Raw genomic sequence first — 57671 nt, forward strand, 5'->3', positions numbered from 1 at the left:
CCGCGGCAAACCGAGAAACAGGCCACCGCCACCGGTACCGGAGGGGCGGTGAGCACCGTCGATGCCGAGGCCTCGGCGGCCGCCGTCGCCGTGCTGCGCAAGGGCGGCAACGCGGTGGACGCCGCCGTTGCCGCTGCGGCCACCCTCGGCGTCACCGAACCCTACAGCGCCGGCATCGGCGGCGGCGGGTACTTCGTCTACTACGACGCCGCCTCCGGAAAGGTCAGCACCATCGACGGGCGGGAAACCGCCCCGGCGAACATGCCGCACGACGCGTTCATCGATCCCGCCACTTCGGAACCCTATCCGTTCACCCCCGAGCTGGTGACCAGCGGCGTCTCGGTGGGCGTTCCCGGCACCGCGGCCACCTGGCAGCGGGCGCTGGAGAACTGGGGCTCGCTCAGCCTCGGGCAGGCCCTGCAGCCGGCCATCAAGGCCGCCACCCGCGGCTTCGTCGTGGACGAGACCTTCCGCGAACAGACCCTGGACAACAAGGAACGCTTCGCCGCGTTCGACTCCACCAGCGAGCTCTACCTGCCCGGCGGCGATGCCCCGCAGGCCGGCAGCATCCTGAAGAACCCGGACTTGGCCCGCACCTACCGGCTGCTGGCCCGCGACGGGATCGAGGCGTTCTACAACGGGGCGCTGGCCGAGGACATCGCCGGCGCCGTGCAGGCCCCGCCCATCGCCGAGGACACCGAGCTGCCCGTGCCGGTCGGACACCTGAGCACCCAGGACCTCGCCGACTACTCGGTCCTCGAACAGGAACCCACCAAGGTCGACTACCGCGGGCTGGAGGTCTTCGGCATGGCCCCCTCGTCCAGCGGCGGAACCACCGTCGGGGAGGCCCTGAACATCCTGGGAAACTACGACCTCTCCGCGATGGAGGGCCCGGACGCGATCCACCACTACCTCGAGGCCAGCGCGCTGTCCTTCGCCGACCGCGGAAAGTACGTGGGCGACCCGGCCTTCGTGGACGTTCCCACCGGCACCCTGACCGACGCGCTGTTCGGCGCCGAACGCGCCTGCGCGCTTGACCCCGAACAGGCGGCCGCCAAGCCCGTGGCCCCCGGCGATGTCACGGACTACGACGGGCTCTGCCCGGCGACCACCGCCGCACCGGCCGAGGAAACAGACACCGAGAACTACTCCACGACCCACCTGTCCGTGGCCGATGCGAAGGGCAACGTGGTGTCCTACACGCTGACCATCGAGCAGACCGGAGGCTCGGGCATCGTGGTTCCGGGGCGCGGCTTCCTGCTGAACAACGAACTGACCGATTTCTCCACCGTCTACAACCCGGCCGACCCCAACCGGATCGACCCCGGCAAGCGTCCGCGCTCGTCGATGTCCCCGACCATCGTGCTCTCCGACGGCAAGCCGCTGCTGGCCCTGGGCTCGCCGGGCGGTTCGACCATCATCACCACGGTGCTGCAGACCCTGGTCAACCGCGTGGATCTGGGCATGAGCCTGCCCGAGGCGATTGCCGCACCGCGCGCCTCGCAGCGCAACACGGCCAAGGTCACGGCCGAACCGGAATTCATTGAATCGCAGGGCACGGCGTTGGAGGTCTTCGGCCACGAGTTCGTGCCTTCCGGAGATTCGTTCACGCCGCAGGCGGAGATCGGTGCGCTCGAGGCCATCGAGTTCGCCCCGGACGGCACCATGACCGCGGCGGCCGAACCGACGCGTCGCGGCGGCGGCTCGGCCATGGTGCTCAAGCCGACGCGCTAGCTGCGTCCAACGAGGAACGGCTCCCCGACCATCGAACCGGCACGCCGGTTTGAGGGTCAGGGAGCCGCACCCATGTGGGGGTGTTTTTGCTTGCCTACGCGGCCGGGAACAGCACGTCGTAGCCCAGCTTGAGGATCAGCGCGCCCACCACGGAGAGGAAGACGATCCTGATGAACCGGCTGCCCTTGGACACCGCCATGCGCGCGCCCAGGTAGCCGCCGGCCATGTTCGCCGCGCCCAGCACCAGCCCGATCCCCCAGAGCAGGTGCCCGGAGGGCAGGAAGAACGCCAGCGCGCCGAGGTTGGTGGCCATGTTCACGATCTTGGCCTTGGCGCTGGCGGCCAGGAAGTTGTAGCCCATGAAGGCGACCATCGCGATGATCAAAAACGACCCGGTGCCCGGGCCGATCAGCCCGTCGTAGCCGCCGATGACCAGCCCGATCACCCCCGCCACCGCATAGTGCCGGGAACCGGTGTGCCGCAGCTGCGTCAGTTCCCCGGCCGTGGGCTTGAAGAGCGTGAACAGGCCCACGGCCACCAGCGCGGCGATGATGACCGGCTTGATGACCTCTTCGGGCAGCAGCGTGGCCAGGATCGCGCCGCCGAAGGAACCGGCCAGCGCGACCATGGCCATCGGGATCGCGGTCTTCAAATCCGGGTGGGCACGGCGGTAGTAGGTCACCGCACTCGTGGTGGTGCCGAAGATGGAGCCCATCTTGTTGGTGGCCAGCGCCTGCACCGGGGAGATGCCGGGCACCAGCAGCAGCGCGGGCAGCTGGAGCAGTCCCCCGCCGCCGACCACCGCGTCGACCCAGCCCGCGGCAAAGCCGGCGAGCACGATCAGCGCAATGGTTCCGGGCTCCATTGACTGGAGCCCGGAACCGTCAAGCAGCGCCGCCGCCTCGATCATGCCTAGCCCTTGGCGAGGCTGATCAGCTGCGCGACGACCTCGTCCACGGCAACGTCGGTGCGCTCCCCGGTGGCGCGGTCCTTGACCTCGACCACACCATCGGCCAGGCCGCGGCCGATGACCACGATGGTCGGCACGCCGATGAGCTCGGCATCGGAGAACTTCACGCCGGCGGAGACCTTGGGACGGTCGTCGTAGATGACCTCGACGCCGGCGGCGTGCAGCTCGTCGGCGATCTTCTGCGCGGCCTCGAAGAGCTCGGCCTGCTTGCCGGTGACCACCAGGTGCACGTCGGCCGGGGCCACATTGCGCGGCCAGACCAGGCCGTTCTCGTCGTGGTTGGACTCGGCCAGGGCGGCGACAGCGCGGGTGACGCCCACGCCGTAGGAGCCCATGGTGACGACCTTGAGCTTGCCGTTCTGGTCAAGCACCTTCAAATCCAGGGCCTCGGCGTACTTGCGGCCGAGCTGGAAGATGTGGCCCATCTCGATGCCGCGGGCGGTTTCCAGCGGGCCGGATCCGTCCGGCGCCGGGTCCCCGGCGAGCACCTCGACGCACTCGATGGTGCCGTCCCAGGTGAAGTCGCGCCCGGCCACCAGGCCGAAGACGTGCTTGCCGGATTCGTTGGCGCCGGTGACCCAGGAAGTGCCGGCGACCACGCGCGGGTCGACCAGGAACAAGATCTTGGAGGAACCCTCAAGTCCCAGGACCTTGGCGTCCTCGCCCAGGCCGGGGCCGATGTAGCCCTTGACCAGGGTCGGGTGCTTCTTCAGGTCGTCCTCGGTCGCGGCCTCGAGCCCGACCTCGCCGCCAGTTTCCAGGTGCGCGGAGATGTTCGCCTCGACGCGCTTGAGGTCCACGTTGCGGTCACCGGGCAGGCCGATGGCCACCAGCTGGCGTTCGCCGGTGGGCAGCGTGGCCGCCAGCACGACGTTCTTCAGGGTGTCGACCGCGCCCCAGGCGCCGTCGGCGCGCGGGGCCACCTCGTTGGCGCAGGCCACCAGGGTCTCAATGGTCGGGGTGTCCGGGGTGTCCAGGACCTCGAAGGCCGGGGCATCGGTGAAGTCGATGTCCGCCGGCACCACGGTGGTCACGGCCTCCACGTTGGCGTAGTAGCCGCCGGGCGAGCGGACGAAGGTGTCCTCGCCGACCGCGGTCGGGTGCAGGAATTCCTCGGACTTCGACCCGCCCATGGCGCCGGCGGTCGCGAAGACCGGAAGGATCTCCAGGCCCAGGCGGCCGAAGATCTTCAGGTAGGCGGCGCGGTGCGCCTGGTAGGCCTCTTCCAGGCCCTCGTCGTCGATGTTGAAGGAGTAGGAGTCCTTCATGATGAATTCGCGTCCGCGCAGCAGGCCCGCGCGGGGACGTGCCTCGTCGCGGTACTTGTTCTGGATCTGGTACAGGTAGGCCGGCAGGTCCTTGTAGGAGTTGTACAGGTCCTTGACCAGGAGGGTGAACATTTCCTCGTGGGTGGGTGCCAGCAGGTAATCCGCTCCCTTGCGGTCCTTGAGGCGGAAGAGTCCCTCGCCGTACTCGGTCCAGCGGCCCGTCGTCTCATAGGGTTCACGCGGCAGCAGGGCCGGGAAGTGGACTTCCTGGGCGCCGATGGCGTTCATCTCCTCGCGGATGATGGCCTCCACCTTGCCCAGGACGCGCAGGCCCAGCGGCAGCCAGGTGTAGATCCCGGGCGCGGCACGGCGGATGTACCCGGCACGGACCAGCAGCTTGTGGCTGGCGACCTCGGCGTCGACCGGATCTTCGCGCAGCGTGCGCAGGAACAGGGTGGAGAGCTTTAGGACCACGCTAACTTTCCATTTCCGCGGCCATTTTCCAGGCCACAACATAGTGGTGGGGTGCAAATCCTTGGTTCCGCGGCTTTCGCCCCGGGCGGGCCGCCGCTGCCGTCCACGGGGGTCCGCGTCGGGGCATGGCGCCGCAAGGCACTTGTCCCATCCTACTTTGCCGACCCGGTGCCCCTTGGCATCGCGTGCAACGCGGCACCGGCCGGCGGGCACCCGGCGAGGGGTGCTTGCCGGCCGGTGGCGCATCGGGTGGACGGGCTGCTACTGCCCGGCGATGTGCTGCAGGGCCAGGTCGATGTATTTCTCGGCCTTCGCCACGGCCTTGTCCATGTCCTCGGGCTGGGAGATGCTGACCGAGACGTTGCTTTGGCCGTCATAGCCGGCCACGGTCAGCGTCGTGATCTCCTGGCCCAGCACCTTCACGTCGGTCACCGTGGCGATCGTGGTCTGCGCCGTGGTGCTGGCCTTGGCGTCCTTGACCTCCGCGGAGGCTTCCTGGCCTTGCATAGTCAGGGTGAATTTGCTGCACCCGACCTTGTTTTCCCCGGCCTGCTGTACCAGTTTCTCCAGGAACTCGGCGTCCGGGTAGGAGGCGATGCTGATGCTGGTGGTCACGTCGTTGGGCTCGGCCGGCAGGAGCAATACCGCCATGGTGACCTGTTCGAGCGTCTCGCTGATGCCGGCAACCGCGAATTCGCCGCACTCCGCCGGGCTGACCTTCATGCCCGACACGATCTCCTCGATGGTGCCCATGCTTGCCCGAAGTTCGGCGTCCTTGAGGATCTGTGCATCGTCCTTTCCGTATTCCTTTTTCAGGGTCTGCGCGACCTTCACCAGCTGGTTCGCGGTGAGCTGCTTGCCGGAGGCGGCATGTGATTCCGGCGTGGTTGCGGCCGGTTCGGTGGCTGCGCCGGAGCTTGGCTGGGTGGCCGGGTCCGACGCGGTTGCCGGCGTGGGGGTTGCGCCGGAACTTGGCTGGGCGGCTGGATCCGGCGTGGATTCCGCCGCGCATCCGGTGATTGCAAGTGTTGCTGCGAAGGGCAGTGCCCACAGTGCTGTCTTCTTCATCTTCTCCCCCGAGGCGTGTGAATGGAACGCGGTGCCGGCCAACTGAAGGTCGGCCATGGGCAACACCCTACACAGTAAAACCAGCCGCGGGAGGAAATATTCGGCACGAATTTCCCGCCGCTGCCCGGGCACGCTCAACAGGTCTGGTGGCGGGGAGGGAAAACCGGAGCGGGGTGTACTGAGCTTACGGGGCAGGCGTAGCCGCAGGTCCCGCCGCGCGCAGGATCCCCAGCATGGCTTCGGCATCCTGGAGCGCCTGGGCGGCCGCGGCTTCCGGGGTGTCCTTCACGGCGCGGGAAGCCGTCAGCATGAGGTGCCCGTCGATGACGCGAACCGACACCTGCCGGCTTTTTGCCTTGCCGTTCACGCTTTCGAGCATCGTGGCCGAGGTGTAGGGGGCCGAACTCATGGCCTCGAGCCGCGACAGCTTCGAAACGATCTTCTGGCCGTCCGCGACGACGGTGTAGGTGCCGCAGGATTCATCCAGGTGTTGCTGCGCCGCCACGTCGGCCACCAGGGCGGCCCGGTCCCGGTAGGAGGCGACCGTCAGGTCCCCGCCGGCCTGCTGCGGCAGCACGGCAGCGGCCATGGCGGCCTGGTCCAGCTGGTCCTTGAGGCTGCCGATCCCGTAGAGCCCGCATTTGGCCGGCACCACGGTGATGCCCTCGAGCCACTTCTGCGCCTGCGGCAACTGCTTGCGCAGCGTTTCATGGTCGTTGACGACGGTTCCCGGGGTCGCGTTGGCCCATTGCTGCACGGCGTTCTTCAGCGCCGCGGCATCCAGGTACCCCAACTCGGTCGCGGTACCGGGGCTCGCCGTCGATCCCGTGGAGCCCGGTGCTGTGACGGTCACCTCGACGGGGGTCGGGGACGGGGATGACGGGCCCGGGGCCGGGGCATCGGTACAGCCGGCCAGGGCCAGCAGCAGGCCGGCGGTCCCCAGCGCGGCGAGGGTCTTGCGAATGGGTTCGTTGGTCCTTGGCATGCGGGTTCGTCGCGTCTGGCTTTCCGGTCGGCGGCCCGCCTTGGGGAGCGCCGCATCCGTGGTTGGTGGGTTTCCGGCAACTGCCGGGCGGGTCAGAAGAGGATGGTGGCGAATTCGCCGACTTCCTCGAAGCCGACCTTGCGATAGGTGGCAAGGGCCGGGGCGTTGTAGTCGTTGACGTAGAGGCTGGTGGTGGGGGCCAGGCGCAGCGCGTAGTCGGCGACCGCGGCCATGAAGCCCGCCGCCCGTCCGCCGCCGCGGTGCTCGGGGTTCATCCAGACACCCTGGATCTGCGTGGCGCGCGTGGTCACGGTGCCCAGCTCGGCCTTGAAGCGGATCGCGCCGTGGGTGTCCAGGGCGATCAGCGAATGTCCCGACTGGATCAGCGAGCGGACCCGGGAGCGGTAGAACGATCCCCCGTTGACCAGCGGCGAGTAGCCGAGCTCCTCCTCGAACATCAGGGCGCAGGCGGGCAGGACCAGATCGTACTCCCCCCCATGGCTGGCGCGCAGCGACTGCTCCGGCGCTACGGCGGGCGCGCCGGAAAGCGTCATCAAGGGCTGGTTGGGCCGCACGCTGAAGGCCTGCTGAGGTCCGTCGACGAGCACCTTCCACATGCCCATGACCGCTTCGGCGGGGCCGAAGCAGGAGGCAAAGCTGCGGTTCAGCGACCTCACCACCTGGCCGAATTCCTCGGCGTCCTCGGCGGTGACATTGATGGGGACGATGTTGGCCCCGATCCAGCAGGCCGAGACCAGCAGCGCGCCGTCGAACCTGCCCACGATGAGCGATCCGCCCAGTCCGGGCCGGGCGGATCCGGTGACCGCAAGCTGCGCATCCATGAAGATGTTGGCGACCGGGTCGGAGGAAACGAGGGCGCGGAGAGCCGAGGTGTCCGCATCGTCCAGGACGCGGATACCTGCCGAGAGTGACTCTCCGGCGCCCGGGTTGCGTCTAGCTGACGGTAACCACGGGGCCACCTTGGACAGGATTTTCTCCATCCACGTCCCCCATTTCCTCGGCGATGCGCATCGCCTCTTCAATCAGTGTCTCAACAATCTGGTCTTCGGGCACCGTCTTGATGACTTCGCCCTTCACAAAGATCTGTCCCTTGCCGTTGCCCGAGGCCACGCCGAGGTCCGCTTCGCGGGCCTCGCCCGGTCCGTTGACGACGCAGCCCATGACGGCCACGCGCAGCGGGACCTCGAGCCCCTCCAGCCCGGCGGTGACCTGGTCGGCCAGGGTGTAGACGTCGACCTGGGCGCGGCCGCAGGACGGGCAGGAAACGATTTCCAGCTTGCGCGGGCGCAGGTTCAGCGACTGCAGGATCTGCGCGCCGACCTTGACCTCTTCGACCGGCGGGGCCGAGAGCGAGACGCGGATGGTATCGCCGATGCCCTTGGAAAGCAGGGCGCCGAAGGCGGTGGCCGACTTGATGGTGCCCTGGAAGGCAGGTCCCGCCTCGGTGACGCCCAGGTGCAGCGGCCAGTCGCCTCGTTCTGCCAGGAGCTCGTAGGCGCGGACCATGACGACCGGGTCGTTGTGCTTGACCGAGATCTTGAAGTCGTGGAAGTCGTGCTCCTCGAAGAGCGAGGCTTCCCAGACGGCGGATTCGACCAGCGCCTCGGGGGTGGCCTTGCCGTACTTTTCCATCAGGCGGGGATCCAGCGACCCGGCGTTGACGCCGATGCGGATGGAGGTGCCGGCGGCCTTGGCGGCCTCGGCGATCTGCTTGACCTGGTCGTCGAACTTGCGGATGTTGCCGGGGTTCACGCGGACCGCGGCGCAGCCTGCATCGATGGCGGCGAAGACGTACTTCGGCTGGAAGTGGATGTCGGCGATCACGGGGATCTGCGACTTCTTTGCGATGATCGGCAACGCCAGCGCGTCGTCGGCCGACGGGCAGGCTACGCGCACGATGTCGCAGCCGGTGGCGGTGAGCTCGGCGATCTGCTGCAGCGTGGCGTTGATGTCGGTGGTCGGCGTCGTGGTCATCGACTGGATGCTGACCGGGCTGTCGGAACCGACGCCGACGGAACCGACCTTGATCTGTCGGGTCTTGCGTCGCGGTGCGAGGACCGGGGGTGGCGTCGATGGCATGCCGAGGCTGACCGGGATCGAGGTCAAGATTTCCTCCGAGGTGTTGAGAATGGAAGCTTTTTCCATTATCCCCCCGCGGTCCGACCCGTGGGGCCGTAATCTCGCAGGGCGAAGCCGGACGCGCGGGCACGGCGGCAAAGTGCCGTGATCACGCGGGTTTGCTACCTAGGCGTGGTGACTGAGCTCACCCGTGACCGGGCTCCATTCGGTGATCCGCAGGGCGGCAATGGAGCCGCTGACCGCGAACGGGTCGTTCTTCAGGGTTTCGGCCAGTGCCGCCTGGCAGGGCGCCGACAACAGCAACAGGGCGCCGGATCCGTCCACGTACGGGCCGGAGGCGACAAGCGCGATTTCGCCGGCCAATCCGGACAGGAACTCTCGGTGCCCGGGACGGTGCTCGTCACGGATGGCATCGGAACCGGCGGCGTACACATATTCGACTGCGAAAACACTCATGGGCAACAGCCTAATGCTTGTGAAAGCCAAACGGGTCACACCCCCACCGGAGGGCACTGTCGGGTCGGGCCACACACCGAGCCCTGATCTGCAGGTGCCACACCCAAGATCAGCGAGGGCGGCCCGGGGCAGAAGACAGAGGAAGTGTTTGCTCCCATCGTGCCAGTACCGGCCCACCGCTTCGCAGCATTGTCATGGTATTGCGTGCATTATTCGCGCAACCCGAGATCAGCTAGATCAAACTAGATACCCCATATGTCTGGGCCACCCCGTGCGCGCTCACCGTAAGCGTCAAAGCCTAGAAGTCATCTCCTGGATCCACACCCTCCGGCAGTGTAAAGCAGGCAGACCCCGATGAAATGTGGATCGTTCCGGGCTCATCTATGCCGAAGAGGTAGCTTTCCGCGCTATCTCGTGAGCGTAATTGCACCCGATAGTCTCCGACGATGTCGAAATCGGTTTTGATGGCGAAGGGACCATCTTGGTAGTGCGCCTCAATCGCCTTTAAGATTGATTCTTCCTCGGTGCCCTTAGTTAATGTGACGTTGGTTGAGCCGTCCCAAGTATGTTGTTCCTCGGAGCAACTGAACATCAGGCCCGTCTCCCGCTGCTCGATCTTGGCCACCTTGTCTTCGGGAATGAGGCCGGCGATTTCCCGCTCCATTGCCTGGGCCTTGGCCTTGGCTTCCTGCCACGTCAGCTCACTCTCCACAGGGGCATTCCCTCCGATTCCGGTCGTGCTGGTCGGCGCCCCGGACGTGCACCCAGTAAGCGCCACCAACAGAATCAACGCGGCAGCAGTCATACGTGTTCGAATCATTTCATTGCCCTCTCAAGCATGTCGTCATGTCCAATCCGTGGCGCAATCGTGGGTGGGCCGATTCAGCGAACAACCCGCCCGGCAACGCTGACGATTGCGCCGGCGCCTTGACCTTGAATACTCCGCAGATATCATCCTGGTGGGCGTCGCCATGACTGGTCCGTCGTCATTTACGTTGGCGGCGTCATTGCCAGATGACGCGGCGGTCAAGCGAACCACACCATCTGGGCGAGTCAGGATGTCGTCACCACTGCGATCGATGCCTAGAATTCTCCGCGTGAAGACACACCCTCCGGCAGCGCAAAGCAGGCAGAACCGGATGAGATGCGAATCGTATCGGTGTCCCATCCCGCCGAGATGAGGTAATTTTCTGCGGAATCGGGGTGCAACAACTGCACCCTGTAGTTGCCGCTAATATTCACGTCGTTTTCAACCGTGAAGTGGCTGTCCTGGTAGTGCGCTTCAATTGCCCTCACAAGAGGTTCCTCCTCTGCGTCTTTGACCAGGGTCACCATGGATGTTCCGTTCCAGTTATGTTCTGTCTCCGAACAACTGAGGAGGGTACCGGTTTCACCTTGCTCTATCTTGACCACTTTGTCTTTGGGAATTAGCTCCGCAATCTCTAGTTCGATTGCTTGGGAATGGGCTTTGGCTTCTTGCCAGGTCAACACACCCTCCGCGGGGGCCTTCCCTTCAGTTTCGGTCGTACTGGTCGGCGCCTCGGACGCGCACCCGGTAACCGCCACCAACAGCCCCAACACGGCCGTAGCACAGCGTGCTCGGATCATTTCATTACCCACTTAAACATGTCGTAGCGCTTCGCGATGATCTTGGTTCTCCGGGTCTGCCCCCCGCAATTTCACCTCGATCGTCAATCGGAAAACCTTTACCTTTAGGCCTGCATTTCAGGAGCACAACGCACGCAAGGGCACATAGCAAACAGCGCAATCCTGCCCACCTCTGCAGATTATCACAAAAGACTTTACAAAAGCCTCTCTCGCGGATCCTCAAAGTGCACGCCGCATTCAACGAGAGTGGGCGGCCAGCGGTGTCTTCCATGGTTGAGACGAGTTCCCCGGCAGGGAACAAGCTCGGCCATCACTACTACGGTCAATCGATGCCGAGATCCGCGAACACATCTCCGAGGATCGCTTGCCAAACAATGGCGAGTACGGTGGGAGGCTGCTGCAGTGGGCAGCACCGGCCACGTCGTCGGTCGAATCCCCCGGTAGACGTACCTAATTCGACATTTGCTGGAGTCGTTGCTCGATCGCCTGATTCGTTCCGATACACTTCGACAATTTGTTACTTAAGGGCGGAATTCTCGTCGCCGCCTACGGCGTGCGTCCGCCCGCCCGCCCGCCCGCCAAGGATGTCGATGCCAATGCCGTCAGCGCCAATGTCACCGCCGAACATCTGCCGGGCGACAAACGACCTCAGGAATGATCGCGAGGCTCCTTTACGTCCCCGCGCCGACGAAGCACCCGCCCAGCAATTCCACTTGAAACCTTGTCCGTTGCCGTTCGTGCCTTGCCTAGTGCTTCAGTGCCGAAGCGTTTCGTCGCATCGACCCCGCCTGCTCCCGTTTCGAGGGCTTTGTTAGTCGTGTTCTTTGCGAGGTCACGTGCATCGTTGCTGATGCGCTTGGTGGCGTCGAATCCATCTGCCCCCGTTTCGATGAGCCTGTTCCGAACATCGTCAACTGCTTCGATCCAACGTTTGGCTTCAACAGTTTGCTGGCCATCCTCAATTCCCAGGCATTTGTGGAAATCACCAACCGAAAGTTCAACCCTGTTACTCGAATGAACCACAGTGCGTGCGGATGCCGGATGAAGGAGGACTTTCGTGTTGGCCCATCCCGCGGCTGCATTCATTCTTCCAATCAGCTGTTCAGTACTTCGAGTAATCTGGTTCAGTCGGTTTTGCCGAGCAACACGAAGAGCCCGACGATGGTCGTCTAGTTCCTCAGGCGAGGCATCAAGTACACGGTCAAGTTCAAGCACCGCCAGCGCATCATATAGTTGGAAGCAACGAGCCAGGACCGCAATCCACTCTCGAACCTTAGGCTCTGCCTCAAGGATTACCTTGGCCAGATCTCCCATTTTTGACTTGCGCTCGATCTTCTCCGCGAGTGCGTCCAACTGACGCAGCGCGTACATCTGGGTGCTTGCAACTGTCAGAGGAGCCGCTTGCACTTTGGACCAGGTAACGTCCGAAACTCGCCCGACCGTATCGCGCGTAGTAATTGCGTCGTCGACAACCAGTCCAACCCCGATCATGTCGGCCAACACCGTGTCTTTCTGGGCACGAAGTATGTCGTCGACCTTCTCGTCGATTATCGCCAAGTAGTCCGTAATTTCGTCCATCGCCTGTTGCATCGCAACCTGCGACATGATCCCGGCGACGCCAGTCAGGACTGCAGGGTTAGTCAGAATCTGCGTCGGAGTCTTAACTATTTCGAGGAGACCAGTGATCTTTCCATTCTTCACGAGAACGGTCCGGCGAAACCCTTCCTCCGAACCTTTCATTAGGTCACTGGCTTTGAACGCTTTTGCTGATCTCTCGGTTAGTTTCACCCACCGACCAGCATTCGCAGCAATTTCGGAGCCGGCCTGCGCTACCCCGGCCCCTGCGCTGAAAGCCGTACCCAGCCTCTGCAATCCGAGGTCTTTGGACGGCAGGTTTTCAGAGGCCAGAAAGCGCTCAATTGCTAATGGATCGCCGATGAGCGCCATGCCGTTTTCATCACCGATGAGTTCGATTTCGTCGTCCACTGCAGTCTCCTCAGGCATGGAGCAGATAGCCCCAAATGTGGATGGAATCACTTCCAACCGGTGCGACCCACAGCACCACGAACAGCCTATGCCAAGAACCGCAAGCCCAAGCGAATGGCATATCGATGCGATTTCAGCCGAGCCGGCTGGATCCTGTCACTGCTCAAAGCAACAGCGGCCCCCTCCCACTCCCTCGTATGGGGTGGTGGGACGGGGCCGCTTCGAGGTGCAATAGCTCAGCCGAAGATCGACACCGGCTTGACGATGTCGGCGTAGATCAGCACCGCACCCATGACCAGCATGCCCACCGCGACCACGTAGGTCAGCGGCAGCAGCTTGGCGATGTCCACCGGCCCCGGATCCGGGCGGCGGAAGACCTTGGCGAAGAGGCGGCGCACCGCCTCGAAGAGCGCGCCGATGATGTGCCCGCCATCGAGCGGAAGCAGCGGGATCAGGTTGAAGACGAACAGGGCGATGTTCAGCCCGCCGATCAGCGAGATCAGGCTGGCCGCCTTGTCCACCACGCCGATCTGTTCCGTGGCGCTGATTTCCCCGGCGATGCGGCCCACGCCCACCACGGAGATCGGCCCGTTGGGGTCGCGCGGGGTGTCGGAGAACGCCGCCTTGCCCACCGCTGCCACGCGGGCGGGCAGGTCCAGCACCACCGCAGCGACGCCGGAAACCTGCTGGCCAACGGCCGGCAGGACCGCGGAGACCGGCTGCTGGATGTTGCTGATCTTCGAGCCCATGCCGATGAACCCGACCTCCACGGTCTGGGGCGTGCCGGAGGCGTCGGTGACGACCTGGCCCTCGTCGTTGATCACCGGGCGTTCGGTCTTGTAGGGGGTGATGGTGGTGGAGTGCTCCACGCCCTCGCGCTGGTAGGTGAGCGGGACCGATTCACCGGCGTGTCCGCGGATCGCCTGGGTCAGGCCCACCCAGTCGGTGGTGCCCACCGGTGCTCCGTCGAAGGAGGTGATCACATCGCCCGGGCGCAGGCCCGCGGCATAGGCCGGGCCGGGGGCGTCGGAGGGCAGGCAACCGTTGTTGACCGAAGAGTCGCGCGAGGATTCCTCGCCGAGCGGCACCACGCACTGGTAGACCTCGTCGACGGTGCTGGTCTGGGCCGGCATCCCGAAGCCGACGGTGACGATGCCGATCATGACCACGCCGATGAGCAGGTTCATGACCGGGCCGCCGAGCATGATGATGATGCGCTTGTAGACGGGCAGCTTGTAGAACAGCCGATTGTCGTCCCCGGGCTGCAGCTGCTCGGCCGCCGCGTGCCTGGCCTCGTCGGCCATCTGCTGGAACATGCCGGTGGAGGACTTGCGCAGGATCGGGGCGTCGGTGGCGCCGATATCCCCCTTGTTCCGCGCCGGCGGGTACATCCCGATCATGGAGATGTAGCCGCCCAGCGGGATGGCCTTGAAGCCGTATTCGGTCTCCCCGCGCCGGAAGGACCACAGCGTCTTGCCGAAGCCGATCATGTACTGGGGCACGCGCACGCCAAAGCGCTTGGCGGGGACCAGGTGCCCGACCTCGTGCAGGCCAATGGAAAAGCCGACGGCGATGACCATGACCAGCACGCCGAGGATGAAAAGTAGAACGCTCACAGTGATTCCAAACGCTTGGCGGCTTCGGTTCGTGCCCAGGTTTCGGCGGCAAGCACCGAATCCAGGTCAAGGGTGCCTGACTCGGGGGCATAGCCCTGCAGGATCTTCTCGACGGTTTCGACGATGTCGGTGAAGCGGATGGCCCCGGCGTGGAACGCCTCGACGGCTTCCTCGTTCACCGCGTTGTACACGGCCATGTGGGTGGGCGAGGCGGCCGCTGCCGCCTTGGCCAGCTCGATGGCGGGGAAGGCTTTGGCATCCAACGGCTCGAAGGTCCAGGAGGCGGCTGCGGACCAGTCGCACGGGGCGGTGGCGCCGGGCACCCGGGCCGGCCAGCCGATGCCCAGCGCGATGGGCAGGGCCATGTCCGGCGGGGAGGCCTGGGCGATGGTGGAGCCGTCGATGAACTCGACCATGGAATGCACGATGGATTGGGGGTGCACCACCGCCTCGATGCGATCCAGCGGCACGTCGAAGAGCAGGTGCGCCTCGATGACCTCCAGGGCCTTGTTGACCATGGTGGCCGAGTTGGTGGTCACGACCTTGCCCATGTCCCAGGTCGGGTGGGCCAGCGCCTGGGCGGGGGTGACGTCGCGCAATTTCTCGCGGTCCCAGCCGCGGAAGGGCCCGCCGGAGGCGGTGACGATCAGCTTGTGCACTTCCTCCGGGGTCCCGGCGCGCAGAGCCTGGGCCAGCGCGGAGTGCTCGGAATCCACCGGGACCAGCTGGCCGGGGGCGGCCGCGTCCTTGACCAGCGCGCCTCCGACGATCAGCGACTCCTTGTTGGCCAGGGCCAGCAGGTGGCCGGCGTTCAGGGCCGCAAGCGTGGGGGCCAGGCCGATGGAGCCGGTGATGCCGTTGAGCACCACGTCGGCGTCCGGGAAGGAGGCGATCTGCGTTGCCGCGTCGGGGCCGGCGAAGAGCTGCGGGTCGTAGTCCTGGACCCCGGCGGCATCCTTGGCGGCCGCCAGGGCGGCGGACAGCGCGTCGACGTCAGGGTGGGCGCAACCCACCGCCTGGGCGCGCGTGGCTACCGCCTGGGTGGCCAGCAGGGGCAGGTTGTGGCCGCCCGAAAGGGCTGCGACGGCAAACCGCTCGGGTGCCGCGGCGATGACCTCGAGGCCCTGGGTGCCGATGGACCCGGTGGAGCCGATCAGCGTGATGCGGCGGATGGTGCCGGGGATCGGCGCGGTGAAGGCCGTGGCCGGGCGGGGGGCGGAAAACTGCGCAATGTTCACCTGACCCATTATGTCCGCACTTGCTGTGCCAACCCAATGAACCGGCCCGCGGGCAAGCGCCGCCGGGGATCGGCTTAAGCAAGCGCGGCCCCCGATTCCCCCTCGAAGGAGGGAAACGGGGGCCACGAGGCGTTGCAGATATCAGCGATGCGTCTTGCCGCTGTGGCGCGGGCCGTGGATGTCCATGACCTTCACCTCTGCCGGCTCGGCGGCCTCGCCGGGGGCGGCCGCGGAGTCGGGCTCCACCACGACGGGCTCGACGAGCTCCTCGAGTTCGGCCGCGGCCTTCGGGAACAGGCGGCGGAACAGCATCGCGGCCAGCGGCCAGAGCAGGACCAGTGCGATGATCACGTAGACGACCACGGCGATCGGCTCGCTGAACAGTCCGGCCGGGTCCCCGCCACTGAGCTGCAGGGACTTGCGCAGCTCCTCCTCGGCCCGGGGGCCAAGGATCACGCCGATTATCAGAGGCAGCACCGGGATGCCAAAGCGGCGCATCGCGAACCCCAGCGTGCCCAGCACCAAAAGCAGGACCAGGTCGAAGGCCTGCAGGTTCACCGCGTAGGCGCCCAGCGTGGCAAAGAACAGGATGCCCGCGTAGAGGTACTGCCGCGGCAGCTGCAGCAGCTTGGCCCACAGCGGCGCCATCGGCAGGTTGACCAGCAGCAGCAGCGCGTTGCCGATGAACAGGCTGGCGATCAACGCCCACACCAGCTTCGGCTCCTCCTCGAAGAGCAGCGGGCCGGGCTGGACCCCCAGCTGCATGAGCGCCAGGAGCATGACCGCGGCGGTCGCGTTGGTCGGCAGGCCCAGCGCCAGCATCGGGGTCAGCGTGCCCGCGGCCGAGGCGTTGTTGGCCGCCTCGGGACCCGCGACGCCCTCGATGGCGCCGTGGCCGAATTCCTCCGGGTGCTTCGAAAGCTTCTTCTCGGTGATGTAGGACAGGAACGTCGGGATCTCCGCGCCTCCGGCGGGCAGGGCGCCGAAGGGGAAGCCGTACGCGGTGCCGCGCAGCCAGGGCTTCCAGGAACGCTTCCAGTCCGCCTTGCCCATCCACGGGCGCCCGACGGGAATCGTGTGGGTGGCGGTCTTGCGCAGGTGCGCGGCGATCCACAGTGCCTCGCCGATGGCGAAGATCGCCACGGCAACCACCACGATGTCCAAGCCGTCGGCGAGCAGCGGCTGGCCGAAGACCAGCCGGCCCTGGCCGCTGACCGGGTCCAGGCCGACCAGGCCGATGGCCAGGCCCAGGCCCAGCGCGGCAAAGCCGCGCAGCTTGGAGGATCCCAGCACTGCGGTCACGGCGATCAGCGCCAGCAGCATGATCGCCAGGTAGCTCGGGTTGCCCAGGGACACGGCGAACTTCACCACCCACGGTGCGATGGTTGCCAGCAGCGCGGTGCCGATGGTGCCGGCAACGAAGGAGCCGATCGCCGCCGTCGCCAGCGCCTGGGCGGCGCGGCCGGCCTTGGCCATCTTGTGGCCTTCGATGGCGGTGATGACCGTGGCGGACTCACCGGGGGTGTTCAGCAGGATGGAGGTGGTCGAGCCGCCGAACATCCCGCCGTAGTAGATGCCGGCGAACATGATCATGGCGCTGGTGGGTTCCAGCCCGTAGGTGACCGGCAGCAGCAGCGCGATGGCCATGGCCGGGCCGATGCCCGGCAGCACGCCGATGGCGGTGCCCAGCAACACGCCCATCACGGCGAAGAGCAGGTTGACGGGGGTCACTGCGGTGGCGAACCCCTGCATCAGCAGGTTGAATGTTTCCACTTAGAGCACTCCCTTGAGCAGGCCGGCCGGCAGGTGGATGCCCAGCCCCAGGTAAAAGCCGTAGAAGGTGCCCACGGCCAGGGCCACGGAAATCAGTCCGTCACGGATGTAGTTGCGCCCGCCCAGGGCCAGGACGCTGCCCCAGAAGAGGATGGTCCCGGAAATGGGCCAGCCGAGGAGGTCGATGAAGACGATGTTGAGGATGAAGACCAGCACCAGGGGAACGACGACCTTCCAGTCGATGGGCGTTCCCATCTCGATGTCCTCGCCGTCCCCCGGCTCCGCCGTTCCCCCGCGCAGGATGTTCACGGCGAGCAGGACGGCGCAGGCCAAAAGCAAGGTCCCCACGATGTAGGGAACGGTCTTGGGACCCAGCCCGTCGGACTGCTGGTAGGGCACGTGCAGCCCCGCGGCGTCGATCAGCACCATGGCCCCGACCGCCCCGAGCAGGGCCGCGAAGCCCAGCTCGGAACGGTCCTTGAGCCAAATGGCTACTGGTTTCATGCCAATCCCAAGGCGGTCAGGACGTCGGAAACCCGCTTGTCCTGGTCGGTGAGGAAGCCGGCGAACTCGTCCCCGGTGATGAAGGCATCGGTCCAGCCGTTGGTCTTCAGTGCAGCCTTCCATTCCTCGGAGGCGTGCATCTTCTCCAGCGTGGCGATCCAGCGCGCCTTGGCCTCGTCGCTGATGCCCGGAGGGGCCACCAGGCCGCGCCAGTTGCTGAATTCCAGGTCGATGCCCGATTCCTTCAGGGTCGGGGCGTCAACGCCCTCGAGGCGCTCGGCGCCGGAGGTTGCCAGCACGCGGACGTCGCCGGACTGGATCTGCTTCAGGAACTCGCCGGCACCGGATGCCGCGAAGCCCAGCTTGTTGCCCAGGATCGCCGGCAGCAGGTCGCCGCCGCCGTCGTAGGAGACGTAGTTGACCTTTTTCGCGTCGATGCCCACGGCCTGGGCCAGCTGCATCGGCAGCAGGTGGTCGGGGCCGCCCGGCGAGGAGCCGCCGCCCACGGCCAGCTTGGACGGGTCCTTCTTCCAGGCCGCGACGAGGTCCTCGATGGTCTTGTACGGGGAGTCCTTGGAGACCATGATGGCTCCGGGCTCCTGGATGAGCCGGGCGATCGGGGTGGTGTCCGTCAGCCGGGCGTCGGTGTCGTTGGTGTAGCTCGCGCCGACCACGCCCAGGCCCATGAGCATGCCGAGGTCGTTGTTGCCCTTTTCGTTGACGATGCGGGCCAGGCCCACGGTGCCGCCGGCACCTGCGAGGTTGAAGACCTCGACCGACTTGGCAATGTCGGCTTCCTCCATGACCTGGGCGCTGACGCGGGCCGTGGTGTCGTAGCCTCCGCCTGGGCTGTTGGGGACCATGATGCGCAGGCCGGTCACCGGACCGGATTCGGCCGCGCTGCCGGAGGCGCCGGCGTCGTTGCCGGTGACTCCGCAGCCGGTGGCGGCAAGCATGATGCCGGCGGCCACGGCCGCCAGCTTCAGGATGTTGGTACGTCCCATGGTGATTCCCATCTCAAATGCGAGTGAATGATGTGCACCACATTAGGCCGCGTTCGCGGCCGGGCAATTCTTGTGTTCGCAAAGAAAGTTTTGTACATAGTGTTCACGGTCACATTCGGTGCGGATGCCCGATTTGGGTAGAGTACACGCCGATGGCACATGCCGGATCGGGCGATTGGCGCCGGGTCCGCCGTGGCACGGAAAGGACCGCCGGTGTCCGGCCACTCCCCCGCCCCGCGATGGGGCCGCACCGCCCGGTTGAGTCTCGCGGGCCAGTTCCTGGGGCTGCAATTGCTGATCCTGCTGGCGGTCATGGCCGGGGTCCTGGCCATGTCCCTGGCCCAGGCCACCCAGACCTTTGAACGCGTCGAGTCCCGGCGCTCGCTGGCGGCGGCCGAAAACCTCGCCGCGACCCCGCTCGTGCGGGCCCTGCTGCCCGAGGCGAAGCCCCGCTTCGGCTCGGCCCTGCCCTCCATCACCGAATCGGTGCGCTCGGTCTCCGGCAGCAGCGAGTCGCTGTTGGTCAATGCCCAGGGCATCGTGGTGACCGCCTCCAACCCCGCGCTGCTCGGGGAGATGTTCCCCCTGGGCGAGTCCGACGTGATGGAGGGCCGGGCATGGACCGGGTCCACGCAGCGCAGCGGCGTCAAGATGCTCGAGGCACATGTCCCGGTGCTCGACGACGGCGGACAGCTCGTGGGCTTCGCCTCCATGGGCCGCAGCTATCCGTCGCTCGTGGAACGCCTTCTCGAGGCCACCCCCAATTTGTTGGTCTACCTGGGGATCTCCCTCGCCCTGGGCACGCTCGGCTCGCTCCTGCTCTCCCGCCGCGTCAAGCGGCAGACCCTGGGCCTGGAGCCTGCGGAAATCACCGGGCTGGTGGAACACCGCGAGGCCATCCTGCACGGCGTCAAGGAGGGTGTGGTGGCCATCGACCTGCGCGAACGCATCACGCTGGCCAACGACGCTGCGCGCAGGCTGCTGGGCTGGCCCGAGGACTGCGAGGGACGGACCCTGCAGGACCTCGCGATCGACGCGGCGCTGCGCGAGGTGCTGACCATGAAGCAGGCGGACGCCGACCGGCTGGTGCTGGTCGGCGAGCGCATGGTGGTGCTGAACCGACGCCCCATTCAATCCCGTGGCCGGCTGGTCGGGTCGGTGACCACTCTGCGTGACCGGACCGAATTGACGACCCTGGAAAAGGAACTGGGGGCCACGCGCATGACGACCGAGACGCTGCGCGCCCAGACCCACGAATTCGCCAACCAGCTGCACACCATCTCCGGGCTGATCCAGCTGGAAGAATACGACGAGGTGCTCACCTACGTGAACGGGGTGAGCTTCAGCCGTACGCGGCTGCTGGACGATGTCACCCACCGCGTTGCCGATCCCACGGTTGCCGCGCTGCTCATCGCCAAGTCCGCCCTGGCCTCGGAGCGCGGCGTGGGCATCGACCTCGATCCCGAATCGCGCCTTGGACGAGTGGACGAGGCCCTGTCCCGGGACCTGACCACGGTGGTCGGCAACCTGGTGGACAACGCCATCGACGCGGTGGCCGGACGCGAAAGCGCCAAGGTCAACGTCCGGGTGTCGGAGGAGGACGAGGTGGTCGTGGTGTCGGTGCACGACACCGGCGGCGGGATCGATGCCGGGAACATTGCTAAGATCTTCGTCCAGGGCTACAGCACCAAGGCCTCGTCGTCCGAGGCGGGGCGCGGCTTCGGCCTGGCGCTAACCCGCCTGGTGTGCCTGCGCCGCGGCGGCGACGTCACGGTCGCCAACGACGAGGGGGCGGTCTTCACGGCCCGCCTGGGGAAAAAGGTTCAGTCATGATCAAGGTGCTCATCGTCGACGACGACTTCATGGTCGCGCGGATCCATTCGGGATTCGTCGCGCAGATGCCCGGCTTCGAGGTTGTCGGGGTCGCGCGCACCGGGGCCCAGGCCCTGACCGAGGCCCGCCGCCTCCAGCCGGACCTGGTGCTGCTGGACATCTACCTGCCCGACATCTACGGGCTTGAGCTGCTGGGGCAGTTGCGCGCGGCAGTCCCCGAGCTCGACGTGCTGGTGATCAGCGCCGCCCGGGAGGCCGAGACCGTGCGCCGGGCGCTGCGCGGGGGCATAGTGCACTACCTCATGAAGCCGTTCACCCAGGCGGACCTGCACCAGCGCCTGGAGCACTACCGGCGCACCTACCGTTCGCTGGGCTCGGCCGCCACCGCCGACCAGTCCGACGTGGACGCGGTCTTCGGCATGGCCGGGGCCGACAAGCCGCTGCCCAAGGGCTGCGCGGCGGAAACCATGGAACGGGTGCAGTCCATCTTGCGCGACGCGGAGGCGGACCTCTCCGCGCTGGAGGTCGGCGAGATGCTGGGCCTGTCCCGGGTCAGCGCGCGGCGCTACCTGGAGTACCTCAATGAGGTGGGGCAGGCGCAGGTGGACCTGCGCTACGGCGGCGGACGCCCGGAGCGGCGCTACAGCTGGCGCGGCCCCAAGGCGGACTAGGCCCAGTCGTCCGCGCCGAAGGACCCGTTCTGCAGCTTCTGGTGCGCCTCGCGCGTGAACATCAGGCACACGCGGGTCGCCTCGGCCACGGTGATGCCGTCCTGGTTCTTGCCCACGTGGGAGAAGGTTGCCACCCCGAGCCCCGGCCGGGAGTTGGAGGGGCGCAGGTCCACGATCCGCGTCTGGGTGTAGAGCGTGTCCCCCGGGAAGAGCGGGTGCGGGAAGCGCACGTCGGTCAGGCCCAGCTGGCCCATCAGCGTCCCCTGGGTCAGCTGCGACACCGACTGTCCCACCATGGTGGCCAGGGTGAACATCGAGTTCATGACCCGGCGCCCGAAGGGCTGGGTCGCGGCGAAGGCCGCGTCCAGGTGCAGCGCCTGGGTGTTCATGCTCAGGGCCGTGAACAGGACGTTGTCCGCCTCCGTCATGGTGCGCCCGGGCGAGTGCACGTACACCGCGTCGGCATCAAGTTCCTCGAAGTACAGGCCCCGCTCGTGGATTTCACGCACATCGTCCCGCTCTGACATGGTCCTCACGCACCTCTCGCGCTGGGGTGTTTCCGCCGCCGCACCGCTCCCGGTTGGGGGGTGCGGTGCGGCGGGGCCACCTTCCGAACAATCCTTGTTCTCGTATCCTACAAACATTCGGGCCGGTGGCCCCCGATTCCTAGAGACCCAGCGAGCGGGCGATCAGCAGCAGCTGGACCTCGGTGGTTCCCTCGCCGATTTCCAGGATCTTCGAATCCCGGTAGTGCCGGGCCACCAAGGACTCGTTCATGAACCCGTAGCCGCCGAAGATCTGCGTGGCGTCGCGGGCATTGTCCATGGCGGCCTCCCCGGCCACCAGCTTGGCGATCGCCGCCTCCGTCTTGAAGTCCTGGCCCGCGAGCATCTTGGCCGCCGCCGCGTAGTAGGCCAGGCGCGAGGTGTGGACCCGGGCGGCCATCCGGGCGATCTTGAAGGAGATCCCCTGGTTGGATCCGATGGAGCGCCCGAAGGTCGTGCGGGTCTTGGCGTAGGCGGTCGCCTCGTCGAGGCAGCCCTGGGCCGCCCCGGTGCCCAGCGCGGCAATCGCGATGCGCCCCTCGTCGAGGATCGACAGGAAGTTCGCGTAGCCGCGCCCGCGCTCCCCCAGCAGGTTCTCCTCCGGGACGCTCGCGTTCTCGAACCTCAGCGGATGGGTGTCCGAGGCGCGCCAGCCGACCTTGTCATAGGCGGGGTCCACGGTGTACCCGGGGGTATCGCGCGGCACCAGGATCGTGGAGATCTCCTTGGCGACGGAGCCGTCGGCCTTCGTCTGGGTCCCGGTGACGGCGGTGACCGTCACCAGGGTGGAGATGTCGGTGCCGGAGTTGGTGATGAATTCCTTGGACCCGTTGAGCACCCACGACCCGTCCTTCAGGGTCGCGGTGGTGGCGGTGCCGCCGGCATCGGACCCGGCCCCGGACTCGGTGAGCCCGAACCCCGCCAGTTCCGCTCCCGAGCACAGTGCCGGCAGCCAGCGGTCCTTCTGGGCCTGGGTGCCGAAGCGGTGGATGGGCATGGCCCCCAGGCTGACGCCCGCCTCCAGGGTGATGGCCACCGACTGGTCGACCCGCGCCAGCTCCTCGATGGCCAGGGAGAGCGCGAAGTAGTCCCCGCCCATGCCGCCGACGTCCTCAGAAAAAGGCAGGCCGAACAGGCCCATCTGCCCCATCTGGGAGATGACCTCGTAGGGGAAGGAGTGCGCAGCGTCGTGCTTCGCCGAAACCGGCGCCACGACCTCGTTGGCGAACTCGCGCACCGTCTTGGCGAGTTCCAGGTAGTCCTCGTTGAGTTCCAGGTTGATCATGTTCCCTGTGCCCCTTTCGCTGGTGGCCGTGGATGCCCGGTTGCCGTGGGCCGGGTGGGCCGCACGGGGCGAACGTTGCGCGGTTGCGCTCCGCTTGGGCTTTGTCCCCTGACCACGTATTGTTAGTGATCATTAACTGAGTCCGAGGCTAGTGGCGCGCGCCACACTTGTCCAGCCTCCCGGAAAAGTTGCGCCGGTGCCCCGCGGGCGCAAGCGCCGAGTCAAGAAGGAGCGGTGGAGCGTGAACGGAAATCCCAAGGACCCGACGGCGACCGACCGCGAACGCGCCAAGGCACAGCGGCGCCAGGACCTCTTGGCGGAGGCCACCCGGCTCTTCGCCATCCGCGGCTATGCCGGGGTCTCGCTCGAGGACCTCGGGGCGGCCTGCGGCATCAGCGGACCGGCCGTGTACCGCCACTTTTCCGGCAAGTCCGCGGTCCTCATTGCCTTGCTGGTGGGGGTCAGCCAGGACATGGTGGACGGCGGGCGAAAGGTAACGGACGCCGGCGGGACCGCCGCCGAGACGCTCACGCGGCTGATCGCCTTCCACACCGACTTCGCCCTGGCCCGCCCGGACATCATCCAGGTCCAGGACCGCAACCTGGAGACCCTGCCCGCGGCCGAACTGCAATTGGTGCGCAAGCTGCAGCGCGAATACATCGGGATGTGGACCGAGCAGCTGCACCAGATCCACCCGGGGGAAACCAACGCCGTCATCCGGTTCCGGGCCCATGCGGCCTTCGGCCTGCTCAACTCAACCGCGCATTCGGCGCACTCCCCGCGCACCTCCAAGGCCGGGTTGCGCAGGCTCCTGAACCAGATGGCCGCATCAGCCCTGTTCACACCGGTAGGCTAGGGCCTAGACGTTGACCACAAAGAGAGAGGCAGTGACCGTGCAGCTACGGCCTTTGCAGCCCGAAGACCTGGATCAGTTCTTCGATCACCAACAGGACCCCGAAGCCAACCTCATGGCTGCCTTCACGGCCCGGAACCCCGCTGACCGCGGGGTCTTCGACCACCACTGGGGTTCGATCATCAATGACCCCAAGGTCATTGTGCGCACCATTGAGCACGACGGCGAGGTCGCCGGTTCGATCCTGGTCTTCGAGAACGAGACCATCCCGGAGATCAGCTTCTGGACCGCCAGCCGCTACTGGGGCCAGGGCATCACCACCAGCGCCGTGGACGCTTTCCTGGCCGAGTACACCGCCCGCCCGCTGCGCGCCCGCGTGCCGCAGGACAACATCGGCTCCATCAAGATCCTGGAACGACGTGGTTTCAAGGTCATCGACGAGGCAGCCGACTTCTCCAACGCCCGCGCCGCGGTCGTGAAGGAATTCATCATGGAGCTCAGCTAGCTCCCTGCGCGCAGACTTCGCCCCCTTGGGGGCACGGCAATGGCCGGGAAGCCCCTCGGGGGCTTCCCGGCCATTGTTCTGCCGCGGCGGATCAGCTGTCGGGGTTCTCCACCGACATCAGCAGGCGCCTGGCCTCGCGGCGCATGGCCTGCTCCCTGGGCTCCGGGACCGGGGCCGCGGCCAGCAGCCGGCGGGTGTAGTCGTGCTGCGGCGCGTGCAGCACGTCGCGCACCCTGCCCTGTTCCACCGACTTCCCGTCCTTCATGACCACCACGCTGTGCGCCAGCAGGTCCACCACGGCCAGGTCGTGGCTGACGAACAGGCAGGCGAACTCGTAGCGGGCCTGCAGCTCCTGGATCATCTCCAGCACCGCCGCCTGCACCGAGACGTCCAGCGCGCTGGTCGGTTCGTCGGCGATCAGCAGCTCCGGATCAAGGGTCAGCGCCCGGGCGATGCACACGCGCTGGCGCTGGCCGCCGGAGAGCTCGTGCGGGTAGCGGTTGATGACCGAGGTCGGCAGGTGCACGGCCTCGAGCAGCTCGGAGGCGCGCCTGATGCGCTCGGCGCGGTTGCCGACCTTGTGCACCACCATCGGCTCGGTGATGCAGTCCCCGATCGGGAAGCGCGGGTTCAGCGACGCGGCGGGGTCTTGGAAGATGACCCCGATCTTGGCGCGGATGGCGCGGGCCGCCTTGGGCCGCAGCGTGGCCAAGTTGGTGCCCTGGACCGCCAGCACCCCGGAGGCCACGGGCAGCAGCCCCAGCACGGCCTTGGCCACGGTGGACTTGCCGGAACCCGACTCCCCCACGATGCCCAGGATCTCCCCGCGACCCAGCTCGAAGGACAAGTCGTCCACGGCCCGGAACTTGGTGCCGCGCATGTCGTACTCGAGCACCAGGTTCCGCGCCTCCAGGACCAGCTTGCGGTGCGGGTCCACGGGGGCGAGCGGCTCCGGAACCCAGGCCCCCGTCACATCCACCGCTTCGAGCCGGGGCACGGAGGCCAGCAGCTTCTGCGTGTAGGGGTGCTGCGGGTGGTTGAGCACTTGGTCCACGGTGCCGGTCTCCACCAGCGAGCCGTGGAACATCACCGCGACGCGGTCCGCGAGGTCCGCGACCACGCCCATGTTGTGGGTGATCAGCAGGATGCCGGTGTTCAGCTTGTCCTTGAGCTCGCGCAGCAGGTCCAGGATCTCGGCCTGCACCGTCACGTCCAGCGCGGTGGTCGGCTCGTCGGCGATTATGACCTTCGGGTCGCAGGAGATCGCCATGGCGATCACGATGCGCTGGCGCTGGCCGCCGGAGAACTGGTGCGGGTACTGCTTGATGCGCTTGCGCGGGTCGGGGATGCCGACCATGCCCAGCAGCTCGATGGCGCGCGCGGTCGCGTCCTTGCCGTAGGCCAGGCCGTGCAGTTCCAGGGATTCGGTGAGCTGGCGCTCGATGGTGAGCACCGGGTTCAGCGCGGTCATCGGTTCCTGGAAGACCATGGCGATGTCGGTGGCGCGCATCTTGCGCATCCGGCTCTCCGCCATGCCCACGACATTGACGCCCCCGACCAGTGCCTTGCCGGTGATGTAGGCGTTGGAGGGCAGCAGCCCGATGGCCGCGGTGGAGGTCACCGACTTGCCGGAGCCCGATTCGCCCACCAGCGCCACGACTTCCCCGGGGTACACCTCCAGGGAGAGCCCCTTGACGGCGTGCACGTCGGAGAACTCGGTCTCGAAGGAGACGTTGAGGTTCTCGAAGCTCAGCGCGGTGGCGTTCCCGAGAGGGGGTGTGGAGATGCTCATTCGGAAACCTCTTCCTTCTTGGTGCGGCGCCTGGCCTTGCGGGTCTGGCGCGGGTCAAAGGCGTCGCGCAGCCCGTCGCCCAGGAAGTTCACGCTCAGCGCGATCGCCAGGATGATCATGCCCGGCCACCAGAACAGCCAGGGCCGGTTGGTGAACGCGTTTTGGTATTGGCTGATGAGCAGGCCCAGCGAGGAATCCGGCGGCTTCACCCCGAAGCCCAGGTAGGACAGCGAGGTCTCCAGCAGGATGGCCCCGGCGATCGCGAACGTCGCGTTCACGACGATGACGCCGATGGTGTTGGGCAGCAGGTGCTTGAGGATGACGCGGCGGGTGGTGGCACCCATGGACTGGGCGGCCGCCACGTATTCGCGTTCGCGCAGCGAGAGCACCTCGCCGCGCACCAGCCTGGCCAGGCCGGTCCAGGTGACCAGGCCAAGCACCAGGGCCAGGGCGATGGTGGTGTTTCCGGTGCGGCTGGCGATCTGCCCCAGCACGGCGGCGAGGACCAGCAGCGGGATCACGATGAACAGGTCGGTCATGCGCATCAGCGCCGCATCGATCCAGCCGCGGTAGTACCCCGCCACGGCGCCGATGACGGCGCCGATCACGGTGGCAACGAACCCGACGATGACGGCGATGATGATCGACTGCTGGGTGCCGCGCATCACCAGCGCGAAGTAGTCCTTGCCCGTGGAGTCCTGGCCGAAGGGGTGCTCGCCCCAGGCCAGGCCCGGACCTCCCAGCCAGGACGGCAGCACCGAGAGCGTGGGACGTCCCCCGTCGATGACGGATCCGGCCATGGTGTAGTCCTTGTCCCACCAGCCCGGGATGCCCGCGTAGCCGATGGAGCTGAAGGCCATGACGGCGATGAAGACCAGCACGATGGTCGAGATCATGGCGGCCCGGTGGGCGATGAAGCGGCGGCGGACCAGTTGGCCCTGGCTGAGCGAGACGGTGTCCTTGCGGGCCAGCGCCGCGTCCTCGGCCTCGGCCAGCAGGACGGCGGGGGCCTCGGTGGGTTCCTTTTCGATGGTCATCGCAGTCCCTCCCGTGCGCCGTGGTGGTTCGTGTGCTTGTTCATACCCTGATCCTCGGGTCCAGAATTGCGTAGAAGATGTCGGCCAGCATGTTGAACACGACCGCCGCGGTGCCTGTCACCAGGAAGAATGCCATCACCGGGGCCGGGTCCACCTGCATCAGGCCGGTTCGGAACAGCTCGCCCATGCCCTTCCAGCCGAAGACCGACTCGGTGATCACCGCTCCGCCGATCAGCCCCGCGAAGTCGAACGCGGCGATGGTGACGATGGGGATCATCGCGTTGCGGAAGGCGTGGCGGAAGATCACCGTGCGCTCGCTCAATCCCTTGGACCGGGCGGTGCGGATGTAGTCCTGCTGCCCGACTTCCAGCATCGAGGAGCGGGTGTACCGGCTGTAGCTGGCCAGCGAGATGATCGCCAGCAGGATGGTGGGCAGCAGCAGCTGGGTCCCCTTGTCCAGGAAGTCCTCCCAGAAGGTGCCGGCGAAGTTCGGCGTCTGCGAACCGATGGTGGCGATCGGCCGGGGCTTGAGCATCAGGAATCCGGGCCACGCACGGAAGATGTGGTCCAGGGCGGTCAGTCCCGCCATGACCAGCCCGGTGGCGACCGAGACGCCCATGGCCGGTCCGCGCAGGTGGCCGCCCAGGTACTTGCCCAGCAGCGCCGGGACGAGCACGGCCAGGATGCCCCCGCCGGCAAGGATGAACCAGTTGGGGTTCTCCAGCACGCCGAAGGCCGCGAAGTAGACGATGGCGCCCAGCGCCACGGTTCCCAGCGCCGGGTAGAGCACCTTGGTGTTGCGCAGCCCGACGGTCATGGCGGTGCCGCTGAGCGCGACGCCGAGCCCGAGCAGCAGCACGCCGCCGAATCCCAGCTGCGGGAAGCGGAAGAAGTTCAGCCACGTGAGGTACGGGATGGCGACGGCAACGAAGGCGGCCGCCACGGCGAAGGTGATGATGCGCCGCTTGAGGGGGCCGGCCAGGAAGACCTGCATCAGGAAGCCGACGAGCAGCGCCATGGCGGCGATCTGCGGCGGGGAGAAGGCGGGGTCGCGCATCCAGTCGTTGTAGCCGATGGCCAGGTACTCCTTGAGCAGCACGGCCGCCCAGAAGACCGGAAGGGAGAAGAACATGAACGTCAGGAAGGTGACGCCGTAGTCCAGGCCCGAGTATTGGCGCACCGCCGTCAGCACGCCGATGGCGATGCCGACGATCGCGGCGAGCACCGTGGCCAGCAGGACCAGGCGCAGGGTGGAGCTGGCGGCCAGGCTGAGCAGCGCGCTGACCTCCACGCCCTGGCGGCTGGTGCCCAGGTCGCACTGCAGCGCGAAGCACTTGCCGACGCCCACCAGCCAGGTCCAGTAGCGCTGGTACCAGGGCATGTCCAGGTTCATGAACTCGATGCGCCGCTGCATCAGGGTTTCGCGGTTTTCCGCGTTGCTTTCCCGCAACTCCGCCAGCGGGTCTCCGGAGTTGATCACGAGGACGTAGAGCAGGAGCGAGGCCGCGAATAGGATCCCTATCGACGCGCCCAGCCTGCGGAGAATAAATCTCAACACTGCAAATAGCTACCTTTCTAGCCGATGTGCCCGTGGCCTGTGGGCCAACGGACACGTGGGGCCCGACGCTGGTTGCGCCAGGCCCCACGTTCTTACCGTTTTACCGTCGATCGGCTATTCGGCGCGGACCCACTGTTCCGCGTTCCAGACCAGCCCGTTCTGGGTGGCCGTCTTGCGGACGTTGAGCACGTTCGCGGCGGAGGCCCCCAGGCCCGGGTGGGCGAAGACCGGGATGCCGAAGAGGTCATCCCAAAGCAGCTTCTCGATCTTCTTGGTCTCCTCCGCGTGGACGTTGGTGTCCAGGGTGGTGGTCAGGCGCTCCCAGGCCGCGTCGACCTCGGTGTTGGAGTACTTCCCGTAGTTCTGCGGCTTGCCCGTGCCGTAGATGTTCTCGCCGGAGGTGATCTGGCCGGATCCGGCCCAGGCGAACAGTGCAACCTCGTAGTCGCCGCGTTCCATGGTGCCGCCGGGTGCGAAGAAGTCCGCATTGCCGGCGTCCACGACCTCGAAGCCAGCCTGGTCACAGGAAGACTTGATCATGGCGACTTCCTCGGCGCGGCGCGGGTTCGGTGCAGAGTACCCGATGCGGACCTTGGGCTTGTCGACGCCTTCGGTCTCGAGGATCTTCTTGGCGCCCTCGATGTCGACGTTGTCGTACTGGCCCGCGTAGGCGGCACCCACGACATCGTCGTAGCTGTCCTGGAACGGGAAGACCTCGCGGGCGTTCATGACCTGGGCTTCCGGGTTCAGCGGCTTGATCAGGTTCTCCACGATCTGCTGGCGCGGAACGCACATGGCGAAGGCCTTGCGCAGTTCCAGGTTGTCCGAGAAGAGCGCGCCCTTCGCGAAGTTGAAATCGAGGTGCTCCCAGGTCAGGGTGTCGCCCTGGTGGACCTGGACCGAATCGCCCAGCGCGGTAAGCTGCGCGAGCGTGTCGACGGTTGCCTGGGGCTCGATGACGTCGATGTCACCGTTTTGCAGGGCCTGGACCATGGTGTCGGGTGCGGCAAAGCGGATGACCAGTTCCTTGGTCGCCGCCGGGGTGCCGTAGTAGTTCTCGTTGGCCACCAGGGTCACGGACTGTCCGGCTTCCCAGCTGCCCAGCTTGTACGGGCCGGAGACCGGGATGAGATCGGCCGCGGGCAGCTTGCCCGGGGAGGTGTTCCAACCGGTGTTCCAGAAGGAGGCAACCTTCTTCAGCGCGTCGGAGTCGCCGGAGCGAATGGCTTCGACCATTTCCTCGGTGCTCATGCCGCCCTGCTTGGCCACGACGTGGGCCGGGCTGTAGATCATGGTCTGGATGGCGTAGTCCGGATCCGGGTTGGCGTAGGTGACAGTGAATTCCTTGCCGGCCGCATCGCCCTCGGGGCCCTTGGGGATGGTCTGGCCCAGGTCCTGCGACACCGAGTTGAACAGCGGCTTCTTGCCGTCGGCGAGGTTCGTGTTCTGCACGCCCCAGGCAAGCACCGCGTCGGCAACCGTGATGTCGGTGCCATCGGACCACTTGGCCTCGGGGTTGATGGTGTACTTGATGGTCATCGGGTCTTCGCTGACGACCTCGTACTTGCCCAGGTCCTCGTTCGGGTAGACCTTTCCGTCCGTGCCGAAGTAGTAGAAGCTGGCGAAGAGCCGGTCTGTGACGGCGGAGTTGTAGGTGCTGTAGGACTCAGGAGTCAGCCCGTTGTAGCTGATGAAGTCCTCGGCACCGACCGAGTAGCTGACCGAGTCGTCCTTGGTCGTGATGTCGCCAAGATCGGCGAGGCCGCTGTTTGCCGGCTCTACGCTGAACTTGCCGCTGGTGTCGCCCGACGTGGCCGTGGGCGTTGCATTCTGGCCGCCGGGGGCACATGCACTGAGCGCAAGTGCGAGCGCAGCGCCCACCGCAACGGCCTTTGAAATACGTTGGAAACGCATTTCTCCTCCTAAATAGCTTGATCTAAATGAAGCCGGGGTTCCCACCCGGATGCGGTCCATGCAGTGTGCGATGCCCCACACTTCAGAACCCTAGCCTCGATTCCCCCGGATGGATATAAAAACACCACTTCATATTTTCCGGCCATTCGGGCCGCCACTTGGAGACTCGCACCGCTGAACTCAACGGCCCGGAATGTGATGGGCGCTACAGCCGCGAAAAATCAAGGATCTACTTCACATTGAGCTTTGCCAACTACTACTCGCAAGTAGGCGGGGGCGGTCACCCGGGATTTATAACAGTTTGGAAACATGGCAGCGAAGTGCCTTCCCCGGCGTCTTGACCGCACCTCTGCCGGGCAATCGGGGTTAAGCACTTGGAGGGACGAACCGTCCGGTTCGTCCCTCCAAGTGCCTTGCTTCTATTTCCGAATCGTCACCGATTCCTCACGCGCGCCTACAGCCTCAAGGTGGCACCCGGGATGGAGCGAAGCAGGTTCTTGGTGTACTCGCTCTGCGGGTTGTTGAACACCTCGTCGGTGGTGGCATACTCCACGACCCGGCCATGCTGCATCACGCAGACATCGTCCGCGATCTGGCGCACCACGGCCAGGTCGTGCGTGATGAACAGGTATGTGAGGTTCAGTTCCTCCTGCAGCTTGTTGAGCAGGTTCAGGATCTGGGCCTGCACCAACACATCCAGCGCCGAGACGGCCTCGTCGCAAATGATCACTTCCGGATTCAGCGCCAGGGCACGCGCAATCGCGATGCGCTGGCGCTGGCCTCCGGAGAGCTCATTGGGGAAGCGATGCATCGTGGAAGACGGCATGGAGACGTGTTCCAGCAGCTCCTTGACCCGGGTCTGCCGGGACTTGGCGTTGCCGATCCCGTGGATCCTCAGCGGTTCCTCGATGGTCCGGTAAATGCTGTACATCGGGTCCAGGGAACCGTAGGGATCCTGGAAGATCGGCTGCACCCGGCGACGGAACTTGAACAGGTCCTTTTCGCTCCTGTTGCTCATTTCCTGTCCATCGAAGATGACGGATCCCGACGTTGGCTCAAGGAGGCTCAGCACCATTTGGGCCACAGTGGACTTGCCCGAGCCGGACTCCCCCACAATCGCCGTGGTGGTGCCGCGCTTGACCGAGAGGGACACATTGTCCACCGCGGTGAAGTCCTCGCTGCGCCCCAGGCCCTTGCGGATCTTGAAGACCTTGGTGAGGTCCTTGATCTGTAGGACGTCGTCGTCGGCGATTTTGTGTTCAACCTTCACCACGGCGTTGATTTCTTCCGCAACTTCCGTCGGCTGCGACTGCAGCCGCTTGGAGGCCAGCGAAGGTGCCGCTGCAACGAGGCGCTTGGTGTAGGGGTGCACCGGGTTGCGCAGGATTTCCAGTGCCGGGCCGGACTCGACGACCTGGCCCTTGTACATGACCACGATCTTTTCGGCGCGCTCGGCGGCAAGACCCAGGTCGTGGGTGATCAGCAGCACCGCGGTGCCCAGCTCGCTGGTCATGGTGTCCAAGTGGTCCAGGATCTGCTGCTGCACCGTGACGTCCAGCGCGCTGGTGGGCTCGTCGGCAATCAGCAGGCGGGGCCGGCAGGCCAGGCCGATGGCGATGAGCGCGCGTTGGCGCATGCCACCGGAGAATTCGTGCGGGTACTGCCCGGCGCGCTTCGCGGCATCGGGCAGCCCTGCGTCGGACAGGACCTGCGCGACGCGTTCCTTGGAATTGCTTCCCGCCAGGCCGTTGGCCTTGAGGGTTTCCTGGACCTGGAAGCCGATCTTCCATACCGGGTTGAGGTTGGACATGGGGTCCTGGGGAACCATGCCGATCGAGCTGCCGCGCAGCTCGATGATGCGGTTCTCGCTCGCGTGGGTGATGTCCTCGCCGTCGAAGATGATTTGGCCGGCGGTGACCTTGCCGTTGCCGGGCAGCAGGCCGATGGCCGACAGCGCGGTGGTGGACTTTCCGGACCCCGACTCCCCCACGATCGCCACGGTCTCGCCGGGCATCACCGTCAGGTGCGCCTTGCGCACCGCGTTGACTGGCCCCTCGGGAGTGGCAAAGGTGATGGCCAGGTCCCTGATTTCAAGCAGCGGACGGTCCTCTTGCACCGACTCGTACACGGATGGTCCCTTCAATAGTTCGCTCATGGCGCTAGCCCTTCCGTGACTTTGGATCGAGTGCATCGCGCACGGCGTCACCGAGCATGATGAAGCTCAACACCGTGATGGACAGCGCCAGTGCGGGCCACATGAGGATCTCCGGGTTGTTGCGCACGGAGATCTGTGCCGAGGAAATGTCATTGCCCCAGCTCATGACGTCCGGGGGCAGCCCCAAGCTGAGGAACGACAGCGTTGACTCGGCAACGATGTAGATACCCAGGGAAATGGTGGAAACCACGATGACCGGGGCCAGCGAATTGGGCACCACGTGCTTGACCAGGGTCTTGAATTTGGATAGTCCCAGTGACCGCGAGGCCATGACGTAGTCAGAGCTCTTGGCCTCGATAACGGCGCCGCGGGCGATGCGGGCCATTTGCGGCCAGCCGAATATCGCCAGGGTGACGATGACCGTCCAGATGCTGCGATTCTCCCGGAATGCCGGCAGCTGCATGATGATGATGGCGCCAAGGATCAGCGGCAGGGCAAAGAAGATGTCCGCCAGTCGGGCCAGGATCGCGTCCAGCCAGCCGCCGTAGTAGCCTGCCAGCGCACCGAGAACGCCGCCGAAGATGATCACCGCGATCGTGGTGAACAACCCGACCAACACCGACGCCTGGGTTCCGTGGATGATGCGCGCATAGATGTCGCAGCCCTGGAAGGTGAATCCGAGAGGGTGTCCGGCCGAAGGACCCTGGCGGGCGAATTCGAGACTGCACGCGGTTGGACTGGTGTGGGTGAACAGGCCTGGGAACGCGGCCACGACGATCACCAACAGAATGAGCAGGGCTGAGACGATGAACAGTGGCTGCGTGCGCAACGAGCGCCATGCTTGGGCCCACATGCTCAGCGGGGCCGCCGTTTCGTCGACCTTGTCGACGCTTTGTAGCGGGGTTTCCGCCAGCGGTGCCACATAGTGCTCAATCCGGCGGCTGGAGATCTTTCCGGCGCGCACTCGCTGGGCCGGAGCTACCGGTTCAATGATTTCGGGTGTTGGATTCTCAGACAAGGCGGATCCTTGGGTCAAGCCACGCGTAGAGCAAATCAACGACGAGGTTAGCGATAACAAAAACAATCACGAGGACGCTGACGACGGCCACGACGGTCGGGGTTTCGCCCTTGAACACTGCTTGGTAGACCAGATTGCCGATCCCCGGGACATTGAAGATGCCCTCGGTCACGATTGCGCCACCCATCAGGGTGCCGAGATCGGCCCCGAGGAAGGTCACCACGGGGATTAGCGAATTTCGCAGGATATGCACCACAACCACCCGGCGACGGCTCAGGCCCTTGGCCGTTGCGGTGCGCACGTAGTCGGCGTGCTTGTTCTCGATGATAGAGGTTCGGGTGAGACGAACCACATAGGCCAGGGACACCAGCCCGAGCACGGTGGCGGGCAATATCAGGTCCTCCCACGGGGCTGTCGCGCCCACCGTGGGCTTGGCCCAGCCGAGTTTCACCCCGACGATGAACTGCAGCACAAAGCCGAGCACGAAGGTGGGAACGGCGATGACCACCAGGGAAGCAACCAAAACTGTGGAGTCAAAGAACTTGCCCTTCTTCAGCCCGGCAATGACGCCGAAGATGATGCCGAAGACGGCTTCGATGGCCAACGCCATCACGGCCAGGCGCGCGGTCACCGGCATGGCCCTGGCAATGACGTCTGCCACGGGCTGTCCGGAAAATGTCTGGCCCAGGTCAAAGGTCACGAGGTTCTTGAGGTACAGGAAATACTGGACCCAGAATGGCTGGTCCAGGTTGTACTGGGCGCGCAGGGCGGATTCAACGGCAGGACTCATCGGCTTGCCGCCGGAAAGTGCTGCGATGGGGTCTCCGGGTGTGGCAAAGACCAAGAAATACACCAGCAGCGTTGCCCCGAAAAATACGGGGATCAGCTGCAGGAATCTCTTGAATGTAAACATGATCATGGAACTGCCACCGTGGGTGTTGTGGGGGTGATCGATTCGATCAAGGGACTACTCCTTGTAAGGAAGTTTGGGTTGGCTAGCGGGGATGCTTTGCCGGTTCACGCAAGTAAGGGGGACCCGGGTCGGGCCCCCCTTTCTCACGTGTTGGATCAGCGGTGGGACGGCCTACTTGCCGACGATGGCGTTGTAAACCGGAACACCGTTCCAACCGAACTCCACATTGGAGACGTTTTCACTCCAGCCGCCCTGGACAGCCTGGTACCACAGCGGGATGACCGGCAGGTCCTTGAGGAGGATCTGCTGGGCCTCGTTGAAGATCTTGTTGCCCTCTTCGACGGAGGTGGCGGCAAGTCCGTCGGCCAGCTTCTGGTCGAATTCCTTGCTCGAGTAGTCGCCGTCGTTGGAACCGGCACCGGTTCCGTACAGCGGGCCCAGGAAGTTGTACAGCGACGGGTAGTCGGCCTGCCAGCCGGCACGCGATGCGCCGGTGAGCTTCTTGGAGACGACCAGTTCGCGCATTTCCTTGAACGTCGGAATCGGGTTCAGCTCGGCCTTGATTCCCAGGGTGTTGGAAATCTGGTTGGCCATGGCCTCGATGTATTCCTTGTTGCCAGCGCCATCGATGTTCGAGGTGATGGTGAACTTCTTGTCGGCCGGCCACGGGTCGATCTTGTCGGCTTCGGCCCACAGTTCCTTGGCCTTCTCGGCATTGAAGGTCAGGACCTCGTTGCCCGGAAGGGCATCGGAGTAACCGTCCAGGACCGGAGAGGTGAAGTCCTTCACGATCTGCTTGCCGCCGAAGAAGATGTTGTCGATGATCTGCTGGCGGTCGATGGCCATTGAGATGGCCTGGCGGCGCAACTGGCCGGCCTCGCCCTTGAACTCCGGCAGGTAGCTGGCAATCGTCATGGTGGCGTTGCCCGCGTAGGCCTGGTTGACCCAGCGGTCACCGAGGTCGTCCTTGTAGTTCTGCAGTGCGCTCGGCGGGATCTGGTCCAGCACGTCAAGGTTGTTGCCCAGCAGGTCCTGGTATGCGGCGTCGAAGGTCGTGTAGATCTTGAACGTCACGCCGCCGTTGGCCGGGGTGCGGGGACCGGAGTAGTCGGCGTTGGGAACCAGGTCGATCTGGACGTTGTGCTTCCAGCCGTCCTCGGCCAACTTGTACGGGCCGTTGCCTGCCGGCTTCTCGCCGAAGGCCTTCGGGTCCTCGAATGCGGCTGCGGGCAGCGGGTAGAAGGCGGTATAGCCCAGGCGAAGCGGGAAGTCGGACTCCGCGCGGCTGAGTTCAACGGTGAAGGTGGTGTCGTCGACGACCTTCAGCCCTTCCATGGTCTCCTTGGTGGATCCCTCGGCACTGACGTCGGCGTAGCCCTTGATGGACTCGAAGAAGTACGAGTTCAGCTGGGCGTTTTTGGCAGCGGCACCGAAGTTCCAGGCGTCGACGAACGACTTGGCCGTGACGGCCTCGCCGTTGGTGAACTTCTGGCCCGACTTGATCTTGATGGTGTAGTTCTTGGCGTCGGTGGTCTCGATGGACTCCGCCAGCTCGTTAACGGGCTTGCCGTCGATGTCGTAGCTGACGAGGCCCGTGAAGAGCAGGTCCATCACGCGACCGCCGCCAACTTCGTTGGTGTTGGCCGGCAACAAGCCGTTCTGCGGTTCGGTGGAGTTTGCCGTGATGACCTTCGACGGATCTCCGCCGGCGGTTTCGTCGGCTTCGTTTTCTCCGCCTCCGCCACCACAGGCGGTCAGGGTAAGGGCCAGGGCTGCGGAAAGCACAAGGGCCTTCGAGGTGCGGTTGTAACGCATTCTTTCTCCTCAACGAGTTTGTTTGGCTGGCGTGAGCGAGTGTTTTGTGCACCGCCAACCATGGTGAGTCTCATCACTCACAAGTGACACTACTCATGAATCTCTGAAACAACTAATGAACGACTGCTTCGAAACAGAATCTTAATGAATCTGCAACTTATGACCACACAACTTTCCGTAGGCTTTGTTGTCAATAGCCGCAGAAGCCCAAAACACCCCTACAGCAAACTCATCAACATCGCGGGGTCCTCCAGGACGTGCCCGATTTCCGCCAGGAACCTGGCCCCTTGCTCCCCGTCGACCACGCGGTGGTCAAAGGAAAGCGACAGCACCATGACCTGCCGCAGGGCGATCTCGTCGCGGTGTTCCCACGGCATCTTTCGCACCTGGCCCATGGCCAGGATTCCGGCCTGCCCGGGAGGCAGGATGGGCGTGCCGCCGTCCACGCCGAAGACACCCACGTTGCTGATGCTGAAGGTCCCTCCTGCCAGCTGGGCCGGGGTGATGCTGCCGGCGCGCGCCGCACCAGTCACCGCCCCGATTTCCCCTGCCAGCGAAGCCAGGTCCATGCCCTGGGCTCCGTGGACGACCGGGACCATGAGCCCGCGATCCGTTGCCGCGGCAATTCCGAGGTTCACGTGGCCGAACTCGACGATTTCGCCATGTTCCCCATCCCAGTGGGAGTTCAGGGTGCGGTGCCGTGCCAGGGCCAGGGTGACCACCTTGGCCACCACGGTGGTCACGGTGATTTTCACGTCGGCAAGGCGCGGCAGGCTGCGCAACCGCTCCAACAACGCCATGGTCTCGGTGACATCGACGCTCAGGAACTCGGTGACGTGGGGCGCGGTGAACGCGCTGGCGACCATGGCCGCGGCGGTCGCCTTCCGCACGCCCCGGATGGGGGTGCGGATCTCTTCCCAGCTGTCGCCGCTGTCGCGGTGCGCCCGGGCCTCGATGCCGGTGCCCTCGATGCCCGTGTGCTCGGAGGCACGCAGGACATCCTCGCGCGTGATCAGCCCGTTCGTGCCGGTGCCCTTGAGCGATCCCAGGTCTATGTGGTGGTCGCGGGCGAGCTTGCGCACCGGCGGGGTTGCGCGCAGGTGGCCGATACCCCGCGGGGCTTCGTCCCCGGTCCCCACCATCCGCAGCCCGGGATTCGGGTTGGCAGGTTTTGGATCCGGGGTGCCGACTGAAGCCCTGCCCGCAGGGGCCGTGTTGGAGTGCACCGGGGTTGCCTGCGGTGCCCGCACCTTGCGTTCCCTGCGTGCCGGGTGCCCGTTGGATTCGACCGCCGCGCCGTAGCCGACCAGGGTCGGCTGGCGCTTGGCCGGCTCCTCTCCCCCGCCCTGCGGGTCCCGTTCCGGCGTGCCCGAGTTGTCGGGCACGTCGAAGGAGATCAGTGGGTTGCCGACCTCCACGACGGCACCGACCTGCTCGTAGACCTTTTTCACGATCCCGCTGAACGGGGAGGGAAGTTCCACGACCGCCTTGGCGGTCTCGACCTCGGCAATGACCTGGTTCAGTTCCACGCTGTCGCCCTCGGCAACGCGCCAGGACAGGATCTCGGATTCGGTCAGGCCCTCGCCCAGGTCCGGCAGCTTGAAGAGTTTCTCCATGGTGGCGTTCATCCTTCCTCTCCCAGCAAATCCGGTGTGCGGCGCATGGCCCGGTCGACCCCGTCGAGGATCCGGTCAAGGTCGGGCAGGTGGTGGCTTTCGAGTTTCGAGGGCGGGTAGGGGATGTCGAACCCGGTGACCCGCACCGGGGCGTGGTCCAGGTGGTCGAAGCAGCGCTCGGTGAGGCTGGCGGCAAGCTCCGCGCCGATGCCGCCGAACTTCGAGGCCTCGTGGGTGATGACCACCCGCCCGGTCTTCCGCACGGAAGCCGAAAGCGTCTCGAAGTCCACCGGCTCGATGCTGCGCAGGTCGATGACCTCGATGTCGATGCCCTCGTCCCGCGCGGCAGCCGCGGCGTCCATGGCCGTTTTCACCAGCGGCCCGTAGGCCACCAGGGTCAGGTCCGTGCCCGGCCGCACCACCTGCGCCCGGTAGAGGGACCCGGGCTCCGGGACCAGCTCGGTGTCCACCTCCCCGCGTACGTGGTAGCGGCGCTTGGGCTCCAGGAAGATCACCGGGTCGTCGTCCGCGATCGCCTGCTGCAGCATGGTGTAGGCGTCCTGCGGGTTGGAGGGCGAAACGACCCGCAGCCCCGCGGTGTGCGCGAAGTAGGCCTCGGGAGATTCGGAGTGATGCTCCGGGGAGCCGATGCCGCCGCCGAAGGGGATGCGGATGGTCACCGGCAGCTTGACGTTGCCGCGGGAGCGGAAATGCATCTTGGCCAGCTGCGAGACGATCTGGTCGAAGGCCGGGTAGACGAATCCGTCGAACTGGATTTCCACCACCGGGCGGTAGCCGCGGAACGCCAGGCCGATGGCGGTGCCGACGATGCCGGATTCGGCCAGCGGGGTGTCGATGACCCGGTGCTGTCCGAAGTCCTTCTGCAACCCGTCGGTGATGCGGAAGACGCCGCCGAGCTTGCCGATGTCCTCGCCCATGAGCACGACCTTGGAATCGCGTTCCATGGAGGCGCGCAGCGAGGTGTTCAGGGCCTGGGAGAAGGTGAGGGTTTTCATTTGGTTCCCTGCGCTTCCACGGCAAAGCCGGCGAGGTAGTTGGCGTAGTTTTCGCGTTGTTCCTCCAGCCCCGAGTGGGGATGGCTGTAGACGTGGGCGAAGAGGTCGTCGACCTCGGGGTCGGGCATCGTGGTGATGGCCTCGCGCAGCCCGGCGGCCAGCTCGTCGGCCGCCGACTCGGAGCGCTTCTTCAGCTCCGCGAGGTCCGCGCCCAGGGTGTCCAGGTGCGCGGCGATCCGATCCAGCGGGTCCTTCGCCGCCCATTCCTCCAGCTCCAGGGCGTCGCGGTAGCGCGTGGGGTCATCGGCCGTGGTGTGTGCGCCCATGCGGTAGGTGACGGCCTCGATGAATGCGGGCCCGCTGCCGGTGCGCACGTGGGCCAGGGCCGCGCGGGTCGCCGCCATGACGGCGATGACGTCGTTGCCGTCGACCCGCCAGGTGGCCAGGCCGAAGCCGGCGGCGCGGTCGGCGATGTGGCCGGTGGTCTGCCGGGCCACGGGTTCGGAAATGGCCCAGTGGTTGTTCTGGCAGAAGAACACCAGCGGCGCCTGGTAGCTCGCGGCGAAGACCATGGCCTCGCTGACATCGCCCTGGCTGGTGGCCCCGTCGCCGAAGTAGGTGATGGCGGCCGCGGTGGAGCCGTCGAACTTCAGCCCCATGGCGTAGCCGGCGGCGTGCAGGGTCTGGGCCCCGATCACGATCTGCTGGTTGGCCATGTTGACCTCGTAGGGGTTCCAGCCGCTGGGGGCCGCCCCGCGCCACATGCGCAGCATGTCGTGCGGGTTCACCCCGCGGCAATATGCAACCCCGTGCTCGCGGTAGGAGGGGAAGATGAAGTCGTCGGCCTCCAATGCCCGGCCGGATCCGATCTGTGCGGCTTCCTGGCCCAGCAACGGGGCCCAGAGGCCCAGCTCGCCCTGGCGCTGCAGCGCGGTGCCCTCGGAGTCCAGCCTGCGGATGCAGGCCATGTCGATGTAGAGCTTTTCCAGGGCCGGGACGTCGATGTCCCCCACCCATTCATCGAGCTCTTCGCACAGATGGCGGGTGCCGTCGGGGGCGATCACCTGGAGGTAGGTTTCGGGGCCCTCGGGGGCCGAAGGGTCAAACGTGGGGGACACGGTCAGCATCCTTTGCGTCGATTGCGAATCAGGATCGGCATTCCGGTGGGACGTGCCGTTCCTGCGGGCGGGGGCCTCGTCGCCGCCACCTACCTGTGATGCTACTCACGTAATGCAGTGCGCACAATCCTTGCAAGCCCCATTGGGCACCTTGCACTATCCCGGGACGCCACGCGGTGCTAATCTTGCGCATTATGCAACAACTTGACGCCACCGACCTGCGGATACTCTCCGCGCTGTGCGACCGCCCCAAGGCCAGCGCCGTGGCACTGGCCACCGAGCTGGGCCTGAGCCGCAACACCGTCCAGGCGCGTCTGGTGCGGCTGGAGGCCGGAGGCGCGCTGCTGCCCTTCGAGCAGCGGGTGAACCCCGCCGCGCTGGGCTTCGGGCTGGTCAGCTTCGTGCACATCCACGTCCAGCAGCGGCTGCTGGCCCGGATCGTCGAGGACCTCAAGGCGATCCCGGAGATCGTCGAGGCCCACGGGGTGACCGGCTCCGCCGACATCCTCGCCCGCGTGGTCGCCAGCGGCGCCGAAGAACTCTTCCGGGTCAACGGGCAGATCCTGGCCATCGAGGGCGTCGAACGGGCCGACACCTCGCTGTCGATGGCCGAGCTCATCCCCCATCGCACCACCTCGCTGATGGAGCTTCGCCTGGCCTCGGGCGGCACGGCAGGGTCCCGGTCCGCGGGCCCGGGCACGGAGGCCGCCGGCTGAACGGCGGCGCCGTAGACGGCAGGAAGCCGGCGTGAGAGGATGGGCGGCACCATGGCCGGACCCCTTTGCCGAGGAGCTTCCATCCTGCATTTCAGCACCGCAACCCCGGAACGATTCAGCGCCCTCGCGCCCGATCCGATCATTGACTTAGAAAGGCTGAGGCACAACCTCGAACGCGGTGCGGTGAGGCCCGAACACCTGGTCCTTGCCCGCGACGCGGACGGCGTCGACGTCGGGCGGGTCGGCCTGTACACCCATCCCGACGGCACCACCGTCGCCTATGCCTTCCGGCTCAACCCCCTGTGGCCCGACCCGGCGGAGCTGTACGGCGTCCTTTTCGACGGCGTCGCCCGCGCCGCCCGGGCGACCGGCCTACAGAGGGTCGAGGTGTCGGTGGTTGACCGCCAGGATCCGGAACCGGAGGCCAAGCGAGCGGCGCTGCTGGCGCGGGGGTGGGTCGTGGACAGCGACCGGCTCGAGCTGGAGGCCACGACCGAAGGACGCCTTGTCCCCGGCGACATTCCCGGGAGAGCTCCCGCCGACCTGCCGGGAGCGGACAACGGGGAGGGCCGGGTCATCGAGATCGATCCGGCGGATCGGGAAGTCGTCCGCGTCATGGCCGCCGCCATGGGCAACAGCCTGGACGACTACGACCGCACCCGTGTCGCCGAACTCGGCGCGCAGCGGGCGGCCATCGCCTACCGGGACATGATGGCCGAGGGGCCCCGAAGAGTGCCATGGCTGGCGCACCGCGACCGCTCCGGGATCAACGGCATCGCCGCGATCCAGAGGTACCCGACCGACTGGAGCCTCGGTTACCTGGCCGTGGTTCCGGGAGCCCGACGCGCCGGCGTGGGTGTGTCCCTGGCATCGGCGATGTTGGCGGCCACCGCGCGAGCGGGGGTTCGGCTGGCCACGGCGAGCGTGGCACGGGCCAATGAACCGATCTTGCGGACGCTGCAGAAGGCGGGGTTCCACCTCGCCTCGCCGAGGACGGATTTTGTGCTGCATCAGGATCCGGGAAACCGCGAGAAGTGAATCCTTCCGCCGCCGGGGCGATGCCCCGGGCACGACAAAGGCGGTGTCGTTTCCCTATGGGGGAAGGAAACGACACCGCCCATGCGCCTCGGTGGAGCCGGGCCGCAGCCCGCCCTCACCGTGGTTCTTGCCCCGCCGTTAGTGGTCGACGGCCTTTTCGGCACCGACACCGGTCAGCGAGCGTACTTCCATTTCCGCGGACTTGACGACGTCCTCGGAATTCTTGTCCAGCACCGAGCCCAACCAGCCCAGCGCGAAGGCCAGCGGGATCGAGACGATGCCCGGGTTGGCCAGCGGGAAGATCGCGAAGTCGGCACCCGGGATCATGGAGGTCGGCAGACCCGACATGACCGGGGAGAAGACGATCAGCACGATGGCCGAGCCGAGGCCGCCGACCATGGACCAGACCGCGCCCTGGGTGGTGAACTTCTTCCAGAACAACGAGTACAGGATGGTGGGGAGGTTGGCCGAGGCGGCCACCGCGAAGGCCAAGGCCACCAGGAAGGCGACGTTCTGCCCCTGGGCGCCGATGCCGCCGACGATCGCGAAGATGCCGATGACGATGACGGTGCGGCGTGCCACCTTCATTTCCTTCTCCGGGGTGCTCTTGCCCTTGGCGATGACCGAGGCGTAGACGTCGTGGGCGAAGGAAGCCGCGGCGGTGATGGTCAATCCGGCAACCACCGCAAGGATGGTGGCGAAGGCGACCGCGGAGATCAAGCCGAGCAGCAGCGGGCCGCCGAGTTCGAAGGCCAGCAGCGGAGCCGCGGAGTTCACGCCGCCGGGGGCCGCGTTGATCTTGTCGGCACCGATCATCGCGCCGGCGCCGTAGCCCAGCACCAGGGTGAAGAGGTAGAAGGCGCCGATGAGCCAGATCGCCCAGACAACCGAGCGGCGGGCTTCCTTGGCCGTGGGGACCGTGTAGAAGCGCATCAGCACGTGCGGCAGGCCGGCGGTGCCGAGCACCAGGGCCAGGGCCAGGGAGATGAAGTCGAGCTTGGAGGTCTCCGACGCGCCGTACTTCTGGCCCGGGTTCAGGATGTCGACGGTGCCGGCGGATTCGACCGCCGCACCGAGCAGGGCGGAGAAGTTGAAGCCGAAGTTGGCCAGGACCATGATGGTCATGATGAACGCGCCGGCAATCAGCAGGCAGGCCTTGATGATCTGCACCCAGGTGGTGCCCTTCATGCCGCCGATCAGCACATAGACGATCATCAGCGCGCCGACCACCACGATGACCAGGGACTGGCCCAGGCGGTCATCGATGCCCAGCAGCAGGGAGACGAGCGCGCCGGCGCCGGCCATCTGTGCCAACAGGTAGAAGACGCACACCGCGAGGGTGGAGATCGCCGCGGCGATGCGCACCGGGCGCTGCTTCAGGCGGAAGGACAGCACGTCTGCCATGGTGAACTTGCCGGTGTTGCGCAGCAGTTCGGCGACCAGCAGCAGCGCCACCAGCCAGGCGACCAGGAAGCCGATGGAGTAGAGGAAGCCGTCGTAGCCGTTGATGGCGATGGCCCCCACGATGCCCAGGAAGGACGCGGCGGAGAGGTAGTCCCCGGCGATCGCGGTGCCGTTCTGGGTCCCGGTGAAGGACCGGCCGCCGGCGTAGTAGTCCGCGGCGGTCTTGTTGTTGCTCGAGGCCTTGAGCACCACGATCAGGGTGATGCCCACGAAGAGGCCGAAGATCCCGATGTTGACCCACGGGTTGCCGACCTTGGTGGTTTCGGCGGCCGCGGCGAGGACCGTAGAGGTAAGGACGTTCATGGCCTACTCCCCTTCCTGTGTTTCGAGGCGCTTGCGGATCGCCGTTGCCTTCGGGTCGAGCTTCTTGTTGCTGTAGGACACGTAGGCGGCGGTGATGCCGAAGGTGGAGACAAATTGCAACAGGCCCAGCAACAGGCCGACGTTGACGTTGCCCCACACCTTGATGGACATGAATTCGTGCGCGTAGTCCGCCAACAAGACGTAGGCGAAGTACCACAGCAGGAAGATGACGGCCATCGGGAAGACGAAGCTGCGGTGGGTCTTGCGCAGCTCGCGGAACTCTTCCGAGTCCTGTTCCTTCACAAAATCGATGCCGGTTCCAAGGTCCGACTCCGGGGTGGTGCTCATGACTCCTCCTTCACAAGGGGTTCAAGGCGCCAGGAGCGGTGCCCTTCCCGAATCGAGCGGCCAAGCCGTCCTGTGGGGCACGCCACCTGGCATGGTGACTAAGATCACTCTGCGCCACGGGCGCACCGAGCCGGAAGGGGGCGGGCCGGGTCAACCGGCAAGCGGTCCCGGGGATGCGCCAAGCGGCACCCGGCGGCGACGAACGGCATGCCGGCCCGGGCTCCGCGTAGGCTTGGAAACATGCTCTCCACCGCACTGCAGATGACCCTGATTGTCGCCACCGTCGTGGTCGGCGGCGCCCTGGTGGGATACCTCGGGTTCAGGATCGCGCGCTCTTCCCGCGACCTGGGCACCGACGCCGAGAAGGCCACCTTCGAGACGCTGCACCGGGTCTCGGTCGCGGCCCCGCACCTGGCCCAGGGCCTCACCCCGGAGGGCGCCGCCACGGCCGGCAAGCACCTGCGCGCGCTGCTGGCCGCCCAGGCGCTGGTCATCACCGACACCTCCGCGGTGCTCGCGGTGGACGGCACGATCCCGGACGCCGGGGAACAGGGCACCGCCGCGGCGCTTGAACTCGCCGCCGCCGTGCTTTCGGCCACCCGCACCCAGGTCAAGCGCTCGGATGCCGGGGACATGGTTTGCGCCCCGATCATGGTCGGGGACGTGCCGGTGGGCACCGTCTGCGCCTACATCCCGCGCGCGGGGGCCGGGTTCGTGCGCGCCGTGGCCGAGGTCGCCGCCTGGGTGGCCGCGCAGGTGGGGCTGGCCGAGCTCGACGCCTCCCGCGCGCTGCTCATGGAGGCCGAGGTCCGCGCGCTGCGCGCCCAGATCAGCCCGCACTTCATCTACAACTCGCTCAACGCCATCGCCTCCTTCATCAACACCGACCCGGCCCGGGCCCGGGAGCTGGTGGTCGAGTTCGCCGACTTCACCCGCTACTCCTTCCGCCGGCACGGGGACTTCACCACGCTGGCCGAGGAACTCACCGCCATCGACAGGTACCTGCTGCTGGAAAAGGCGCGCTTCGGCGAGCGCATCAAGGTCTCCCTGGCCATCGCCCCGGAGGTGCTGGCCACCGCCATCCCGTTCCTGTCCCTGCAGCCGCTGGTGGAGAACGCGGTGCGCCACGGGCTGGAGTCCAAGCCGGGAGGCGGAAGGATCACCATCAGCGCCTCGGATTCCGGGGAGTACGCGCTGATCACGGTGGAGGACGACGGGGTCGGCATCGACCCGGTGGCCCTGCGGGCGGTGCTGGCCGGGACCACCGAGTCCATCCACGTGGGCCTGCGCAACGTGGACGTGCGGCTGCGCCAGGTCTACGGGGACGCCCACGGGCTGGTCATCGACACCGCCCCGGGCGCCGGCACGCTGATCACCATGCGCATCCCCAAGTTCCGCCCGGGCGTCGAGCCCTCCGCCCCCGGCCTGGCCGCGCACTAGCGCGCCGGGGTCGGTTCCCGGGGGCGTACGGGTAAAATGGCGTGCATGATTAACGTGGTCGTCGCCGACGATGAACTGCCTGCCGTTGAGGAATTGGCGTATTTGTTGTCGCTCGATTCACGGGTGGGCACCATCCACCGGGCCAACTCCGGGGCCGAGGCCCTGAAGGCCCTGGAGGAATTCGAGGTCGACGCCCTCTTCCTGGACATCCACATGCCGGCGCTCTCCGGGCTGGACATCGCCCGGGTCATCTCCCGCTTTACCCGTCCCCCGGCCGTGGTCTTCGTGACCGCCGACGAGGACCAGGCGCTGGAGGCCTTCGAGCTGGCCGCGGTGGACTACGTGCTCAAGCCCGTGCGCCCCGAGCGCCTGGCCGAGTCGGTCCGCCGCATCTGCGAGCTGGCCGAGGAGGACACCGCCCAGCCGGAAATGGTCACCGTGGAAAAGGGCGGCATCACCAAGATGATCCGCAGGGACGAGATCCGCTACGTGCAGGCCCAGGGCGACTACGCCCGCCTGCACACCAAGGACGCCAGCTACCTGATCCGGGTCCCGCTCAACGACCTGGAACAGCAGTGGGGGCCTGCGGGCTATGTCCGCATCCACCGCTCCTACCTGGTGGCCATGGACAAGATCGACACCGTCAGGCTGGCGACCGGCAAGGCCGTGGTTCTCATCGGCGGCACCGAGCTGCCGGTCAGCCGCCGCGCCCTGCCCTACCTGCGCGAGAAGCTGGCAGCCAACCGCGTCAGGCCGCTGTGAGCGAATCCGGCGCCGCCGCACCCGGACCGGGAGGATCCCCCGGGCCGCGCCCGGTCCCGGCTCCCTCCCCCGCCGACGGTCTGCCGGCGCCCACCGGCGCCCGGGTGCGGGTCAGCGCCCCGGCCGGGACCATGCTGAACATCGTCCGCCGTTCCGCCCCGGATGCCGCCGACACCTTCTACGTCCACTCGCTGATCCGCTCGCAGCTGCGCCTGGCCGCCTCGGTGGCCCTGGCATTCCTGCTGTTGCTGGTGGGCCTGGCCGTCATGGTCTTCACCTGGCCGCAGATCAACGACATCCGCCTGGCCACCATCCCGCTGCCGTGGTGGCTGCTGGGGGTCGGGGTGTACCCGTTGATCATGGTCTGCGCGTTCCTGTTCAACCGGGCGGCGGCCCGCAACGAGGCCAAGTACCGGAGCATCGCGAAGTGATCAATCCGGCCGTTGCCCTGCTCTCGGTGTTGCTGGTGTCCCTGGCGACGGTGCTCATCGCCGTCAACGGACTGCGGCTTTCGCGCACCACCGGGGACTTCTACGTGGCCTCGCGCACCGTCAAGCCCTGGTGGAACGCCAGCGCCATCGGCGGGGAATACCTCTCCGCCGCCTCCTTCCTGGGCATCGCCGGGCTCATCGTGGTCTCCGGGCAGGACGGGCTGTGGTTCCCCATCGGGTACACGGCCGGCTACCTGATGCTGCTGCTCTTCGTCGCGGCGCCGCTGCGCCGCTCGCGGGCCTACACCATCCCCGACTTCGCGCAGATCCGGCTCGGGTCCATGAAGCTGCGCCGGCTCACCAGCTTCCTGGTGGTGGTCATTTGCTGGCTGTACATCGTCCCGCAGCTGCACGGTGCCTCGCTGACGCTGGGCATCAGCACCGGGCTTCCGGGCTGGCTGGGCTCGGCGCTGGTGATGGGGATCGTCTGCCTCACCGTGCTGGCCGGCGGCATGCGCTCGATCACCTTCGTCCAGGCATTCCAGTACTGGCTCAAGCTCGCGGCCCTGGCGATCCCGGCCGTGTTCCTGCTGCTGCACCTGGGCCTGTCCGGGGAATCGGCGACCCTGGGCGGCGCGGTCTTCGACCGGGCGGCGGACCCGGCGGCCAACCAGGGGCTGTACTACAACATCTCGCTGCTGGTCGCCCTGCTCTTCGGCACCCTGGGCCTGCCGCACGTGCTGGTGCGCTTCTATACCAACCCCGACGGGCCTTCTGCCCGCAAGACCACCGCGATCGTGCTGGGCCTGTTGGCCCTGTTCTACCTCTTCCCCACGGTGCTGGGCATCCTGGGACGGGCGTACACCCCGGAGCTGGCCACCAGCGGCAACGCCGATGCCACGGTGCTGCTGCTGCCCGGGCGCATCGTGGGCGGCACCGCCGGCGACGCGCTGACCGCGATCATCATCGGCGGGGCCTTCGCCGCGTTCCTCTCCACCTCCTCGGGCCTGGTGGTGTCCCTGGCCGGCACCATCTCGCAGGACCTGTTCCGCGGGACGGTGCGCGGGTTCAGGATCTCGACGCTCATTGCCACCGCCGTCCCCCTGCTGCTGGCCATGGGCACCTCCAGCCTGGCGCTGGCCGGGGCCATCGGCTCGGTCTTCGCCTTCACCGCCTCGACCATCTGCCCGCTGCTGCTGCTGGGCATCTGGTGGCGCGGGCTCACCGTCGCCGGGGCGATTTCAGGCATGGTGACCGGCGCGGTGGCATGCGGGGCGTCGCTGATGCTGGCTGCCGCGCTGCCCAACGAGCCACATTCCTTCCACGCCCTGCTGGCCCAGCCCGCGGCTTGGTGCGTCCCGCTGGCGTTCCTGGTGATGATCTTCGTGTCCCTGGCCACCGGGCGCCGTTCCACCGGGCGCGTCGATGCGGTGATGGCCCGGTTGCATGTGCCCGAGGCACAGGGCGAACCGCTGCCCTGACCCGGGACGCTGCCCCATGTCCCCGGGGCACAAAAAATGCGGTTGGCCCGGTGCCAGACACCAAGCCAACCGCATTGAATCCTTCGAGCGCCCGTCGCTAGTCGATCGAGGCCATCAGCTCCACGACGCGGTCCAGGAACGCATCGACCTGCGACTCCTCGTAGCCGTGCTCGCCCTCGGCCCGGCGGAACTCCGCACGGCGCACCGCGTCCACGCTCATCGGGACGTCCTTCTCGAAGTAGTCGATGAGCTGGGCGCAGAGCTTGTCCACGTCCTGCACGTTGTAGCTCGAGGCGCTGGAGCGCGAGGGCCGGCGGAAGCGTTCGCCCGGGGACCGGTGCAGGCGTCCACGCAGGATCGCGGAGAGCCGTCCGACCTGCTGCAGCCAGGCGTCCTCGCCGTTGGTCTGGATCAGGGCGTCGCGTTCGCGCTGGGCAAAGACGTCCTCGAGCCGGTCCAGTGCCCCGTCGACCTCGCGGGCGCTGTAGCCGCCGCGCTGGGCCGGGAAGACGGTGCGGCGCACCATGTGGCTGGTGACAATCGAATCGTCGTCACCGTCGCCGTTGAACGTGGCGCGGGCGCGGGCGAGGAACACATCCACCTGTTTGGTGTTGTAGCCGAAGTCCTTCTCCCCCACGCGCTCAAAGGGGCTGGGGGCCGGCTGTGCCTTGTCCTGACTCACAATTCTTTCCTTGATCTCGGTATTGCGTACCGGAAAACCGGCACCTTGCGTCTGGCGGGTGGTGCGATGCCCCGGATTCGACCGGGCACGGTCGCAACGCCCTGCATATCCATCTTAGGGATGCTTTGGCACCGGTGGCCTACAGCGCGCCGGGCATCAGCAAAATGGTGAGGATATACGTCACCGGGATGGCGAAGAGCACCGAATCGAGCCTGTCCATGACCCCGCCGTGGCCCGGCAGGATGTTGCTCATGTCCTTGATGCCCAGTTCCCGCTTGACCATCGACTCGGCCAGGTCCCCGGCCGTTGCGGCGACAACCGTCGCGACCGCCAGCGGGATGCCGACCCACCAGGGTGCATCCAGCAGGAAGACCGCCGCGGCGATGCCCACCGCGGTGGCCCCGGCAACCGACCCGGCAAAGCCCTCCCAGGACTTCTTGGGGCTGATCTTCGGGGCCATCGGGCGCTTTCCGAACAGCACGCCCACCAGGTAGCCGAACGTGTCGTTGGAAACCACCAGCAGCAGCATGGTGGTCACCAGCAGGTGCCCGTCCGGCTCGTTCAGCAGCAGCACCGCGAAGCTCAGCAGCAGCGGCACCCACGTCAGGACGAAGAGGCTTGCAACGATCGAATGCACGGACTTGGCCGGGCCCTCGATGATGCGCCACAGGAAGACCAGCAGCGCGCTGGCGGTGAACGCCATGCCGAGGGCCTCGAGGCCTCCGTAGTACGCGGAGAACGGCAGGGCCACCCCGGCAACCGCCAGCGGCACCAGCGGCGTGTCGACTCCCCCGCCGTTCAGCGCGCGGGAAACCTCCCAGCTGCCCACGACGCCGAAGACCGCCACCGTGGCGACGAACGCCAGCGGCAGCCAAAACAGTCCGGTCAGCACCACGGCCAACAGCACCAGTCCCACGACGATTGCCGCGGGGAGGTCGCGTCCGGCCCGTGAGGGCTTGGTCCGCTTGGCCTTGCGGCCGCGCCTGGTCGATGGTTCAAGCCCGCCGGGTTCCGGCGTCGGCTCCGGAAGGGACCCCGCGGCTCCTTCGCTCGGCTCGGTGGGATTGGACATTAGACTTCCAGCAGCTCGGCTTCCTTGCGCTTAAGCAGGTCGTCGATGCCGTCGGTGTGGGACTTGGTCAATGCGTCGAGGTCCTTTTCGGCGCGTGCGCCTTCGTCCTCGCCGACTTCGCCGTCCTTGACCAGCTTGTCAATGGCATCCTTGGCCTTGCGGCGCAGGTTGCGCAAAGCGACCTTCGCGTCCTCGCCCTTGACGCGCACGACCTTGACGTATTCCTTGCGGCGCTCTTCCGTCAGCACCGGCATGATCACGCGGATGGTCTTGCCGTCGTTGGACGGGTTGGCTCCGACCTCGGAGTCGCCCAGGGCCTTTTCGATCTCGCGCAGCGCAGTGACGTCGTACGGGCTGATCATGATGGTGCGCGCGTCCGGGGTGGCGAAGGATGCCAGCTGCTGCAGCGGGGTCGGGGTGCCGTAGTAGTCCACCATGACCTTGGCGTACATACCCGGGTGGGCGCGGCCCGTGCGAATCGCGGAGAAATCCTCCTTGGCGGATTCGATGGTGCGGTCCATCTTGTCGGCAACTTCGGCGAGGGTTTCCTCAATCACGGTCTACTCCTTAGAATCGGCTCCCAATACGTGGGCTGGCCGGGTAATTTTGGGCTTGTGAACAATCCTATGCCACGGACGGGCGTGGCACGGGGCACCTAGATGGTGACGCGGGTGCCGATCTTCTCGCCAAGGATGGCGCGGGTGACGTTTCCGTCGCCCTCCATGCCGAAGACCATCATCTCCAGCTTGTTGTCCTTGCACATGGTCATGGCGGTCTGGTCCATGACGCGGATGTCCTTGATGAGCGCTTCCTCGTAGGTCAGGTGCTCGAGCTTGGTGGCCGTGGGGTCCTTCTTCGGGTCCGCGGTGTACACGCCGTCGACCCCGCTCTTGGCCATCAGGACCACGTCGGCGTCGACCTCGAGGGCGCGCTGGGCGGCCACGGTGTCGGTGGAGAAGTACGGCAGGCCGGCGCCGGCGCCGAAGATGACGACGCGGTCCTTTTCCATGTGGCGGATGGCGCGGCGCGGGATGTAGGTCTCGGCGACCTGGGCCATGGAGATCGCGGACTGGACGCGGGTGTCGACGCCGGCCTGTTCCAGGAAGTCCTGCAGGGCCAGGCAGTTCATGACGGTGCCCAGCATGCCCATGTAGTCGGCACGCGAGCGGTCCATGCCGGAGGCCGAGAGCTCTGCGCCGCGGAAGAAGTTGCCGCCGCCGACCACGATGGCGACCTCCACCTTGCCCACGGTCGCGGCGATCTGCTCCGCGATGCCACGCACGGTGACCGGGTCGACGCCCAGCTTGCCGCCGCCGAAGACCTCGCCGGAGAGCTTCAGCAGGACCCTGCGGCGACGCGGGGCGGGGGTGTGTTCGTGCGTTTCGAGGGTTGCGTCCATGGGGTGTCATTCCTCCTGCGTGCGGGTCGGTGCCGGCCCACGTCGTTGCTGTTTGGGATTGGCCTGCCCACGGGCGCTGGCGGCCTGGGGCTGGCAGGAAAAAGGGGCGGCCACCTTGAAGTGGCCACCCCCTTTACCTTGGTGTGAAGCAATTGGTTACAGGTGCCGGGGCTCCGTGAACCAATTTACCTGCTGTCGAGCCGATTAGGCTCCGACGCGGAAACGCGAGAAGGCGGTGGCTGCAACGCCGGCTTCTTCCAGCACCTTGCCCACGGTCTTCTTGGCGTCCTTGGCGAATGCCTGGTCGACCAGCACCTGCTCCTTGAAGAAGCCGGTGAGGCGTCCTTCAACGATCTTCGTCAGTGCGGCTTCGGGCTTGCCCTCGGCAACTGCGGTCTCCATGGCGATGCGGCGCTCGGACTCGACGATCTCGGCGTCGATGTCGTCGCGGGACAGCACGGTCGGTGCCATTGCGGCGGTGTGCACTGCAACGTCGTGTGCAACGGTGGCAGCGGCTTCGCCGGCGCCGTCCACTGCAACGAGGACGCCAACCTGGGCCGGCAGGTCCTTGGAGGTCTTGTGCAGGTAGGCATCGACCGATGCACCCTCAAGACGGGACAGGCGACGGACGATGACCTTCTCGCCCAAGACTGCGCCCTCTTCGGTGACGACGTCGGCCAGGGACTTGCCCTCGACGTCGACAGCCAGCAGGGTCTCCAGGTCGGCTGCGCCCGAGGAGACGGCAACTTCCAGGACCTTGGCAGCCAGTGCGATGAACTTGTCGTTCTTGGCGACGAAGTCGGTCTCGCAGGAAAGCTCGATCATGACGCCGACGGTGCCGTCGACGACCTTGGCGGCAACGAGGCCTTCCGAGGTCGCGCGGCCCTCGCGCTTGGTGGCGCCCTTGAGGCCCTTGATGCGGATGAGCTCCATGGCCTTGTCGGCGTCGCCGTTGGCCTCGTCGAGGGCCTTCTTGACGTCCATCATGCCAGCGCCGGTGCGCTCGCGCAGTGCCTTAATGTCAGCAGCGGTGTAGTTTGCCACGTGCAACCCCATTCATAAGTGGTTTTGAGCTTTTTCGCCGAAGGACGGGCCATTGTGGCCCGTCCCGCGGTTTGTCCCGGGCTGCCGGCGCTCCCCCGCAAGGCGGGAAAGCGCCGGCGACCCGGGACCTTGGTTTTGTGACTACTCGGCCGAAGCGGCCGGTGCCTCTTCTGCAGCCGGAGCTGCTTCAGCGACAGGTGCTTCTTCAGCAACCGGTGCGGCTTCAACAGCTGCTTCAGCTACCGGAGCGGCTTCAACAGCAGCTTCAGCGGCCGGAGCCTCGGTCTTGCCGGCTTCGAGCAGTTCGCGCTCCCACTCGGCCAACGGCTCGGCCGGGGCTTCGGTGTTGCCTGCAGCCTTGTTGTTGCGGGCGATGAGGCCAGCGGCAACGGCGTCTGCAACAACGCGGGTGAGCAGGTTGACGGAGCGGATGGCGTCGTCGTTGCCCGGGATCGGGTACTGGACTTCGTCCGGGTCGCAGTTGGTGTCGAGGATGGCAACAACCGGGATGCCCAGCTTGCGTGCCTCATCGATGGCCAGGTGCTCCTTCTTGGTGTCGACAACCCAGAGGACCGAAGGGGTCTTCGTCAGGTTGCGGATACCGCCAAGGTTGGTCTGAAGCTTGGTCAGCTCGCGCTTGAGCAGCAGCAGCTCCTTCTTGGTGTGGCCCGAACCGGCAACATCCTCGAAGTTGATCTCTTCCAGTTCCTTCATGCGCGAGATGCGCTTGGAAACGGTCTGGAAGTTGGTGAGCATGCCACCGAGCCAGCGCTGGTTGACGAAGGGCTGGCCAACGCGGGTAGCCTGCTCCGAAATTGCTTCCTGAGCCTGCTTCTTGGTGCCAACGAACAGAACGGTGCCGCCGTGGGCAACGGTCTGCTTGACGAACTCGTAGGCGCGGTCGATGTACGACAGCGACTGCTGCAAGTCAATGATGTAGATGCCGTTGCGCTCCGTGAAGATGAATCGCTTCATCTTCGGGTTCCAACGACGGGTCTGGTGTCCAAAGTGAACGCCGCTGTCGAGCAGCTGGCGCATGGTTACGACTGGCATGTCGCAACTCCTTCCGGCAGTAGCTGGCCGGCCCATCACTGGACCGCGGTAACTGCCATTGTTATCGGTTGATGGTGCGCATCCGGAATTGGACGCGACCCCTGGCATGGACGGAACGGCGAACCGTTCCCGCCAACACCCCAACCGACGAGAGTCGGACCGTGGGCCTGGCGGTCGCACGCGGCCGGCCGCCACGAAGGTGGAGGATTTGGCCGCATGGAGCGTTCATGCGCGAAGTCAGTTTCATGTGTTCTTCCTTTCGCGCAGGCGAGAAGAAGGCACAGAGAACCGCGTGTTCCAGTGTACTACAGGCAGGTGGCCCGAAAATTGACCCATCCGCACAAGCGCAAGGGACGTGCATCACATGCCGGTTGCCTCCACAGGGCGGCCGCCATCAGGCCGCGGGGCCGCCAGAACCCAACATGCTTGGGGCATGAAAATCGTTTCGGCCTTGGCAGGTTTCACGATCGGCACCCTTGTGCTGCTGGCCCCGGCCAGCGTTCCCCCGCCCGTCCCCGGCCAGGCAAGCCAGCGCGCGGCCCCCACCGGCGCGTGGAGCTGGCCGCTGCCCCCGGTGCCGCGGGTCGTGCGCGCATTCGACCCGCCGGCCCAACGTTGGCTCAGCGGCCACCGGGGCGCCGACCTGGAGGCCGGCCCCGGGGACACCGTCAGCGCGCCCGCCGGCGGCATCGTCTCCTTCGCCGGGACCGTCGTGGACCGGCCGGTGATTGTCATCAACCACGGATCGGGATTGCTCTCCAGCTTCGAGCCGGTGCGCAGCACCCTGGCGGTCGGTGCCATCGTCTCGGCCCATGACGAGATCGGCGTCGTCGGAACCGGCGCGCACTGCGATGCGCGGTGCCTGCACTGGGGCCTGCGGCTGGACGGTGAATACATCGATCCGTTGCTCACGATCATCGACACCCGTCCCTCGATCCTCCTGCCGCTGGATTAGCCCCGGGGCAGGCCTCGGGGCCCGAACTCGCGATCCGCGTTCTCATAGACCTTGACCATGAGACCGGTCTGCCGGCTTTGGAGGAACGATGCCGGGTCGAAGGAAGAGGTCTGCGGGCCGCGGCCCGAGCGCAGCTGCTCGACGCAGTTGCCCAGGGCGCTGGCAAGTCCGGCAACCGAGTCATCCTCGGTGAGCCAATAGACCCCGTCCGGAAGGTCCTCGGCGATGCTTCGGTCGCTGAGCAGCGACGGCGTGCCCAGGGCCGCCGCCTCGTAGACCGTCATGCCCTGGGTCTCGAACCCCTGGGACGTCTGGACCAGGGCGTCGGCCCGCCTGAGCTCCTCAAGCATTTGCCCGTAGGGAACCTTTCCGCGGATGATTACCGTCGGCTTGTCCATGGACCGGGCCTTGGCTTCCGCCTTGGCCCGGTCCGCGCCGTCGCCGAACACATGGATCTCCGCGTCGACATTTGCGGTGGCAACCGCGTCCAGGAACGGAAGCAGGCGCTTCTCCGCGCTGAACCTGCCCACCCACGCCAGCCTTGGCCGGGGACCCGGTTCGGCCGGTGGCCGGGCCAGCAGACCCGCCGCAATCTCGTCGTCCATGCCGTTGGGAACGACATCGACGTGTGCGAATACGCGTTCGTCCTGCAGCAGTCGGGCGAAGTGGCTCGAGGGTGCGGTCACGCGTTGGGCGTGGTCGGTGAATCGTTGGAGGTACGTCCAGGCATCGGCCGCCACCGGCTTGCCGGTGCGCAGGAACGCCTTTTGCGCGAGGCCGAACCCGCGCTGGACCAGCCCCGGCAGCGGCATCGTTGCGGCGATTCCCACATCCAGCCGATTGTGCATGGTGTGGACGACCGGCAGGTTGTTGGCCTTGGCGAAGCGGTAGCCGATGATGGCCTGCCAGAAATCGGCCTGGACATGCACCACGTCCACCGGCCCGCGACCGGCGATTGCCTGCGCCAGCACCTTGTCGCTGTGGTTCCCGGGGATGCACAGCGAGTACTCCCCCGGACCCAACGGAATCGAGGGCAGTCCGACGATGGCCGGGTCGATTTCATGCTTGCCCCGGTACCTGGGCGAAACGATCGTCACCCGGTGTCCGGCCAATTCAAGGAAGCGCCGTTGCAGCCGAACGGAGGTTTGCATGCCCCCGAGGGTGTCTGGGTGTTGGTCGACGAAGATGACGCAATGCATGGACCGGTCTCGTCCTTTCAGCGGTGGTGCTTGGAGATAAACGTTTTGCAGGCGCTGCATGGGCCAAGGCACAGCAGCGGGGTCGATTCCCCGTCGCAATTCGAGCCTAGCGGAACCCGCGGCAGTCGCTGCGGACGACGGCAGGGTGCGCCCTGCCATCGTTCGGCTGCCGAGATGCCGGGTTTCGGCCGGGAACTACCACCAAAACTCCCATCAAACGCCCGATAAGTACGAAGAACGGCCTAGCCGGAATCCCTCATTGCGGGATCTGGCTAGGCCGTTCGTGTGTAGGGCGGGTGGGGCTTGAACCCACGACAAAAGGATTATGAGTCCTCTGCTCTGACCAACTGAGCTACCGCCCCAATACCGGGTGAACCAGCAAGCATTCCGCCAATGACGGCGATCACTGAAACATCCCCAGCCATCCTAGTGGATTCCGACTCGGGTTTTCATCTTTCCCTGCCAAAAACCCATGGCCAGGACCGCAATCAGGGAAGAAAGTCCTCCGCGGCGGCACCGCGGTAGATCGACTCGAAGGTGTCCATGGTCTTGCTGTGGCTGTGCAAGGCTGCCTTGGCATGCCCCGCCTTGCCCATCATGGCTTGGTCCTCGGGGGCCATGGCCAGGATGGAGTCCAGCTTCCCGGCCAGTCCAGCCCGGTCACCGGGCTCGAACAGGTAACCGTTGACCCCGTCATCGACCAGGTGCGGCAGCGCCATCGCATTGGCCAGCACCACGGGTTTGGATGCCGAGAGGGCCTCCAATGTCACCAGGGACTGAAGTTCCGCCGTGCCGGGCTGGCAGAAGACGTCACAGCGCAGGTAAGCACTGCGGAGTTCCTCGTCGTCGACGTGTCCCAGGAAGTGCACGCGGTTTGCAACCCCCTTTTCACGGGCCAGCTTTTCCAGCGGAGCACGCTGCTCACCGCCGCCGATGACCTCGAGGTGTGCGTCGGGGACCGTCTTCATCAGCGTCAGGGCGTCGATGAGCTCGTTGACATTCTTCTCGACAGCCAAGCGGCCCACGAACAGGATCGTGGGATAGGGATTGCGGTCGATCGACTCCGTGGCCCCGAGCTCATAGTTGCTGGACTCGATCCCGTTGGACAGCGGGAGGACCTTGCCCAAACGCGCGAACTGGGTCATGGCGCGGGCCGCCAGCGGGGTCGGCGTGGTGACGACATTCGCCTTGCCCATGATCTTGCCCATGTCGCGCCAGGAATTCCGCGCCACGATCCGCTTGAACCACTGCGGGAACGGCAGGAACGGGTCCAGGTTTTCCGGCATGAAGTGGTTTGTGGCCACCGTCCGGACGCCCTGCTTGTTGGCGAAGGCCAATGCGCCCTGGCCGATCATGTAGTGGCACTGGGCATGAACGACATCAGGCTTGATCTCGTTGAGCAACTGCTTGATCTCCGGATTGACTTCCCATGGAAAACAAATGCGGAAGTACTCGTGTGTCGGCACCGCATGCGAGCGCAACCGGTGGACGGTTGCCTCTGGCAGGACCTCGGTGACGGTGGGCCCCTTGTCCGGCCGGGTCGCCATGACGTGCACCTGGTGTCCGCGTTCGGTCATGGCCGTGGCCAGTCGATGGCAAAAGACTGCTGCGCCGTTCACGTCCGGATGATAGGTATCAGCCGCAATCACGATTTTCAATGGTTTCTCGCCCGTCACGGGGTGTGTTCACTCCTTGACATGACCGCTTTTCGAGGCCACGCTTGTCGTTTCATTGTCTTGGTTGGGCAATCGCAGGAATTCGGCAATGTCTATTTTCCATCGGTGACCTTGGTGCGACGCTTGGCTTCGGCCTTGCGTTCAAGCACGTCCGGGTGATGTCGCGACAAGGCGATCACC

General features: G+C 66.2%; 51 protein-coding genes and 1 tRNA gene (2 of these 52 cut by a window edge). 12 read left to right on the forward strand and 40 right to left on the reverse strand.

Features of this window, described 5'->3' with window-relative positions; translation table 11 throughout:
* Positions 1-1734 carry the 3' portion of a gamma-glutamyltransferase gene (gene ggt, locus ACIPVK_RS06190; protein WP_407611087.1) on the forward strand. It extends 90 nt beyond the left edge of the window, so only the last 1734 of its 1824 coding nucleotides appear in the window; the start codon falls outside the window, past its left edge; the stop codon is at positions 1732-1734.
* A gap of 94 nt (positions 1735-1828) precedes the next feature.
* Here the strand turns inward: ggt and ACIPVK_RS06195 are convergent, their stop codons facing one another.
* The 15 genes from ACIPVK_RS06195 to ACIPVK_RS06265 all read right to left on the reverse strand — a co-directional run bounded on the left by ACIPVK_RS06195 (position 1829) and on the right by ACIPVK_RS06265 (position 18784).
* Positions 1829-2644, reverse strand: a complete 816-nt coding sequence (locus ACIPVK_RS06195; RefSeq protein WP_407611088.1) for a sulfite exporter TauE/SafE family protein — start codon at positions 2642-2644, stop codon at positions 1829-1831.
* A 2-nt stretch (positions 2645-2646) separates the two neighbouring features.
* Positions 2647-4446 carry a proline--tRNA ligase gene (locus tag ACIPVK_RS06200; RefSeq protein ID WP_407611089.1) on the reverse strand — a complete coding sequence of 600 codons (1800 nt, stop codon included), beginning with the start codon at positions 4444-4446 and terminating at the stop codon, positions 2647-2649.
* A gap of 261 nt (positions 4447-4707) precedes the next feature.
* Positions 4708-5571 (reverse strand): hypothetical protein, encoded by an 864-nt coding sequence (locus ACIPVK_RS06205; RefSeq protein ID WP_407611090.1) that lies wholly within the window; start codon positions 5569-5571, stop codon positions 4708-4710.
* A gap of 127 nt (positions 5572-5698) precedes the next feature.
* Positions 5699-6499, reverse strand: a complete 801-nt coding sequence (locus ACIPVK_RS06210; protein WP_407611091.1) for a hypothetical protein — start codon at positions 6497-6499, stop codon at positions 5699-5701.
* A 92-nt stretch (positions 6500-6591) separates the two neighbouring features.
* Complete coding sequence (locus ACIPVK_RS06215; RefSeq protein ID WP_407611092.1) at positions 6592-7500, reverse strand: GNAT family N-acetyltransferase; 909 nt, start codon at positions 7498-7500, stop codon at positions 6592-6594.
* A complete protein-coding gene (ispG, locus tag ACIPVK_RS06220; RefSeq protein ID WP_407611138.1) occupies positions 7454-8599 on the reverse strand; it encodes a flavodoxin-dependent (E)-4-hydroxy-3-methylbut-2-enyl-diphosphate synthase in 1146 nt (381 codons plus the stop codon). Before ispG ends, ACIPVK_RS06215 begins: the two co-directional genes overlap by 47 nt.
* Before the next feature lie 165 nt (positions 8600-8764).
* Positions 8765-9055, reverse strand: a complete 291-nt coding sequence (locus tag ACIPVK_RS06225) for a YciI family protein (RefSeq protein ID WP_407611093.1) — start codon at positions 9053-9055, stop codon at positions 8765-8767.
* A gap of 298 nt (positions 9056-9353) precedes the next feature.
* Positions 9354-9767: a hypothetical protein gene (locus ACIPVK_RS06230; protein WP_407611094.1), complete on the reverse strand. Its 414-nt coding sequence runs from the start codon at positions 9765-9767 to the stop codon at positions 9354-9356.
* A 371-nt stretch (positions 9768-10138) separates the two neighbouring features.
* Positions 10139-10543: a hypothetical protein gene (locus ACIPVK_RS06235; RefSeq protein ID WP_407611095.1), complete on the reverse strand. Its 405-nt coding sequence runs from the start codon at positions 10541-10543 to the stop codon at positions 10139-10141.
* 768 nt (positions 10544-11311) lie between these two features.
* A complete protein-coding gene (locus ACIPVK_RS06240; RefSeq protein ID WP_407611096.1) occupies positions 11312-12649 on the reverse strand; it encodes a hypothetical protein in 1338 nt (445 codons plus the stop codon).
* Positions 12650-12885: 236 nt separating this feature from the next.
* Positions 12886-14265, reverse strand: coding sequence for a M50 family metallopeptidase (locus ACIPVK_RS06245; protein WP_407611097.1), 1380 nt, complete (start codon positions 14263-14265; stop codon positions 12886-12888).
* On the reverse strand, positions 14262-15512 hold the full coding sequence (dxr, locus tag ACIPVK_RS06250; protein ID WP_407611098.1) for a 1-deoxy-D-xylulose-5-phosphate reductoisomerase: 1251 nt from the start codon (positions 15510-15512) through the stop codon (positions 14262-14264). The genes ACIPVK_RS06245 and dxr overlap by 4 nt, the downstream gene beginning before the upstream one ends.
* A gap of 132 nt (positions 15513-15644) precedes the next feature.
* Entirely contained in the window at positions 15645-17255 is a 1611-nt protein-coding gene (locus tag ACIPVK_RS06255) for a tripartite tricarboxylate transporter permease (RefSeq protein WP_407611139.1), read from the reverse strand.
* Positions 17256-17276: 21 nt separating this feature from the next.
* Positions 17277-17780 (reverse strand): tripartite tricarboxylate transporter TctB family protein, encoded by a 504-nt coding sequence (locus ACIPVK_RS06260; RefSeq protein ID WP_407611099.1) that lies wholly within the window; start codon positions 17778-17780, stop codon positions 17277-17279.
* Positions 17777-18784 (reverse strand): Bug family tripartite tricarboxylate transporter substrate binding protein, encoded by a 1008-nt coding sequence (locus ACIPVK_RS06265; protein ID WP_407611100.1) that lies wholly within the window; start codon positions 18782-18784, stop codon positions 17777-17779. The genes ACIPVK_RS06260 and ACIPVK_RS06265 overlap by 4 nt, the downstream gene beginning before the upstream one ends.
* A gap of 258 nt (positions 18785-19042) precedes the next feature.
* Here ACIPVK_RS06265 and ACIPVK_RS06270 point away from each other — a divergent pair, with 258 nt between their 5' ends.
* Both ACIPVK_RS06270 and ACIPVK_RS06275 read left to right on the forward strand, forming a co-directional pair.
* Entirely contained in the window at positions 19043-20617 is a 1575-nt protein-coding gene (locus ACIPVK_RS06270; RefSeq protein ID WP_407611140.1) for an ATP-binding protein, read from the forward strand.
* On the forward strand, positions 20614-21288 hold the full coding sequence (locus tag ACIPVK_RS06275; RefSeq protein ID WP_407611101.1) for a response regulator: 675 nt from the start codon (positions 20614-20616) through the stop codon (positions 21286-21288). The genes ACIPVK_RS06270 and ACIPVK_RS06275 overlap by 4 nt, the downstream gene beginning before the upstream one ends.
* Here the strand turns inward: ACIPVK_RS06275 and ACIPVK_RS06280 are convergent.
* The gene (locus tag ACIPVK_RS06280; RefSeq protein ID WP_407611102.1) at positions 21285-21815 is read right to left on the reverse strand and encodes a MaoC family dehydratase; all 531 of its coding nucleotides are present in this window, start codon (positions 21813-21815) and stop codon (positions 21285-21287) included. The two genes, ACIPVK_RS06275 and ACIPVK_RS06280, sit on opposite strands and share 4 nt — an antisense overlap.
* 139 nt (positions 21816-21954) lie before the next feature.
* Complete coding sequence (locus ACIPVK_RS06285; protein WP_407611103.1) at positions 21955-23118, reverse strand: acyl-CoA dehydrogenase family protein; 1164 nt, start codon at positions 23116-23118, stop codon at positions 21955-21957.
* A 241-nt stretch (positions 23119-23359) separates the two neighbouring features.
* On the opposite strand from ACIPVK_RS06285, the gene ACIPVK_RS06290 reads away from it, so the two are divergent.
* Together ACIPVK_RS06290 and ACIPVK_RS06295 are read left to right on the forward strand one after the other, a co-directional pair.
* On the forward strand, positions 23360-23974 hold the full coding sequence (locus tag ACIPVK_RS06290; protein WP_407611104.1) for a TetR/AcrR family transcriptional regulator: 615 nt from the start codon (positions 23360-23362) through the stop codon (positions 23972-23974).
* Positions 23975-24011: 37 nt separating this feature from the next.
* Positions 24012-24476 carry a GNAT family N-acetyltransferase gene (locus ACIPVK_RS06295; RefSeq protein WP_407611141.1) on the forward strand — a complete coding sequence of 155 codons (465 nt, stop codon included), beginning with the start codon at positions 24012-24014 and terminating at the stop codon, positions 24474-24476.
* Between the two features lie 91 nt (positions 24477-24567).
* Here ACIPVK_RS06295 and ACIPVK_RS06300 read toward each other — a convergent pair whose 3' ends face one another.
* From ACIPVK_RS06300 to pdhA, 11 genes are all read right to left on the reverse strand, one after another.
* Positions 24568-26268, reverse strand: a complete 1701-nt coding sequence (locus ACIPVK_RS06300) for an ABC transporter ATP-binding protein (protein ID WP_407611105.1) — start codon at positions 26266-26268, stop codon at positions 24568-24570.
* Positions 26265-27305, reverse strand: a complete 1041-nt coding sequence (locus tag ACIPVK_RS06305; RefSeq protein ID WP_407611106.1) for an ABC transporter permease — start codon at positions 27303-27305, stop codon at positions 26265-26267. Before ACIPVK_RS06305 ends, ACIPVK_RS06300 begins: the two co-directional genes overlap by 4 nt.
* Positions 27306-27345: 40 nt before the next feature.
* Positions 27346-28863 carry an ABC transporter permease gene (locus ACIPVK_RS06310; protein ID WP_407611107.1) on the reverse strand — a complete coding sequence of 506 codons (1518 nt, stop codon included), beginning with the start codon at positions 28861-28863 and terminating at the stop codon, positions 27346-27348.
* Between the two features lie 114 nt (positions 28864-28977).
* Complete coding sequence (locus ACIPVK_RS06315) at positions 28978-30777, reverse strand: ABC transporter family substrate-binding protein (RefSeq protein ID WP_407611108.1); 1800 nt, start codon at positions 30775-30777, stop codon at positions 28978-28980.
* Positions 30778-31231: 454 nt separating this feature from the next.
* The gene (locus tag ACIPVK_RS06320; protein WP_407611109.1) at positions 31232-32932 is read right to left on the reverse strand and encodes a dipeptide ABC transporter ATP-binding protein; all 1701 of its coding nucleotides are present in this window, start codon (positions 32930-32932) and stop codon (positions 31232-31234) included.
* Between the two features lie 4 nt (positions 32933-32936).
* Positions 32937-33923 (reverse strand): ABC transporter permease, encoded by a 987-nt coding sequence (locus ACIPVK_RS06325; protein ID WP_407611142.1) that lies wholly within the window; start codon positions 33921-33923, stop codon positions 32937-32939.
* A 19-nt stretch (positions 33924-33942) separates the two neighbouring features.
* On the reverse strand, positions 33943-34869 hold the full coding sequence (locus ACIPVK_RS06330) for an ABC transporter permease (RefSeq protein ID WP_407611110.1): 927 nt from the start codon (positions 34867-34869) through the stop codon (positions 33943-33945).
* A 165-nt stretch (positions 34870-35034) separates the two neighbouring features.
* On the reverse strand, positions 35035-36678 hold the full coding sequence (locus ACIPVK_RS06335; RefSeq protein WP_407611111.1) for an ABC transporter substrate-binding protein: 1644 nt from the start codon (positions 36676-36678) through the stop codon (positions 35035-35037).
* A 218-nt stretch (positions 36679-36896) separates the two neighbouring features.
* Positions 36897-38306 (reverse strand): dihydrolipoamide acetyltransferase family protein, encoded by a 1410-nt coding sequence (locus ACIPVK_RS06340; protein ID WP_407611112.1) that lies wholly within the window; start codon positions 38304-38306, stop codon positions 36897-36899.
* Positions 38303-39310, reverse strand: coding sequence for an alpha-ketoacid dehydrogenase subunit beta (locus tag ACIPVK_RS06345; protein WP_407611113.1), 1008 nt, complete (start codon positions 39308-39310; stop codon positions 38303-38305). The genes ACIPVK_RS06340 and ACIPVK_RS06345 overlap by 4 nt, the downstream gene beginning before the upstream one ends.
* Complete coding sequence (gene pdhA, locus ACIPVK_RS06350) at positions 39307-40437, reverse strand: pyruvate dehydrogenase (acetyl-transferring) E1 component subunit alpha (RefSeq protein WP_407611114.1); 1131 nt, start codon at positions 40435-40437, stop codon at positions 39307-39309. Before pdhA ends, ACIPVK_RS06345 begins: the two co-directional genes overlap by 4 nt.
* A 185-nt stretch (positions 40438-40622) precedes the next feature.
* Here pdhA and ACIPVK_RS06355 point away from each other — a divergent pair, with 185 nt between their 5' ends.
* Both ACIPVK_RS06355 and ACIPVK_RS06360 read left to right on the forward strand, forming a co-directional pair.
* On the forward strand, positions 40623-41144 hold the full coding sequence (locus ACIPVK_RS06355; protein ID WP_407611115.1) for an Lrp/AsnC family transcriptional regulator: 522 nt from the start codon (positions 40623-40625) through the stop codon (positions 41142-41144).
* Positions 41145-41195: 51 nt separating this feature from the next.
* Entirely contained in the window at positions 41196-42182 is a 987-nt protein-coding gene (locus tag ACIPVK_RS06360; protein WP_407611116.1) for a hypothetical protein, read from the forward strand.
* A gap of 138 nt (positions 42183-42320) precedes the next feature.
* On the opposite strand, the gene ACIPVK_RS06365 is transcribed toward ACIPVK_RS06360, so the two are convergent.
* The gene (locus ACIPVK_RS06365) at positions 42321-43949 is read right to left on the reverse strand and encodes a cation acetate symporter (RefSeq protein WP_407611117.1); all 1629 of its coding nucleotides are present in this window, start codon (positions 43947-43949) and stop codon (positions 42321-42323) included.
* A gap of 3 nt (positions 43950-43952) precedes the next feature.
* Complete coding sequence (locus tag ACIPVK_RS06370; RefSeq protein WP_407611118.1) at positions 43953-44297, reverse strand: DUF485 domain-containing protein; 345 nt, start codon at positions 44295-44297, stop codon at positions 43953-43955.
* Between the two features lie 240 nt (positions 44298-44537).
* Here ACIPVK_RS06370 and ACIPVK_RS06375 point away from each other — a divergent pair, with 240 nt between their 5' ends.
* From ACIPVK_RS06375 to ACIPVK_RS06390, 4 genes are read left to right on the forward strand one after another with little or no spacing between them, the layout of a single operon-like run.
* Positions 44538-45737, forward strand: a complete 1200-nt coding sequence (locus ACIPVK_RS06375) for a sensor histidine kinase (protein ID WP_407611119.1) — start codon at positions 44538-44540, stop codon at positions 45735-45737.
* A gap of 45 nt (positions 45738-45782) precedes the next feature.
* A complete protein-coding gene (locus ACIPVK_RS06380) occupies positions 45783-46499 on the forward strand; it encodes a LytR/AlgR family response regulator transcription factor (RefSeq protein ID WP_407611120.1) in 717 nt (238 codons plus the stop codon).
* Positions 46496-46930: a hypothetical protein gene (locus ACIPVK_RS06385; RefSeq protein ID WP_407611121.1), complete on the forward strand. Its 435-nt coding sequence runs from the start codon at positions 46496-46498 to the stop codon at positions 46928-46930. Before ACIPVK_RS06380 ends, ACIPVK_RS06385 begins: the two co-directional genes overlap by 4 nt.
* Positions 46930-48411, forward strand: coding sequence for a cation acetate symporter (locus ACIPVK_RS06390; protein WP_407611143.1), 1482 nt, complete (start codon positions 46930-46932; stop codon positions 48409-48411). Before ACIPVK_RS06385 ends, ACIPVK_RS06390 begins: the two co-directional genes overlap by 1 nt.
* Positions 48412-48508: 97 nt before the next feature.
* Here ACIPVK_RS06390 and ACIPVK_RS06395 read toward each other — a convergent pair whose 3' ends face one another.
* The 6 genes from ACIPVK_RS06395 to rpsB all read right to left on the reverse strand — a co-directional run bounded on the left by ACIPVK_RS06395 (position 48509) and on the right by rpsB (position 53661).
* Positions 48509-49093, reverse strand: a complete 585-nt coding sequence (locus ACIPVK_RS06395; RefSeq protein WP_407611122.1) for a DivIVA domain-containing protein — start codon at positions 49091-49093, stop codon at positions 48509-48511.
* 139 nt (positions 49094-49232) lie between these two features.
* Positions 49233-50165 (reverse strand): phosphatidate cytidylyltransferase, encoded by a 933-nt coding sequence (locus ACIPVK_RS06400; protein WP_407611123.1) that lies wholly within the window; start codon positions 50163-50165, stop codon positions 49233-49235.
* Positions 50165-50722 (reverse strand): ribosome recycling factor, encoded by a 558-nt coding sequence (frr, locus tag ACIPVK_RS06405; protein WP_407611124.1) that lies wholly within the window; start codon positions 50720-50722, stop codon positions 50165-50167. The genes ACIPVK_RS06400 and frr overlap by 1 nt, the downstream gene beginning before the upstream one ends.
* Before the next feature lie 98 nt (positions 50723-50820).
* Positions 50821-51564, reverse strand: coding sequence for a UMP kinase (gene pyrH, locus ACIPVK_RS06410; RefSeq protein ID WP_407611125.1), 744 nt, complete (start codon positions 51562-51564; stop codon positions 50821-50823).
* A 204-nt stretch (positions 51565-51768) separates the two neighbouring features.
* Positions 51769-52608 carry a translation elongation factor Ts gene (gene tsf, locus ACIPVK_RS06415; RefSeq protein WP_407611126.1) on the reverse strand — a complete coding sequence of 280 codons (840 nt, stop codon included), beginning with the start codon at positions 52606-52608 and terminating at the stop codon, positions 51769-51771.
* A gap of 141 nt (positions 52609-52749) precedes the next feature.
* Positions 52750-53661, reverse strand: coding sequence for a 30S ribosomal protein S2 (gene rpsB, locus ACIPVK_RS06420; RefSeq protein ID WP_407611127.1), 912 nt, complete (start codon positions 53659-53661; stop codon positions 52750-52752).
* A gap of 433 nt (positions 53662-54094) precedes the next feature.
* Here rpsB and ACIPVK_RS06425 point away from each other — a divergent pair, with 433 nt between their 5' ends.
* Positions 54095-54616 (forward strand): M23 family metallopeptidase, encoded by a 522-nt coding sequence (locus ACIPVK_RS06425; RefSeq protein ID WP_407611128.1) that lies wholly within the window; start codon positions 54095-54097, stop codon positions 54614-54616.
* On the opposite strand, the gene ACIPVK_RS06430 is transcribed toward ACIPVK_RS06425, so the two are convergent.
* The 4 genes from ACIPVK_RS06430 to ACIPVK_RS06445 all read right to left on the reverse strand — a co-directional run.
* A complete protein-coding gene (locus tag ACIPVK_RS06430) occupies positions 54613-55767 on the reverse strand; it encodes a glycosyltransferase (protein WP_407611129.1) in 1155 nt (384 codons plus the stop codon). The genes ACIPVK_RS06425 and ACIPVK_RS06430 overlap by 4 nt on opposite strands.
* 336 nt (positions 55768-56103) lie before the next feature.
* A tRNA-Ile gene (locus ACIPVK_RS06435) sits at positions 56104-56177 on the reverse strand.
* A 126-nt stretch (positions 56178-56303) separates the two neighbouring features.
* Positions 56304-57491, reverse strand: a complete 1188-nt coding sequence (locus ACIPVK_RS06440; protein ID WP_407611130.1) for a glycosyltransferase — start codon at positions 57489-57491, stop codon at positions 56304-56306.
* A gap of 92 nt (positions 57492-57583) precedes the next feature.
* Positions 57584-57671 carry the 3' end of a DMT family transporter gene (locus ACIPVK_RS06445; protein ID WP_407611131.1) on the reverse strand. It continues 824 nt past the right edge of the window, so only the last 88 of its 912 coding nucleotides appear in the window; its start codon lies beyond the right edge, outside the window — the gene reads right to left on this strand; it ends in the stop codon at positions 57584-57586.

The sequence above is a fragment of the Paeniglutamicibacter sp. MACA_103 genome (assembly GCF_045798555.1).
Lineage (GTDB): Bacteria > Actinomycetota > Actinomycetes > Actinomycetales > Micrococcaceae > Paeniglutamicibacter.

Coding starts and splice junctions, on each gene's coding strand:
- ACIPVK_RS06195 (WP_407611088.1), bottom strand. CDS start 2,644: ATGATCGAGGCGGCGGCGCTGCTTGACGGTTCCGGGCTCCAGTCAATG.
- ACIPVK_RS06205 (WP_407611090.1), bottom strand. CDS start 5,571: ATGGCCGACCTTCAGTTGGCCGGCACCGCGTTCCATTCACACGCCTCG.
- ACIPVK_RS06210 (WP_407611091.1), bottom strand. CDS start 6,499: ATGCCAAGGACCAACGAACCCATTCGCAAGACCCTCGCCGCGCTGGGG.
- ACIPVK_RS06215 (WP_407611092.1), bottom strand. CDS start 7,500: ATGGAGAAAATCCTGTCCAAGGTGGCCCCGTGGTTACCGTCAGCTAGA.
- ispG (WP_407611138.1), bottom strand. CDS start 8,599: ATGCCATCGACGCCACCCCCGGTCCTCGCACCGCGACGCAAGACCCGA.
- ACIPVK_RS06225 (WP_407611093.1), bottom strand. CDS start 9,055: ATGAGTGTTTTCGCAGTCGAATATGTGTACGCCGCCGGTTCCGATGCC.
- dxr (WP_407611098.1), bottom strand. CDS start 15,512: ATGGGTCAGGTGAACATTGCGCAGTTTTCCGCCCCCCGCCCGGCCACG.
- ACIPVK_RS06255 (WP_407611139.1), bottom strand. CDS start 17,255: ATGCAGGGGTTCGCCACCGCAGTGACCCCCGTCAACCTGCTCTTCGCC.
- ACIPVK_RS06260 (WP_407611099.1), bottom strand. CDS start 17,780: ATGAAACCAGTAGCCATTTGGCTCAAGGACCGTTCCGAGCTGGGCTTC.
- ACIPVK_RS06265 (WP_407611100.1), bottom strand. CDS start 18,784: ATGGGACGTACCAACATCCTGAAGCTGGCGGCCGTGGCCGCCGGCATC.
- ACIPVK_RS06275 (WP_407611101.1), top strand. CDS start 20,614: ATGATCAAGGTGCTCATCGTCGACGACGACTTCATGGTCGCGCGGATC.
- ACIPVK_RS06280 (WP_407611102.1), bottom strand. CDS start 21,815: ATGTCAGAGCGGGACGATGTGCGTGAAATCCACGAGCGGGGCCTGTAC.
- ACIPVK_RS06285 (WP_407611103.1), bottom strand. CDS start 23,118: ATGATCAACCTGGAACTCAACGAGGACTACCTGGAACTCGCCAAGACG.
- ACIPVK_RS06300 (WP_407611105.1), bottom strand. CDS start 26,268: ATGAGCATCTCCACACCCCCTCTCGGGAACGCCACCGCGCTGAGCTTC.
- ACIPVK_RS06305 (WP_407611106.1), bottom strand. CDS start 27,305: ATGACCATCGAAAAGGAACCCACCGAGGCCCCCGCCGTCCTGCTGGCC.
- ACIPVK_RS06315 (WP_407611108.1), bottom strand. CDS start 30,777: ATGCGTTTCCAACGTATTTCAAAGGCCGTTGCGGTGGGCGCTGCGCTC.
- ACIPVK_RS06320 (WP_407611109.1), bottom strand. CDS start 32,932: ATGAGCGAACTATTGAAGGGACCATCCGTGTACGAGTCGGTGCAAGAG.
- ACIPVK_RS06330 (WP_407611110.1), bottom strand. CDS start 34,869: ATGATCATGTTTACATTCAAGAGATTCCTGCAGCTGATCCCCGTATTT.
- ACIPVK_RS06335 (WP_407611111.1), bottom strand. CDS start 36,678: ATGCGTTACAACCGCACCTCGAAGGCCCTTGTGCTTTCCGCAGCCCTG.
- ACIPVK_RS06340 (WP_407611112.1), bottom strand. CDS start 38,306: ATGAACGCCACCATGGAGAAACTCTTCAAGCTGCCGGACCTGGGCGAG.
- ACIPVK_RS06345 (WP_407611113.1), bottom strand. CDS start 39,310: ATGAAAACCCTCACCTTCTCCCAGGCCCTGAACACCTCGCTGCGCGCC.
- pdhA (WP_407611114.1), bottom strand. CDS start 40,437: ATGCTGACCGTGTCCCCCACGTTTGACCCTTCGGCCCCCGAGGGCCCC.
- ACIPVK_RS06355 (WP_407611115.1), top strand. CDS start 40,623: ATGCAACAACTTGACGCCACCGACCTGCGGATACTCTCCGCGCTGTGC.
- ACIPVK_RS06360 (WP_407611116.1), top strand. CDS start 41,196: ATGGCCGGACCCCTTTGCCGAGGAGCTTCCATCCTGCATTTCAGCACC.
- ACIPVK_RS06365 (WP_407611117.1), bottom strand. CDS start 43,949: ATGAACGTCCTTACCTCTACGGTCCTCGCCGCGGCCGCCGAAACCACC.
- ACIPVK_RS06370 (WP_407611118.1), bottom strand. CDS start 44,297: ATGAGCACCACCCCGGAGTCGGACCTTGGAACCGGCATCGATTTTGTG.
- ACIPVK_RS06375 (WP_407611119.1), top strand. CDS start 44,538: ATGCTCTCCACCGCACTGCAGATGACCCTGATTGTCGCCACCGTCGTG.
- ACIPVK_RS06380 (WP_407611120.1), top strand. CDS start 45,783: ATGATTAACGTGGTCGTCGCCGACGATGAACTGCCTGCCGTTGAGGAA.
- ACIPVK_RS06400 (WP_407611123.1), bottom strand. CDS start 50,165: ATGTCCAATCCCACCGAGCCGAGCGAAGGAGCCGCGGGGTCCCTTCCG.
- pyrH (WP_407611125.1), bottom strand. CDS start 51,564: ATGGACGCAACCCTCGAAACGCACGAACACACCCCCGCCCCGCGTCGC.
- rpsB (WP_407611127.1), bottom strand. CDS start 53,661: ATGCCAGTCGTAACCATGCGCCAGCTGCTCGACAGCGGCGTTCACTTT.
- ACIPVK_RS06425 (WP_407611128.1), top strand. CDS start 54,095: ATGAAAATCGTTTCGGCCTTGGCAGGTTTCACGATCGGCACCCTTGTG.
- ACIPVK_RS06430 (WP_407611129.1), bottom strand. CDS start 55,767: ATGCAAACCTCCGTTCGGCTGCAACGGCGCTTCCTTGAATTGGCCGGA.